This window comes from Aeromonas sp. 604176 (genome assembly GCF_049170755.1).
GTDB classification, from domain to species: domain Bacteria; phylum Pseudomonadota; class Gammaproteobacteria; order Enterobacterales; family Aeromonadaceae; genus Aeromonas; species Aeromonas veronii_A.
Genome location: NZ_JAAKNE010000028.1, coordinates 1 through 43,480, shown reverse-complemented (window position 1 = coordinate 43,480; position 43,480 = coordinate 1). Strand labels below are relative to the sequence as shown.

36 protein-coding genes and 1 tRNA gene are annotated in these 43,480 nt (G+C 59.6%); 14 read left to right on the top strand and 23 right to left on the bottom strand.

Annotated features, from left to right (window positions below):
• On the top strand, positions 1-1,191 hold a 1,191-nt coding region (locus tag G5358_RS07355; RefSeq protein ID WP_421323870.1), incomplete at its 5' end, for an OB-fold nucleic acid binding domain-containing protein.
• A 15-nt stretch (positions 1,192-1,206) separates the two neighbouring features.
• Positions 1,207-2,157, top strand: coding sequence for an acetyl-CoA carboxylase carboxyl transferase subunit alpha (gene accA, locus G5358_RS07350; RefSeq protein ID WP_149153421.1), 951 nt, complete (start codon positions 1,207-1,209; stop codon positions 2,155-2,157).
• Positions 2,158-2,471: 314 nt separating this feature from the next.
• Here accA and G5358_RS07345 read toward each other — a convergent pair whose 3' ends face one another.
• Positions 2,472-2,654, bottom strand: a complete 183-nt coding sequence (locus tag G5358_RS07345; RefSeq protein ID WP_005338547.1) for a DUF3545 family protein — start codon at positions 2,652-2,654, stop codon at positions 2,472-2,474.
• A 160-nt stretch (positions 2,655-2,814) separates the two neighbouring features.
• Positions 2,815-3,765: a transaldolase gene (tal, locus tag G5358_RS07340; protein ID WP_139443195.1), complete on the bottom strand. Its 951-nt coding sequence runs from the start codon at positions 3,763-3,765 to the stop codon at positions 2,815-2,817.
• A 701-nt stretch (positions 3,766-4,466) separates the two neighbouring features.
• Here tal and G5358_RS07335 point away from each other — a divergent pair.
• Positions 4,467-5,897: an alanine/glycine:cation symporter family protein gene (locus G5358_RS07335; protein ID WP_042055130.1), complete on the top strand. Its 1,431-nt coding sequence runs from the start codon at positions 4,467-4,469 to the stop codon at positions 5,895-5,897.
• Between the two features lie 62 nt (positions 5,898-5,959).
• Here the strand turns inward: G5358_RS07335 and G5358_RS07330 are convergent, their stop codons facing one another.
• Genes G5358_RS07330 through G5358_RS07320 form a run of 3 tightly spaced genes read right to left on the bottom strand, consistent with a single transcriptional unit; the run spans position 5,960 to position 9,886 of the window.
• Positions 5,960-7,975, bottom strand: a complete 2,016-nt coding sequence (locus tag G5358_RS07330; protein WP_421323869.1) for a transglutaminaseTgpA domain-containing protein — start codon at positions 7,973-7,975, stop codon at positions 5,960-5,962.
• A complete protein-coding gene (locus G5358_RS07325; protein ID WP_421244711.1) occupies positions 7,962-8,957 on the bottom strand; it encodes a DUF58 domain-containing protein in 996 nt (331 codons plus the stop codon). The genes G5358_RS07330 and G5358_RS07325 overlap by 14 nt, the downstream gene beginning before the upstream one ends.
• Positions 8,957-9,886, bottom strand: coding sequence for an AAA family ATPase (locus G5358_RS07320; protein WP_421244710.1), 930 nt, complete (start codon positions 9,884-9,886; stop codon positions 8,957-8,959). Before G5358_RS07320 ends, G5358_RS07325 begins: the two co-directional genes overlap by 1 nt.
• A 359-nt stretch (positions 9,887-10,245) precedes the next feature.
• On the opposite strand from G5358_RS07320, the gene G5358_RS07315 reads away from it, so the two are divergent.
• The 3 genes from G5358_RS07315 to dtpB all read left to right on the top strand — a co-directional run bounded on the left by G5358_RS07315 (position 10,246) and on the right by dtpB (position 14,614).
• Positions 10,246-11,418: an MFS transporter gene (locus tag G5358_RS07315; protein ID WP_421323868.1), complete on the top strand. Its 1,173-nt coding sequence runs from the start codon at positions 10,246-10,248 to the stop codon at positions 11,416-11,418.
• Positions 11,419-11,436: 18 nt separating this feature from the next.
• A complete protein-coding gene (gene yidZ, locus G5358_RS07310) occupies positions 11,437-12,399 on the top strand; it encodes an HTH-type transcriptional regulator YidZ (RefSeq protein ID WP_421323867.1) in 963 nt (320 codons plus the stop codon).
• Between the two features lie 709 nt (positions 12,400-13,108).
• Entirely contained in the window at positions 13,109-14,614 is a 1,506-nt protein-coding gene (gene dtpB / locus G5358_RS07305) for a dipeptide/tripeptide permease DtpB (protein WP_421323866.1), read from the top strand.
• A gap of 62 nt (positions 14,615-14,676) precedes the next feature.
• Here dtpB and ruvX read toward each other — a convergent pair whose 3' ends face one another.
• The 7 genes from ruvX to metK all read right to left on the bottom strand — a co-directional run bounded on the left by ruvX (position 14,677) and on the right by metK (position 20,335).
• Positions 14,677-15,099: a Holliday junction resolvase RuvX gene (ruvX, locus tag G5358_RS07300; protein ID WP_005343821.1), complete on the bottom strand. Its 423-nt coding sequence runs from the start codon at positions 15,097-15,099 to the stop codon at positions 14,677-14,679.
• A gap of 43 nt (positions 15,100-15,142) precedes the next feature.
• Positions 15,143-15,697: a YqgE/AlgH family protein gene (locus tag G5358_RS07295; protein ID WP_005349793.1), complete on the bottom strand. Its 555-nt coding sequence runs from the start codon at positions 15,695-15,697 to the stop codon at positions 15,143-15,145.
• Between the two features lie 202 nt (positions 15,698-15,899).
• Positions 15,900-16,850, bottom strand: coding sequence for a glutathione synthase (gene gshB / locus G5358_RS07290; RefSeq protein WP_040066605.1), 951 nt, complete (start codon positions 16,848-16,850; stop codon positions 15,900-15,902).
• A 100-nt stretch (positions 16,851-16,950) separates the two neighbouring features.
• Entirely contained in the window at positions 16,951-17,682 is a 732-nt protein-coding gene (rsmE, locus tag G5358_RS07285; protein WP_005343824.1) for a 16S rRNA (uracil(1498)-N(3))-methyltransferase, read from the bottom strand.
• Positions 17,683-17,809: 127 nt separating this feature from the next.
• The gene (locus tag G5358_RS07280) at positions 17,810-18,514 is read right to left on the bottom strand and encodes an endonuclease (RefSeq protein ID WP_421323865.1); all 705 of its coding nucleotides are present in this window, start codon (positions 18,512-18,514) and stop codon (positions 17,810-17,812) included.
• 73 nt (positions 18,515-18,587) lie between these two features.
• The gene (locus G5358_RS07275) at positions 18,588-19,115 is read right to left on the bottom strand and encodes a SprT family zinc-dependent metalloprotease (RefSeq protein ID WP_042055152.1); all 528 of its coding nucleotides are present in this window, start codon (positions 19,113-19,115) and stop codon (positions 18,588-18,590) included.
• A 68-nt stretch (positions 19,116-19,183) separates the two neighbouring features.
• A complete protein-coding gene (metK, locus tag G5358_RS07270; RefSeq protein ID WP_005338519.1) occupies positions 19,184-20,335 on the bottom strand; it encodes a methionine adenosyltransferase in 1,152 nt (383 codons plus the stop codon).
• Between the two features lie 349 nt (positions 20,336-20,684).
• On the opposite strand from metK, the gene tkt reads away from it, so the two are divergent.
• A complete protein-coding gene (tkt, locus tag G5358_RS07265; RefSeq protein ID WP_005338517.1) occupies positions 20,685-22,676 on the top strand; it encodes a transketolase in 1,992 nt (663 codons plus the stop codon).
• A 179-nt stretch (positions 22,677-22,855) separates the two neighbouring features.
• Positions 22,856-23,482: a hypothetical protein gene (locus G5358_RS07260; RefSeq protein ID WP_421323864.1), complete on the top strand. Its 627-nt coding sequence runs from the start codon at positions 22,856-22,858 to the stop codon at positions 23,480-23,482.
• Between the two features lie 220 nt (positions 23,483-23,702).
• Here the strand turns inward: G5358_RS07260 and G5358_RS07255 are convergent, their stop codons facing one another.
• On the bottom strand, positions 23,703-24,731 hold the full coding sequence (locus G5358_RS07255; RefSeq protein ID WP_421323863.1) for an NAD(P)H-quinone oxidoreductase: 1,029 nt from the start codon (positions 24,729-24,731) through the stop codon (positions 23,703-23,705).
• Between the two features lie 135 nt (positions 24,732-24,866).
• Between G5358_RS07255 and G5358_RS07250 the strand changes: the two genes are divergently transcribed.
• The 3 genes from G5358_RS07250 to G5358_RS07240 all read left to right on the top strand — a co-directional run bounded on the left by G5358_RS07250 (position 24,867) and on the right by G5358_RS07240 (position 27,467).
• On the top strand, positions 24,867-25,739 hold the full coding sequence (locus G5358_RS07250; protein ID WP_071912213.1) for a LysR family transcriptional regulator: 873 nt from the start codon (positions 24,867-24,869) through the stop codon (positions 25,737-25,739).
• A 145-nt stretch (positions 25,740-25,884) separates the two neighbouring features.
• A complete protein-coding gene (hchA, locus tag G5358_RS07245; RefSeq protein ID WP_104015454.1) occupies positions 25,885-26,748 on the top strand; it encodes a glyoxalase III HchA in 864 nt (287 codons plus the stop codon).
• Complete coding sequence (locus G5358_RS07240; protein ID WP_421323862.1) at positions 26,745-27,467, top strand: PA1136 family autoinducer-binding transcriptional regulator; 723 nt, start codon at positions 26,745-26,747, stop codon at positions 27,465-27,467. The genes hchA and G5358_RS07240 overlap by 4 nt, the downstream gene beginning before the upstream one ends.
• 72 nt (positions 27,468-27,539) lie before the next feature.
• Here the strand turns inward: G5358_RS07240 and G5358_RS07235 are convergent, their stop codons facing one another.
• Positions 27,540-28,805 (bottom strand): RidA family protein, encoded by a 1,266-nt coding sequence (locus tag G5358_RS07235; RefSeq protein WP_421323861.1) that lies wholly within the window; start codon positions 28,803-28,805, stop codon positions 27,540-27,542.
• Positions 28,806-29,663: 858 nt separating this feature from the next.
• Between G5358_RS07235 and G5358_RS07230 the strand changes: the two genes are divergently transcribed.
• Positions 29,664-30,011 carry a hypothetical protein gene (locus tag G5358_RS07230; RefSeq protein WP_254204217.1) on the top strand — a complete coding sequence of 116 codons (348 nt, stop codon included), beginning with the start codon at positions 29,664-29,666 and terminating at the stop codon, positions 30,009-30,011.
• Between the two features lie 54 nt (positions 30,012-30,065).
• Here G5358_RS07230 and G5358_RS07225 read toward each other — a convergent pair whose 3' ends face one another.
• The gene (locus G5358_RS07225; protein ID WP_421263566.1) at positions 30,066-30,668 is read right to left on the bottom strand and encodes an HAD family hydrolase; all 603 of its coding nucleotides are present in this window, start codon (positions 30,666-30,668) and stop codon (positions 30,066-30,068) included.
• Positions 30,669-30,841: 173 nt separating this feature from the next.
• Here G5358_RS07225 and G5358_RS07220 point away from each other — a divergent pair, with 173 nt between their 5' ends.
• Complete coding sequence (locus G5358_RS07220) at positions 30,842-32,218, top strand: MDR family MFS transporter (protein ID WP_421323860.1); 1,377 nt, start codon at positions 30,842-30,844, stop codon at positions 32,216-32,218.
• Between the two features lie 111 nt (positions 32,219-32,329).
• On the opposite strand, the gene nifJ is transcribed toward G5358_RS07220, so the two are convergent.
• The 7 genes from nifJ to pnuC form a co-directional block, all read right to left on the bottom strand.
• On the bottom strand, positions 32,330-35,875 hold the full coding sequence (nifJ, locus tag G5358_RS07215; protein ID WP_421323859.1) for a pyruvate:ferredoxin (flavodoxin) oxidoreductase: 3,546 nt from the start codon (positions 35,873-35,875) through the stop codon (positions 32,330-32,332).
• Positions 35,876-36,103: 228 nt separating this feature from the next.
• Positions 36,104-37,744, bottom strand: a complete 1,641-nt coding sequence (locus tag G5358_RS07210) for an alpha-glucosidase (RefSeq protein WP_421323858.1) — start codon at positions 37,742-37,744, stop codon at positions 36,104-36,106.
• 201 nt (positions 37,745-37,945) lie between these two features.
• Positions 37,946-38,347 carry a DUF1622 domain-containing protein gene (locus G5358_RS07205; RefSeq protein ID WP_338711230.1) on the bottom strand — a complete coding sequence of 134 codons (402 nt, stop codon included), beginning with the start codon at positions 38,345-38,347 and terminating at the stop codon, positions 37,946-37,948.
• 67 nt (positions 38,348-38,414) lie between these two features.
• Positions 38,415-38,732 carry a N(4)-acetylcytidine aminohydrolase gene (gene yqfB / locus G5358_RS07200; RefSeq protein WP_164536271.1) on the bottom strand — a complete coding sequence of 106 codons (318 nt, stop codon included), beginning with the start codon at positions 38,730-38,732 and terminating at the stop codon, positions 38,415-38,417.
• A 43-nt stretch (positions 38,733-38,775) separates the two neighbouring features.
• The gene (locus tag G5358_RS07195; RefSeq protein WP_227341140.1) at positions 38,776-39,447 is read right to left on the bottom strand and encodes a Crp/Fnr family transcriptional regulator; all 672 of its coding nucleotides are present in this window, start codon (positions 39,445-39,447) and stop codon (positions 38,776-38,778) included.
• Positions 39,448-39,552: 105 nt separating this feature from the next.
• Positions 39,553-40,278, bottom strand: coding sequence for a nucleoside phosphorylase (locus G5358_RS07190; protein ID WP_421323857.1), 726 nt, complete (start codon positions 40,276-40,278; stop codon positions 39,553-39,555).
• A 3-nt stretch (positions 40,279-40,281) separates the two neighbouring features.
• The gene (pnuC, locus tag G5358_RS07185; protein ID WP_421323856.1) at positions 40,282-40,998 is read right to left on the bottom strand and encodes a nicotinamide riboside transporter PnuC; all 717 of its coding nucleotides are present in this window, start codon (positions 40,996-40,998) and stop codon (positions 40,282-40,284) included.
• Between the two features lie 263 nt (positions 40,999-41,261).
• On the opposite strand from pnuC, the gene G5358_RS07180 reads away from it, so the two are divergent.
• Positions 41,262-43,094 carry an SLC13 family permease gene (locus tag G5358_RS07180; protein ID WP_421323855.1) on the top strand — a complete coding sequence of 611 codons (1,833 nt, stop codon included), beginning with the start codon at positions 41,262-41,264 and terminating at the stop codon, positions 43,092-43,094.
• Positions 43,095-43,312: 218 nt separating this feature from the next.
• Here the strand turns inward: G5358_RS07180 and G5358_RS07175 are convergent.
• Positions 43,313-43,396: transfer RNA gene (locus G5358_RS07175), tRNA-Leu, on the bottom strand.
• Between the last annotated feature and the right edge of the window lie 84 nt (positions 43,397-43,480).

Here is a 43,480-nt window from a genome sequence, read left to right as displayed (position 1 = left end):
TATGCGCTGGTCTCCTACCAGACCCTCTGGCTCAAGACCCACTTCCCGGCCGAGTTCATGGCGGCGGTGATGACCGCCGATATGGACAACACCGACAAGATCGTGACTCTGGTGGACGAGTGCCAGCGGATGGGGCTCACCGTGATCCCGCCGGATGTGAACACTGGCCGCTATCGCTTCTCGGTCAACGAAGATGGTCATATTGTCTACGGGATTGGGGCGGTGAAAGGGGTGGGTGAAGGCCCTATCGATGCTATCCTCAGCGCCCGGGATCAGGACGGCCCGTTCCGCGATCTGTTCGACTTCTGCAACCGGGTCGACATCAAGAAGCTCAACAAGCGGGTGATGGAGAAGCTGATCCTCTCCGGCGCCATGGATCGGCTCGGCCCCCACCGCGCCGCCCTGATGGCGACGCTGGAGGAGGCGATGCGGGCCGCCGAGCAGCACGCCAAGGCGCAGGCGGTGGGGCAGGTCGACATGTTCGGCGTGCTCACCGAAGAGATTGACGACGTCAAGAAGGCGTTTGCCAACGTGCCGCACTGGCCTGACAAGGTGTGGCTGGAAGGGGAGCGCGAGACCCTTGGGCTCTATCTCACTGGCCACCCCATCAACCAGTACAGCAGCGAATTGCGTCGTTATACCTCGGGTCGCCTGTGCGATCTGCATCCCACCTCCCGCGATACCGTGACCACGGCGGCTGGGCTGGTGATTGCCGCCCGCAGCATGGTGACCAAGCGTGGCAACAAAATGGGGATCTTCACCCTGGACGACCGTTCCGGTCGCCTCGATGTGACCCTGTTCAGTGAAGCGCTGGAAAAATATGAAGAATTGATGCAAAAAGACCGCATTTTGGTGGTTTCTGGACAGGTCAGCTTTGATGACTTCTCCGGTGGCCTTAAAATGTCGGCCCGGGAATTACTGGATATCAATGATGCGAGGGAGCGTTTTGCCAGAGCAATCCGCATCTCCCTCGATGAACAGCGTATCGATGATCGCTTTTTTCCGCGTTTGTGCGAGATTTTGGAGCCCGCCCGTGCCGGAGTCTGTCCGGTTCAGGTAAACTATCGTCGCCCCGGTTCCCGGGTGCGATTGACGCTCGGTACCGAGTGGCGGGTGACGCCCACCGATCAACTGTTAGATGACTTGCGCGTCCTGCTTGGACGAGAGCGGGTCGAGTTGGTTTTTGATTAGAGGTTCTAAGGCCCTATGAGTCTTTTTCTGGATTTTGAACAGCCGATTGCCGAGTTGCAGGCGCAGATTGATGAGCTCAAACATGTGAGTGAAGGCAATCACGCCGTGGATCTGAAAGACGAGATCCGCCGGCTGGAGAAGAAAAACGAAGAGCTGACCAAGAAGATCTTCGGTGATCTGGGGGCCTGGCAGGTATCCCAGATGGCGCGTCATCCCCAGCGCCCTTACACCCTCGATTATATCGAGCAGATCTTCACCGATTTCGACGAGCTGGCCGGTGATCGTGCCTATGCCGACGACAAGGCTATCGTCGGCGGTATTGCCCGTCTCGACGGCGAGCCTGTGATGGTGATTGGTCACCAGAAGGGTCGCGAGACCAAAGAGAAGATCAAGCGAAACTTCGGCATGCCGCGTCCGGAAGGATACCGCAAGGCCCTGCGTCTGATGGAGATGGCCGAACGCTTCAAGATGCCGATCATCACCTTTATCGACACCCCGGGCGCTTACCCTGGCGTCGGTGCCGAAGAGCGTGGCCAGTCCGAGGCGATTGCCCGGAACCTGAAAGTGATGGCCGGTCTGACCGTGCCGGTGGTCTGCACCGTGATCGGTGAGGGTGGCTCCGGTGGTGCGTTGGCAATCGGGGTGGGTGACCGCGTCAACATGTTGCAGTACTCCACCTACTCCGTCATCTCGCCTGAAGGGTGTGCCTCCATCCTGTGGAAGAGTGCTGACAAAGCTTCTGTGGCTGCCGAAGCGATGGGGATCACTGCCCAGCGTCTGAAAGAGCTCAAGCTGATCGACCATGTGATCGACGAGCCCCTCGGTGGTGCCCATCGCGATGTGGAGAAGATGGCCAAAAACCTCAAGGCTCGCATCAAGCAGGATCTGGACGCCCTGCGTCCGCTCGATACCGAGCAACTGCTGGAGCAGCGCTACCAGCGTCTGCTGGGCTACGGCTACTGCTAAGAGCAGCCGTCTGCCCCGAGTATTCAGGCCCCCGTCAGCGACGGGGGCTTTTTATTGCTGATGACTTGTCTTGCGGTGATTGCCCCAATGCGCCCTGAAACGGCACAGCTCAGTCTTCGCGGGTGAGGGGCAGGGGTTGGTATGCCACGCTGTTGGTGAGGGCTGTCAGGGACTGTGGCAACGCGTTGTCTGTCGCCTGCCCGCTGCATCCTGTGGCATCGCTAGCGATGGCATGACAAGCCACGTGATCATCCGATTGCGGCATAAAAAAGCGCCCCGACTGTGCGGAGCGCTTTTACAGGTGTCTGGCGGTATTACAGTTCAATCTCGTCTGTAAGACCTTCATAGGCGATATCGATGGATTGCAGCTCCTTCTGCAGGCGATGTTTGTCTTTCAACGCCTCGATTTCACGCCATTTACGTTTTTTTCCCGTTGTCCCGCGGCTACGCGAACCGAGTTCAACCACTTCGTCATAATCGAAGTTGAACATTTCCATGGCTCCCTCCTTGGTTTTTATCGTTTTCACCACCCGTATAACATAACGAATCTGAAATTAAAACGTTTTCGTGACGACTCTATGACAGCGCTAAAAAAGCCCATGAAAAAAAACCGGGCCCCTTGGTAGGGGCCTGGTTTTTATCAGAAAAAAGAACTGATTACAGGCGGCTTGCCAGCATGGTTTCCAGCTTGCCCTGGTCGATGGCGAACATGCGGATGCCTTCGCCCAGCTTCTCGTGAGCCATGGCGTCCTGGTTCAGTTCCCAGCGGAATTCGGCTTCGGTCATCGGGGTCGGTTTGGCCTTGCGCTCACCGGTGTAGTCCAGTTTGCGTACCACGGCGCCTTCGGTCTTGCTCAGCTCTTCCAGCAGAGCCGGGCCAATGGTCAGGCGGTCGCAGCCGGCCAGTTCCAGGATCTCGCCGGTATTGCGGAAGCTGGCGCCCATCACCACGGTCGGGTAGTCGTGCTGCTTGTAGTAGTTGTAGATGGAGGTGACAGAAACCACGCCCGGATCTTCGCTGGCGGTGTAGTCACGGTTGTGCTTGGCCTTGTACCAGTCGAGGATGCGGCCTACGAACGGGGAGATCAGGAAGGCACCGGCTTCGGCACAGGCACGGGCCTGGGCGAAGGAGAACAGCAGGGTCAGGTTGCACTGGATGCCCTCTTTCTCCAGTACCTCGGCGGCACGGATCCCTTCCCAGGTGGAGGCCAGCTTGATCAGAATGCGGTCGTTGCTGATACCCGCTTCGTTGTAGAGACGGATCAGCTTGCGCGCCTTGGCGATGCTGGCTTCGGTATCGAAGGAGAGACGAGCATCCACTTCGGTGGAGATACGGCCCGGAACGATCTTCAGCACTTCCAGACCGATATTGACGGCCAGCTTGTCGCCCGCGTCGATGATTTGCTGTGCCTTGTCCTGGCTCTGGGCTTTGGCCCATTTGATGGCGTCTTCGATCAGCGGAGCGTACTCGGGGATCTCGGAGGCCTTCAGAACCAGAGAGGGGTTGGTGGTGGCATCGATGGGCTGATAGCGTTTGATGGCTTCGATATCACCGGTGTCGGCAACAACAGTGGTCAGGGCTTTCAGCTGGGTTAATTTATCGGCCATAGCGAATATCATCTCTTAATGAGGGAGTAATCCCTGGGTTGCGGGCTTGAGACGGTGGTTCTGAAATAAAATTACAGGATCTTGGTGCCTCAGGCTCAGAAAAGCGCGATGGGGGCGGCCCATCGTCATTGCCTGCCTAATTAATACTGATGTGCTGCATCCTGCAATAGGGGCGCTTGGTTGTTAAACATTCAGGCTGTTGAGTCATCCCGTTTTATGGCGTGAAACTATATGATTAGTAAGGTTTTTTACATTTCCTCCCGACCTCGCTCCGGTTTGCTTTCAGCTGAACTTTTTTAGCCAATATCCATATTTGTGTCGTCGATCACATAAATTATCTCGCTACGTACTTGAAATTTAATTACAGAGCAAACGTTTGGCGAAATGTCTCCGTTTGAAAGCCATTTCATGCAAGCGTTTGCGTTTTCGGATAGCTCATCAGGGATATATCAAAATGGTTCTCTTATGGGGCTTAATGGTGGCCTGTCTGATTGAATTATTGAGTTTGTTGAAAGTTTGCGATTTAAATGGAGCTTTATGGGCTTTTACCGTTCGTTTTTTGTGTCTCGCGTGACCGGGATCACTATTCCGGGCTCTCCCGCTGTGCTAGATTCCGCCCCTTTAGCGAAACGCTAATTAAACGACAGACAGAAAACGGTCAGCGCAGACTGGCCATGGATGTGAATAACAACGAGAGAATTATGGACACCTTGATTGCGATGCTAAACGACCTGATGTGGGGAGCCGTGCTCATCTACCTGCTCATCGGGGTCGGTATCTTTTTCACCTTCCGCCTGGGTTTTATCCAGATCCGTCACTTTGGCCACATGTTTTCCGTGCTGAAAAACAGTCGTAAATCGGACAACGCGGGCATCTCCTCCTTCCAGGCCCTCTGTACCAGCCTTGCCGCCCGTGTCGGCACCGGCAACCTGGCCGGTGTGGCTGTCGCCATCTATCTGGGTGGCCCTGGCGCCATCTTCTGGATGTGGCTGATTGCCTTTATCGGCATGGCGACCGCCTTCGTCGAAAGCACCCTGGCCCAGCTCTACAAGGTCAAGGATGAGGATGGCAACTACCGTGGTGGCCCGGCCTACTACATGGAGAAAGGCCTTGGCATGCGCTGGATGGGGGTGGTGTTTTCGCTCTGCCTGATCCTGGCATTTGGTCTGGTGTTCAACGCGGTGCAGGCCAACTCCATCAGTCTGGCGATGAAGGTTGCGTTTGGCATTCCTGACTGGGTCAGCGGTCTGGCGCTGGTGGCGCTCTCTGGCCTGATTATCTTCGGCGGCATTCGTGGTATCGCCCGTTTTGCCGAGCTGGTGGTGCCCTTTATGGCACTGGCTTATATCCTGCTGGCGCTGGTGATCGTGGCGATGAACATCACCGAGTTGCCCCATGTCTTCATGCTGATCATCAAGTCTGCCTTCGGGATTGAGCAGGCAGGCTCGGGTGCGCTGGGTTATGCCATCTCCCAGGCGATGATCAACGGTATCAAGCGCGGTCTCTTCTCCAATGAAGCGGGGATGGGTTCTGCACCCAACGCTGCGGCGACTGCCACTCCCTATCCGCCGCACCCGGCCTCCCAGGGTTATGTGCAGATGCTGGGCGTCTTTATGGACACCATCGTCATCTGCAGCTGTACCGCCGCCATCATCCTGATGTCAGGTCAGTTTGAGCCGGGCTCCGGCGTGACCGGTGTCGAGCTGACCCAGCGGGCGCTCTCTTCCCAGATTGGCAGCGGTGGCAACATCTTTATCGCGGCGGCCATCTTCTTCTTCGCCTTCACCTCTATCGTGGCGAACTACTCCTATGCCGAAACGAATCTGGTGTTCCTCGAGCACAACCACAAGGGCGGCCTGATGCTGTTCCGGATGTTTGTGCTGGGCATGGTGATGTTCGGCTCTGTGGGCGAGTTGCCGACCGTCTGGGCAATGGCTGATGTCTCCATGGGGTTGATGGCCATCGTCAACCTGGTGGCTATCCTGCTGCTCTCCGGCGTCGCCATCAAGCTGGCCAAGGATTACAACGACCAGCTCAGGCTGGGCAAGGTGCCCACCTTTGATGCCAACAAGTACCCCGAGATCCGCTCCCAGCTGGAAGAGGGGATCTGGGACAATCCGACCAAAAAATAACAAGCGGTGAGTCAAACCTCTTGATTAAAACCTGAAGGGGGAGCCGGTGGCTCCCCCTTCTTTTATGAGCCGCTCTTCTGCGGCTGATCCCAGCGCTGGGCGAGCTGTCTGATACGCCGTTGCAACTGGCGCCCGCAGCGCCCTTGTTGCCGGTCGTTGAGGAGGGCATAACGCCAGCGGCGATAGAGCCACGCACTCTTTAGCAGGGGATGGGCAAGGTCGGGGCGCAGCCGCGCCAGCCGCTCGCACCATGCTCCCATGCTCTCGGCAGGCTCTGGGGAATAGCCGCTGCGTTTGCCCCGTTTGAGCAGGGGTTGCCAGATGCGCCGCTCTGGCGGCAGACGGGCGGGCAACAGCAGGGGCAGGCTCACCAGCAGGGCGACCAGCATCAGGCTCGCGAGGATCAACCAGGGAGTGTGCGCTGCCAGTGCAGGCCAGCGCAGACCGATTTGCTGCCAGAGCTGGCCCGCATCGTAACCAATCACCCAGCGACTCCACTGGTATTCGATATTGTTGCCCCACCAGCGCAGCTGATTGAGCAGGGCCCAGTTGCGATAACGTTGCAAAGCGAGGGGGTCGGCGGCGGTAAACTCGTCGCTCAGGGCCTCCCTCACGCCGTCTTCAATGCGCTCAGGTGCCACTGCCGCCGTGGGGTCGATTCGCCGCCATGAGCCCCCTTCATCGAGATACTCCACCCAGGCATGGGCATCGAACTGGTGTACCGCCAGATAGTTGCCCCTGGGATTCCATTCGCCGCCGAGATAACCGGTGACCAGTCGTGCAGGAATACCGGCAGCGCGCAGCACGAAAGCGGTCGCCATGGCGTAGTGGCCGCAAAAGCCCTGCTTTGTATCGAACAGGAATGCATCCACCCCGTCACTGCCAAGTCGTGGCAGGCTCAGGGTGTAGTAATAGGATTGGCTGCGAAACTGTGCGAGCAGGGCGGCGACCAGCTTTGCACGTTCTGGATAGCGCACTGCCAACCCTTGGCCGTGAGCTCGCGCTCTCGGGTTGCCCCCGGCTGGCAGTTGCAGGTTGCGCTGGGCGGCTTGGCTATCATCCTCGATCTGTGCTTCGCCGCGGCCAATGCGATAGCGTATCGCCATCTCGCCGCTCCCCTGCCGATAGAGGGTGTCGAGAGGCGCGAGCATTACCGGTCCCGCCAGCAGGCGCGGTTCGCTCAGAGCAAAGGCCCAGCGGTGGCGCTGGGGCTCGGCGATCACCTCGTAGCTCCCGGCGGGTAACGGACTATCTGCCAGTTGAGAGTTGGTCTGAGAAGAGGATGCCAGAAGGGGGAGCCCGGTTTGCACCGGCACTGTCTGCTGCCATGCCCTGACCTCGGGGCTCAGTAACCAGCGCTGGCCATCGAAAACTTCTTGGCGCATCACCGGAAAGTAGCGCTCGCGGGCCGGGGGCGGGCCATCGGCAAAGGTGACCCGAAAGGCCAGTTCCGAGGAGTTGACCAGTTCGCTGATATCGCCGGGGGCCAGCTCTTCCGAGAGCCCCGACAGGGCGCGGCTGGTGGTGGGCATCTGCCAGAGGGGCGGGAGCCTTGGCAGCAGCAGAAACAGAGTGATGAGCAGGGGAAGCGCCAGCAGCAGGGCGCTCCCCGCACTGCGCCAAGGCCGTTTCTGCTCGGGAGCGATGGCGGCCACCAGCGCGGTCACTGCTAACCAGAGTGCTACTGTCATTCCGGCCGTCCAGCCGATGCTTTGGCGTTGTACCAGCGCCAGCGCGATGAGGAAGAAGGCGAGCAGTAGTACCTGCTCGATATCCCGCTCGCGCCGTACCTCGATCATCTTCAGGCTATAGCCGAGCCAGAGCAGATTGATCAGGGCGGGCAGGGTGCCCAATGTGCGCCACTGCAACCCCAGCAACACCACGGTTGTGATGGCCAGCAGCGCCAACCAGCGGGTAGGCAGGGGCGGCCAGCCGTGCCACAGCATCATGGCCCGGACGCCGAGAGTGATGGCGCCCACTGCCACTACCCAGAGTTGCAACTGGGGCCAGAGCGCCGCGACCAGCAGCAGCTGTTGCAGGGCGATGATTGGCAGCAGGCGGCGGTTATCGAGCAGCATCTGACCAGCTCTCCTGTGGCTTGCCATCGAATCGGGCCAGTGCCAGCAGGCAGCGCTGCACAAAGGCGGCACCACTCTCGGGCCCCAGCGTCTGACCTGCCAGCGTCAGGGTAAAGGGGATGCCCCGCTTGCCGTAATCGACGCACCACCAGGCCAGCACTGCCAGCCGCTGCTCCAGATCCCCACCCGCGATCCGCTGCAAGGTGAGGTGAGTGTCATCCTGCTGTGGCTCATGGAACTGTTTGGTCAGCAGGCCGCGCCCCTGGGCAAGTTGCTTCCAGGCGACCCGGCTCAGTGGCTCACCGGCCTGATGTGTCCGCAGAGAGTCAAAGTCACCGAGAGGGGCTGGAGCGGGTTGGCCCTGATGCCCTTCGCTTTCGGTCGCATGTGCCCCTCTTAGCGCCCCGAACGCCGGTTTGGGGGCGAGCCAGCCCTCCAGTTGCAAGTCCAGAAGCGTCCAGCAGCGAAACAGACCGAGGGGGTAGCGGCTCTCGACCCGCAATCGGCCAAGGGGCAGTGGCCCGCGGCGTGAGCCCGATACTGGCAGGATAACTGTGCTGGGCAGAGCGTCGGCCTGTGCCAGCCAGAGGGTGCCTTCGTTGAGGCTAAAGTGAAGTGCCTGCACCGGGCGCGGGCTCTGTACCAAGATACGGATAGGCAGCTGGCTACCCGCTTCCCCGAGCACCAGCGTGCCCCCCAGCAGCTCCAGCCCCAGGAGGTTACGGTGGGTGAGCCACATGGCGGCCATAAACAGGCTGCCGAGGCAGTAGGCCACCAGCAGCACAAGATTATTCTGGTAGTTGGTGCCGAGCAGATAGATGGCGAGCAGCACCAGCAGATAGAGTAACCCCATGCGGGTGGGGAGAATAAAGAGGGTTCTCGGCCCCAGCGTTATCTGGCGCGCCGGCGGAATGCGGCGATCGAGCCAGCGCCGCTGCCAGCGGTCTCGCCACTGCTGCCAACGGTTTAGCCATTTGCTCATCAGGGATGGTCCGGATCGACCCTGGCCAGCAACCGCTGGCTCAGGGGACAGGCTTCGCCGTGTTGCACGCCAAAGCTGCCCCGCAGTCGATGTTCCGCTACATAAGGAAAGACCGCCTGCACATCCTCTACAGTGACAAAGCGCCGCCCCGCAACCAGTGCCCAGGTCCGGCTCACCGCCAGCAAGGTCTGGGCTGCCCGGGGGGAGAGGGACTGTGGCAGATCCCCATCAAAGCGGCTCTGGTGCACCAGCGCCAGCAGGTAATCGAGGGTGGCATCGGAAACATGGATAGCATCACCTTCCGCTTGCAGGGCAGCCAGCTCGGCGGCATCCAGCATGGCGGGTAATGGGCCGCTCGGCTGGTGGCCGCGCAGCAACTGGCGCTCCGCCTCTCGCGGCGGAAAACCCAGCGAGAGTCGCACGGCGAAGCGGTCGAGTTGGGACTCCGGCAGTGGATAGGTGCCCGCCTGATCCGCCGGATTCTGGGTGGCGATGACGAAGAAGGGCGTTGGCAGCGGGTGAGTGTGTCCCTCGATGCTCACCTTGCCCTCGGCCATCGCCTCCAGCAGGGCGCTCTGCACCTTGGGGCTGGCGCGGTTGATCTCGTCCGCCAGCAGCACCTGGGTAAAGATGGGGCCGGGGTGAAAGCGAAATGTTTGCTGTTGGGGGTCGAAGATCTGCAGCCCCAGCAGGTCGGCGGGGAGCAGATCAGCGGTGAACTGCATCCGCCTGCATGCAAGCCCCAGCACCTGCGCCAGCGCGTGGGCCAGGGTAGTCTTGCCCATACCGGGCAGATCCTCGATCAGCAGATGACCACGTGCCAGCAGGGTCACCAGCGCGATTTTCAGTTGCCGCGGCTTTCCCAGAATGACGCTCTCCAGTGCTGCCAGCAGCCCGGCAATCTGCTCTTCTCTTTTCATTCCCTTCATACACACTCCCTGTGTTGCGTCGCCCCTACAGCTTAATACGCCCGCAAGGGCGAAGGCGGATAACTAACGGGCGGTAAAAATGCAGCGCAGGGATGGTTATGAACGGGAGGCGACATGGTTCATTGCTGTGGTCTGGTCAATTCAATATGGCTGCTCAGGCACGTAGCCCAATACAATATTTCCTGATTGGAATGTACCGATCGCCATCTCTTCACTAGGTGGGGGCGGTAGGTGCCCATATAGTTGCCCCCATTGCGACGCGCTGCGTTGCTACCTTTATGGCCACCTTGGCCCCGCCACTGTTCGCCTGTCGCTGTCATCTTGCAGGTATCGGCAGGGCCATCTGTTATGGAGCACCCATGTTTGTTTTCCTGTTGTGCACTTTTCTGATGATTATCCTCTATCCGGTCGGGATCGATCTCTATCTGGTCGCCGTGCCCCGGATTGCCGATACCCTGCAGGCGAGTGAAGCGCAGATCCACACCGCCTTCTCTATCTATCTGTTCGGTATGGCGGCGACCGTGCTACTGGGGGGAGTGATTGCTGATCGCTACGGGCGGCGCTGGGTGGTGCTCGGGGGCGCGCTGATTTTTATCCTTGCTTCGCTGGTGGCAGGCAATGCGGAGGGGATCAACCAGTTCTATTTCGGCCGTTTCTGGCAAGGGGTCGGGGCCGGTGCGCTCTATATCATGACCTTTACCGTGCTGCGGGATGTGCTGAGTCAGGAGCGGTTGGCGATGGCGCTCTCGATGATTAACGGGGTGATCTGCGTGATCCCGGTGCTGGCGCCGGTGCTCGGTTACCTCATCCTGTCCCATTTTGACTGGCGCGGGATCTTCATGGCGATGGCGCTGGTGGCGGCCGTCAGCGGTCTGGTCAACCTGCTTCTGCTCAAGGAGACCCGTCCGGCTCGGCAACCGGGGAGTGGTGCTGCGCTGCCCTTTGCCCTGCTGCGCTCCCCGCGCTTTATGTTGCTATCCCTGCTGACCAGTGCCAGCGTGACCTCTATTCTGGTCTATGTCAGCGTCTCGCCGCTGATCCTGATGAAGGAGTTTGGCTTCACTACCGAGCAGTACTCCATCGTGATGATGGTGATGGCCGGCGTGAGTATGTCCACCTCCTTCCTGACGCCCCTGCTGTTGCGCTGGTTGGGCAAACAGAAAGTGCTGGCGGTGTCTCATCTCTGCTATCTGCTGGCGGCGTGCTCACTGTTCGGCAGCTGGCAGACGGGGGGCGATATCCATCTGCTGCTGCCGGGATTTGCACTGGTCTGTGTCGGCTTCTCCTGTGGCTTCGGGGTGGCGATGGGGGAGGCGCTCGATGGTTGTCAACACAATGTGGCGTTCGCCAGCGCGGTGCTCTGCATCATGCAGATCAGCCTCTCCGGCCTCTATATCTGGTTGCTTGGCCAGCTCGGCTTTACTCCGTCCGAGATGCTGATCTGCGCTCTGCTGCTGGCACTGCTCAGTTACCTGGCTGTCAAAGGGCTGTTACCATGGCTCGCGCTTCGTGAAGCGCGGTCGCAGGGCTGATGGAAGATGAGAGGGGATATGCGCAATCTGGGTGAACTCGATTTAAACCTGCTGGTGGTGTTCAAGTACCTGATGCAGGAGCGCAGTGTGGCAGGGGCAGCGAAAAAGCTCTGTGTCACTCCGTCGGCGGTGAGCAAGTCTCTGGCCAAATTGCGGGAGTGGTTTGACGATCCTCTGTTTGTGCGGGTGCGGCAGGGGTTGCAGCCCACCAACCTCTCCCTGACTCTGGAGGAGGAGCTGAAGGTCTGGTTCCAACTCACTGACAGCATCACCTCGCTCAATAGCGAGGCGATCCCCGATGGTGCCCGCTTCACCCTGGTGATGGAGTCCCCCTTCTACATCAGCTTCCTGAGCGATCTGCCCATGACCATCTACCAGAAGTACCCCAACTCGGTGGTCAGGATGCTGGGGTGGGATCACCACTCCCTCAACGACATCGTCAATGGCGATGCAGATCTCGGCTTTTGTGCCCGCGAGACCCATGGCCGCTCTCTGGCCAAGGTCAACCGCTTGCCTTATTACATCGATCATGAGGTGCTGTTCACCGATCGCCCGGTGGTTTTTCTGCGCAAGGATCACCCCTTGCTCCAGCAGAAGTGGTCGCTGGAGAACTTTCTGGCCTGCCCCCAGATCAGCATGGTGTGGGAAGCGAACGATACCTGGGCTCTCGACAGTCTGCTGGAGGACGAGGGGCTGAAGCGAGAGGTGCCCATCATGGTCTCAAGCTTCGAGCAGGCGCTGCATATCGCCTCCCAGTCGAGTCACGAGCTGATTGCGGTGGCCCCTTCCTACTGCGGTGGTTATGCCAGTGGGCATCACGGCAATCTGATCGCCATGCCGCTGCCGCTACCCGAAAAGCTCTATGCCCAGCTTGAGATCGCCTTCATCCTGCTGTGGCACAAACGGCACAATCAGGATGCCAAGGTGATGTGGCTGCGCAACGAGATCCGGCGACTCTACAACGACGAATCGCCACGCTAATGTGGCCGTGACTGTGCCCATCGATCAGCCGGAGCCATCAGCTCCGGCATTTTGTTGTCGCATCGCCCGGATGAGTGGGCTTTGGCACGACTTAAGTGCCGAGATCGGGTTCAAGCTGTGTGCCATTCAACTCTCTTTATGCACATATTGGCCTTGGTTGCACGTCTCGAGTGAAGCTCTTTTCACGAAAAAAATTCATGTGGTTTCATTAGAAAACTTCACTAATGGTCAATTTTAAAGTGTGATCGACCATTAAGTTCCTGTATTTGCAGTGATATAGCATGACAACCCTTGTAATGGCGGGGTTAGATAGCGCCTGCGTAAGTGACTGCCAGTAGAGCGCGGCGTGAGCCAGCCCCACAGGTCGTCTGTGGCCGTGTCATGCCCCGGCTATCTGGCCACCAGCCATGAGTGACGGAGCAGAGGGGAATAAGCATCAAGGTTGATAAACCGGCTTGAGTGAAGGGATGCAGCAAAGGTCGCACCCGGAGCCGGTAACTGTACCGGGAGACGCCACTCACCATCCCCCGATAACCCGTAATTGAAACCGGCTAGATGAAAAACACCTTTCATCGAACGGGGCGCGTGCACCCGAAAATAGCCAGATTGGCAGGCTGACTGTGCTCTCCGTTATAGCAATGGCGGGCAAAAATAGTGCGGCAGCCACCACCAGATTAATAAAAATAAATCTCAGCAAAGGCAGGTTGATATGCGTCCAGCAACAGCACCCACAGGGTTGTTACAACAACCCAAACCATTTTTCATGATATTTTTCGTCGAACTCTGGGAGCGCTTCGGTTATTACGGCGTGCAGGGGATCCTGGCTGTTTTCTTTGTGCAGCAACTGGGTTTTTCCCAAGAGCAATCCTTTATTACCTTCGGTGCCTTCTCGGCGCTGGTATATGGCCTGATCTCGGTTGGTGGCTATGTCGGCGACCATGTGCTCGGCACCAAGCGCACCATGGTGCTGGGGGCCGTGGTGCTGGTGATAGGCTACTTTATGACCGGCCTCTCTATCTACAATCCCGACCTGATTTTCTATGCGCTGGGCACCATCGCGGTCGGTAACTGCCTGTTCAAGGCCAATCCGGCCAGCCTGCTGTCAAAATGCTACCAGCCAAAAGATCCGCGGCTGGATGGGGCGTTTACCCTGTTCTATATGTCGATCAATATTGGCTCCCTTATTTCCCTCTCGCTCGCGCCGGTAATTGCCGATCACTACGGCTATACCGTGACCTATAACCTGTGCGGGGTGGGGCTGATTATTGCGCTGCTCACCTTCTTTGCCTGCCGCAATATGGTCAAGGATATTGGCTCCGTACCGGATCACCTGCCGCCCGATTACAGCAAGCTGCTGCTGGTTATATTGGGCTCGGTAGCCATGGTCTTCTTCTGCGCCTGGCTGATGCACCACGTGGTGATCGCCAACATGGTGCTGATGACGGTGACCATCGCCGTGGTGATATTCTTTTTTCGCGAGGCATTCAGGCTCGATACCGTGGGCCGCAACAAGATGTATGTGGCCTTCGTGCTGATGCTGGAGGCGGTGCTCTTCTATGTGCTGTATGCCCAGATGCCGACGTCTCTCAACTTCTTTGCCATCAACAACATGCACCACGAAATGCTGGGCATGAGCGTTAACCCGGTCAGCTTCCAGGCGCTCAACCCCTTCTGGGTGGTGGTGGGTAGCCCGGTACTCGCGATGATCTATACCCGGATGGGCAGCAAGGGGCGGGATCTCACCATGCCGCTCAAGTTCACTCTCGGGATGTTCTTCTGCTCGCTGGGCTTTCTGACGGCGGCGGCATCCGGCTGGTGGTTTGCCGATGAGCAGGGGCTGACCTCCCCCTGGTTTATGGTGCTTATTTACCTGTTCCAGAGTCTGGGAGAGCTGATGATCAGTGCGCTGGGACTGGCGATGGTCGCCGCGCTGGTGCCACAACGCCTGATGGGCTTCATTCTGGGAATGTGGTTCCTGACTCAGGCGATGGCGTCCCTGCTGGGTGGCTATGTGGCGACCTTTACCGCCGTGCCGCAAGGGATGACGGATCCGCTGCAAACCTTGCCCATTTACACAGGCGTATTTGGCAAGATCGGGATGGCGACTCTGCTGATTGCGGTAGTGATGGGGCTGATGGTGCCCTGGCTCAACCGGATGATGAATGCGACGCCGACCGAAGCCGAAGGGCTGGTCGCGGGTCAATCACAGGCGTAATGAGGGGAGGATAGTGCGAGACAAGGCAAGGGCAAGGCGAACCTTGCCTTGCTGTTGATGGCTTAGTTGTACTGCTCTTCCATCCAGGCTTCGACGATCAACTGCGCCGAGACCCCGTCCACACTGCCTTTTTCCAGCGCGCGATAGCCGCCTCGCTCAAACAGCCGGGCGCGGGCATCTGTGGTGGTGAGTCGTTCATCCTTGAACTCCACCGGCTTGCCGAAGCGGCCATGTAGCCGGTTGCCGAATTTGCGGGCCCGTACCGTGATCTCCTGATCGGTACCATCCATGTTCAGCGGTAGGCCGACCACCAGCAGGTCCGGTTGCCACTCCTTGAGCAGCTTCTCAATCTCGTCCCAGTTGGGGATGCCGTCGTTGGCCTTGAGGGCGCGCAGAGGCTGGGCTGTGCCAGTCAGCTCCTGACCGATGGCGACGCCAATGCTCTTGGTGCCATAGTCAAAGCCCATGATGCTGCGTGATGACATAACTGATAAATCCTCGAAATAGAGAGCGGAGCGGGCCAGCCGATCAGCTGTGGCCGATATCGCTGGAGAGGTGAACCGGGTTCACCCCTATGCTGGCGGCAGCTTGCTGCCAACGTTTGTGAATGGGGGTCTTGAACACCAGAGCCGGATTGGGGGGGATCACCAGCCAGGCGCCGTCCACCAGCTCCTGCTCCAGCTGCCCGGCGCTCCAGCCGGCATAGCCAAGGGCCACCAGCCAATGGGCAGGGGCTTCGCTCGTACCCAGGGTTTCCAGAATATCCTTGGAGGTGGTCACCATCATCTCATCTCCCACCTGCAGGGTGGAGTTGAAACCGGGGCGGAAGCTGTGCAGCACGAAGCCGCGATCGGCGTGAACCGGTCCCCCTTGCAGCACCGGTTGCTTGAGTTCCGGGTTGTTGGGCGGATTGAGCTGGAGCTGGGTCAGCATGGTTTCCAGCGACATCTCCACCGGAATGTTGACGACCAGTCCCATGGCGCCCTCTTCGTTGTGCTCGCACAGATAGACCAGCGAGCGCTCGAAATAGGGATCCGTCAGGCTTGGCATGGCAAGCAGGAAGTGATTTTGCAGTGTTTGCATAGAGGCCAAATAGTGCAAAGGTATTTGAGGTCAATTATGGCAGTTGATCCCCATGGGAAAAACCGCTTTTTGGGCAGGGCGAGATCCCGCCCCTTTCCGGATTGCCTTGAAACAGAGAGGGTGGCGCCGGGCCACCCTCTCTATTTTCGGGCTTGTCGGGGGCGGGTTACCCCTGAACAGGCCGGTTTAGCCTGCCTGGCGATTATTTGCCCAGCCGACGCTCGATGGCATCCATCAGCATGCCGGTGATGTGTACATCGAAGGCGGCCTCGATCTCGCGAATGCAGGTCGGGCTGGTGACGTTAATCTCGGTCAGCCGATCGCCGATGATGTCGAGGCCGACGAAGATGAGGCCTTTCTCTTTCAATGTCGGGCCCACCGCGCGGGCGATGGCCCAGTCGGCTTCGCTCAGGGGGCGCGCTTCACCACGGCCACCGGCTGCCAGATTGCCACGGGTCTCGCCTTGCGCCGGAATGCGGGCGAGGCAGTAGGGTACCGGTTCACCGTCCACCACCAGCACCCGCTTGTCGCCATCCTTGATGGCGGGCAGATAGGTCTGCGCCATGCAGTACTGGCTGCCGTGGGCGGTCAGGGTCTCGATAATCACGCCGACGTTGGCGTCATCCTCCTTCATGCGGAAGATGGAGGCGCCGCCCATACCGTCCAGCGGTTTGAGGATGACGTCTTTGTGCTTGGCGTGGAAGGCACGCAGCTTGTCGGCGCGGCGGGTCACCAGCGTGGTCGGGGTGTGCTCGGCAAACCAGGCGGTGTAGAGCTTCTCGTTGGCGTCGCGCAGGCTCTGCGGCTTGTTGACGATAAGGCAACCCTCATCCTCGGCCCGCTCCAGCATATAGGTGGCGTAGATAAATTCGGTGTCGAACGGCGGATCCTTGCGCATCAGGATCACATCGAGGTTGGAGAGGGGCTGATCCACCACCTCGCCCAGCGTGTACCAGTCGGCGTAGTCATATTTGACGGTGAGCGGGCGCATGGTGCCAAAGGCGCGACCGGCTTCCATGTAGAGATCCTTCATCTCCAGATAGAAGAGCTCATAGCCGCGCTTTTGCGCCTCTTCGAGCATGGCAAAGCTGGAATCTTTCTTGATGTTGATGGCCGAGATGGGGTCCATCACGATGCCGAGTTTAATGGTCATCCGCTGTTCCTTTTTAATGGCTCGATAGGGTTGTAGGGTCGATTAGTGCAGCGTAATCGTCCGCTTGAGGCTGCGTCGATGCATGATGTGGCCGATAGTATCAAGCGAGATCGCCAAAGCGGCACTGCAGCGCAGTAATCGCAGTCAGGGCGGCGGTTTCGGTACGCAGCACCCGCGGCCCCAGCAGCATCTCTTTGAAATCTTCCTGCACGGTACGGGCGATCTCGTCGCTCGACAATCCCCCTTCCGGGCCAATCAGCAGGCGCACGCCGTGCTCGGGAACGGGCAGGGTATTGATGCTGTACTCGGCCCGCGGATGCAGGTTGAGCTTGAGCTCCTTGGTCTCTTCCGCCAGCCAGGCGTCCAGCTCCATCGGCATGCGCACCTCTGGCACCACGTTGCGGCCGCACTGTTCGCAGGCGCTGATCACCACCTTCTGCCACTGTTCGCGCTTCTTCTCCAGCCGATCGGCCGGCAGCTTGACGCCGCAGCGCTCGGAGAAGAGCGGGGTGATGCAGGTGACGCCCAGCTCCACCGATTTCTGGATGGTGAAGTCCATCTTGTCGCCGCGGCTGATCACCTGACCCAAGTGGATGGCCAGCGGTGACTCCACTGACTGGACGTCGCAGCTGTCGATGGTCACTTCCACCGACTTCTTGCCGACACTGGCGATGGTGGCGGGATATTGATTGCCATCGCCGTTGAACAGCTCGAGCTGCTGGCCCGGCTGCATGCGCAGTACCCGGCCGATATGGTTGGCGCCGTCTTCCGACAGGGCGATGGTCTGGCCAACTTGCAGGGTGGCCGGTTCATAGATACGTGGAATGCGCATGGCTGCTTGTCAGTCTCTTGCTTGGAAACCCTTCATATCCTGCTGCGAGGCGGCGAGCAAGGCTCACGCGGCTGAAGGGAAGGGTTTCATGATAGGAGGGGCAATCCCCCTCCCAGGTCAAATGGGGTTATTGGCACTGCTTTTCAATAAAGGGATTGGTATTGCCCTGCAGCTTGCCGATGCGGCGGTTGCGCTCGCACTCCCAGCCCTCTGCCGGGTATTGGCGATCCCAGGCTTCGAACAGTTTACGCTGTTGCGCTGCCAGACGCAGCCCATACTGCTGGCTCATGTAGAGGTAGGCGCGGGCGATCTGACCCCGTACCGGCCCCTTGGGCGGCTGCACCCGACGATCCTTGAAATCCACCAGCATCTGGCACTGGCCGTACTGATCCGGCTTGCCGTTCCAGTCGGAAAAGCGGTAGTTGGCCCGATCGCCGTTCACCTCGCCAATGGCGGGGAAGAGATTGTGCATGTCCCCCTCCATCTTGTTGAACTCGGGGCTCGCTTTTTCGCAGTTCTTGCGACCGCCATCCTGCCAGCACTGCAACTGGTGGCCGAACTCCCAGGCCGGGACCACGTGTTCCCACTCGATGCGGGCGGCGCGTTTGGCCTGCTTGCGCGGCTCATAGCCGCAACTGGCGAGATCCGGGCGCATCGATTTGCCCTGATAGTCGATGTCGCAGCCGCAGTAGAAGGTGGTGACGCCGGGCTGGCTGCGATAGAGCTTCACCAGATCCTGCTTGGCTTCGCGAAAGGTCTGGGCGTGCAGGGGCGCGCTGAGCAGCGGCAAACCGGCCAGCAGGGTCAGGGCGAGGGAGGAGATGAAACGCATGAGATTCCTTGCAAACGGGGTGATTGACGAACGATGGCGGGCACCCTACCACAGGGGCGCGACACAAGCTGGCTTACTGCTCTGGCTCCGGCCGTTCCCGCTCCAGCGGTTGCTTGCAGCGGCGGCAGTGGTAGCGGGCCTCGCCGCGCACCACCTTGTTGTGGCGGCGTATCGACAGTTGATGCTGCTGGCAGTGACAGCGATAGGGCACAGTGCGCTGGGCCAGTACCGCCAGATCGAAGCTGTGGGTGGTTCTGGGCTCAAGGCCGAATACCTCCCGCATCACCGATTGCCACTGGCGGCCGTGGGGCAAGACCCGGTTTTTGCCGCGCCCGTCACCCCACAGGGCATAAACCAGCAGATGGGCCACCTCGTGGGGCACAACCTCATCCAGAAACGCCTGCTGGTTGGCCTGATAGAGGGCGGGATTGAAGCGCAGCTCCCAGGTTTGCAGCCGCGCCGATCCCGCCGCCCGGCCCCGCATATTGCAGTAGATCCGCGGGCGGGGGAAGGTGCGGCCAAGGCGCGCCTCGGCCTGCACAAAACAGGCTTCTACGCGTTGTTGCAGCAGGGCGACAAGCTGGGCAGGGGTGGCAGACATCAACATCTCGTCAGATAGCGGATAAGCAAAAGGGGAGCCAGGCTCCCCTTTTATCACAACAGCGAGCCTTACAGGCCAGCGGCAGAACGCAGCAGTTCGGCCTTGTCGGTCTGCTCCCACGGGAACTCGTCGCGACCGAAGTGACCGTAGGCAGCGGTAGCCTGGTAGATCGGACGCTTCAGATCCAGCATTTCGATCAGGCCATACGGGCGCAGTTCGAAGTGCTCGCGTACCAGCTTGACCAGAAGTTCTTCGGCGACCTTGGCAGTGCCGAAGGTCTCGACGCTGATGGAGGTCGGCTCGGCCACGCCGATGGCGTAGGAGATCTGGATTTCACAGCGATCGGCCAGACCGGCGGCAACGATGTTTTTGGCAACGTAGCGGGCGGCGTAAGCAGCGGAGCGGTCAACCTTGGACGGATCCTTACCGGAGAAGGCGCCACCACCGTGACGGGCCATGCCGCCGTAGGTGTCGACGATGATCTTGCGACCGGTCAGACCGCAGTCACCCATCGGGCCGCCGATAACGAAACGGCCGGTCGGGTTGATGAAGTATTTGGTGTCCTTGTTGACCCACTCGGCCGGCAGCACCGGCTTGATGATCTCTTCGCGTACCGCTTCAACCAGATCCTTGTGGCTGATGGATTCGGCGTGCTGGGTAGACAGAACAACGGCATCGACACCGATGATCTTGCCTGCGTCGTCGTAGGCGAAGGTCAGCTGGCTCTTGGCATCCGGACGCAGCCACGGCAGGGTGCCGTTCTTGCGCACTTCAGCCTGACGCTTGACCAGCAGGTGAGAGTAGGTGATGGGGGCCGGCATCAGCACGTCGGTTTCGTTGGTGGCGTAGCCGAACATCAGGCCCTGGTCGCCAGCGCCCTGCTCCAGCGGATCGCTGCGGTCAACGCCCTGGTTGATATCCGGGGACTGCTTGCCGATGGCGTTCAGCACGGCGCAGGAGTCAGCATCGAAGCCCATGTCGGAGTGGGTGTAGCCGATTTCACGTACGGTATCACGCACGATCTCTTCGATATCAACCCAAGCAGAGGTGGTTACTTCGCCGGCCACCATGACCATACCGGTCTTGACCAGGGTCTCACAGGCGACACGGGCCTTGGTATCTTGCTTGAGGATGGCGTCCAGTACCGCATCGGAGATCTGGTCCGCAATCTTGTCGGGATGGCCTTCGGAGACCGACTCGGAAGTAAACAGCTTTGCCATGATAAGAGTCTCAGCTTGTCTGGGTTATCGCCACGGCAATAACCGGATGAATGGGATGGTGTAGAGGTATCTACATCTGGACGTCTATTTTAATTAGCGCCCCCCCCGATTGCCAGCACTATTTTGTCGCGCAGTGTCCAATGGGTCACAAGCGGTGCTCTCCTATCCCGAAAGGGATGGAAATCAAACGTTTTTCTCTGGTTGCTTTGGTCAATAGAGGGCAAGAAAAGCGATTGTCCTCCCAAAGCCACTTTATTCATCCAGATAATATTTGCACGCCGCGCGCCCTGCTGGGACAATAACGCGCCTTAATCTTGGCCATCAAATGAAGCAATCGCAGGAGATTCAGATGCCTTCTCGTAAAGAGCTTGCCAATGCCATTCGTGCATTGAGTATGGATGCCGTTCAAAAAGCCAACTCCGGTCACCCGGGCGCCCCCATGGGAATGGCGGATATCGCCGAAGTGCTGTGGCGTAGCCACCTCAGACATAACCCGAACAACCCCAAGTGGGCCGACCGCGACCGTTTCATTCTCTCCAACGGCCACGGCTCCATGCTGCTGTACTCCCTGCTGCACCTCTCCGGTTATGACCTCTCCATCGACGATCTGAAAAACTTCCGCCAACTGCACTCTCGCACCCCGGGTCACCCGGAGTACGGTTACGCGCCGGGCGTTGAAACCACCACTGGCCCGCTGGGTCAGGGCATCACCAACGCCGTGGGTATGGCGATCGCCGAAAAAGCCATGGCTGAGCAGTTCAACCAGCCGGGCCACGATATCGTTGACCACTACACCTACGCCTTTATGGGCGACGGCTGCCTGATGGAAGGTATCTCCCACGAGGCTTGCTCTCTGGCCGGTACCCTGCAACTGGGCAAACTGATCGCGTTCTGGGATGACAACGGTATCTCCATCGACGGTCACGTAGAAGGCTGGTTCACCGACGACACCGTCAAGCGCTTCGAAGCCTACGGCTGGCACGTTATCCCGGCTGTTGACGGTCACAGCCCGGAAGCCATCAATGCCGCCATCGAAGCCGCCAAGGCCGAGACCGGCAAACCGACCCTGATCTGCTGCCGCACCATCATCGGTTACGGCTCCCCGAACAAATCCGGTTCTCACGACTGCCACGGCTCACCGCTCGGCAACGACGAGATCGCCGCTGCTCGCGCATTCCTGAAGTGGGACCACGCTCCGTTCGTTATCCCGGCCGATATCGCTGCCGAGTGGAACGCTCAGGAGAAGGGTGCTGCACTGGAAGCCGACTGGGCTGCCAAGTTCGCTGCCTATGAAGCCGCTCACCCGACTCTGGCTGCCGAATTCAAGCGCCGCACTGCTGGCGAACTGCCGGCCAACTGGGCTGCCGAATCCGCCAAGATCATCGAAACCCTGCAAGCCAACCCGGCCAAGATTGCGACCCGTAAAGCGTCTCAGAACTCTCTGGAAGCCTTCGGCAAGCTGCTGCCGGAGTTCATGGGTGGCTCTGCCGACCTGGCTCCGTCCAACCTGACCATGTGGTCCGGCTCCAAGTCTCTGACCAACGACGATGCCTCCGGCAACTACATCCACTACGGTGTACGCGAGTTCGGCATGTCCGCCATCATGAACGGTATCGCCCTGCACGGTGGTTTCATCCCCTACGGCGCTACCTTCCTGATGTTTATGGAGTACGCCCGCAACGCCCTGCGCATGGCCGCCCTGATGAAGCAGCGCGCTATCTTCGTTTACACCCACGACTCCATCGGTCTGGGTGAAGATGGCCCGACTCACCAGCCGGTTGAGCAGATCGCCTCCCTGCGTCTGACTCCGAACATGAGCACCTGGCGTCCGTGTGACCAGGTTGAATCCGCCATCGCCTGGAAACACGCCATCGAGCGTACCGACGGCCCGACCTCTCTGATCTTCTCTCGTCAGAACCTGGCCCAGATGGACCGTACTGCCCAGCAGCTGGCCGACACCGCCAAGGGTGGCTACGTGCTGAAGGATTGCGCCGGTACTCCGGAGCTGATCCTGATCGCCACCGGTTCCGAAGTGGAACTGGCTGTTGCCGCCTATGAGCAGCTGACTGCCAAGGGCCGTGCCGTGCGCGTGGTCTCTCTGCCGTCTACCGACGTGTTCGACGCCCAGTCTGCCGAGTACAAAGAGTCCGTCCTGCCGTCCTCCGTCACCAAGCGTGTGGCCATCGAAGCCGGCATCGCTGACTACTGGTACAAGTACGTCGGTTTCGGCGGCAAGATCATCGGTATGACCACCTTTGGTGAGTCCGCACCGGCCGAGCTGCTGTTCAAGGAATTCGGCTTTACCGTGGAAAACGTGGTTGCGACCGCTGAATCCCTGTAATTCCTGAAGGTTGGGCCAGCTTGACCCAATAGCTGGAAAATAAACGCCCTCCATCGCAAGATGGGGGGCGTTTTTATTGGCACAGGAAAATAGTAAATTAAAAATATATTTCAATGCCTGAGAGTTGATAGTACTTTTTCTTGATGATTGATCTTCATTGTCTTAATAAAGGCTAAGCTATGGTTATAAGAGGTTGGGTTATTATAGTTGTTGTTTTTGTACTTTTATTTTCCCCTGTTGCTTTATATGTAAATACATTTGGCGGAGATTTGTCACAAGACCACTCTCGATGGGCCGAATTTGGCTCGGCAATTGGAGGTATCTATGCACCAATACTCGGATTTATTACGTTAGTAGTTTTGATTCGTCAGCTTTCTTTACAGAAACAGATGAATGACCAGTATTATTTGCAGCAAGCACGAGAAGATATCGAGTTTTATGCATCGCAGTTATCTAATATTCTTGATGAATCACTGGTCGGTAATGTGCCGTTGAGGGCTGTACTTCACGAAAAGTTTATGTTTTGTAGCCCTGAACATCTATGTTCAATGGATATGAAGAATATTGCCATTGATATTCATAGGGTAATGCCACAGGCACTTGATATATGGGCAGCCATATACCCTGTATTAATAGGGCTATCTGCGGTTGATGACTCATTATTTAAAATGACATTGGCCTCTTCAAATCAAAAACTAGTTGCATTACTCAGTTTTGAAATATGTGTGGCTTTGGATAATTTGCATTTTTGTCGTACTGATGGGAAAAACGGTTTTACATATATTTTTAACCAAAAATTGCAGTAGAGCTATCTAAATAGCTCGTAGGTTCGATTAGCGAAGCGTAATCGGACGTTCGCGTTTTTAAGACGATGCTATAAAAATAATATCCCACCCTGTTACCAAAAAAGAGACCGGCTATCAGCCGGTCTCTTTTTATTTATCGCACCCCTTACGCCTGCGGCGGGGTGCTTTCAGCACTGGACATCGCCACATCCCACCTCGGCCTGCTTCACTGTGGGCTTTATCAATTTGACGACAAGGGCGCCATGGTTAATACCAGCTTGCCGATATGACGGCCTGAATCCAGCAAATGGTGAGCGGCAGCGGCCTCATGCAGCGGGAAGGTCTGGTAAACCTGTGGTTTGACCTCGCCGTGTTCGATAAATGGCCAGACATGAGTTTGCAGTTGGGCAATCAGTTCGGCTTTTTCCTGCGGTGTCCGCGAGCGCAGGGTAGAGCCGATATGGGTCAGCCGCTTTTGCAGCATGGGAAACAGATCCAGATTGGGGGCTGCGCCCGCAATAATGCCGATCTGGACTATGCGGCCATTGATGGCGGCCGCCGCATAGTTGCGTGCGACATACTCCCCGCCAATGATATCGAGAATGATGTCGGCACCATGGCCATCGGTGGCTGCATGCACTGCCTCGACAAAATCCTCCTCCTTGTAGAGTACGGCCACATCGGCGCCCAGCTTGATGCTGGCGGCCTGCTGCTCGGGTGAGCCGACCGTGGTGATGATTTTGGCGGCGCCAAATGCCTTGGCCAGCATGGTGGCGGTCGTGCCGATGCCGGAGGCACCGCCATGGATCAAGATAATGTCGCCTTTTTTGAACTGACCCCGTTCAAACATATTTGACCAGACCGTCATAAAGGTTTCCGGCAGCGCCGCGGCTTCGACAAAGCTCAATCCGGGCGGCAGAGGCAGGACATTGCTCTGGTGGGCGACGCTGTACTCGGCATAGCCGCCACCCGAAATCAGCGCGGCGACCTTGTCGCCAATCTTGAGATGGGTCACCTGCTCCCCCTTGGCGACCACGACCCCGGCGACCTCCAGCCCGGGAATATCCGATGCCCCTGCCGGAGGCGGGTAGAGCCCTTTGCGCTGCATCACATCCGGCCCATTGATGCCGGTCGCATAGTGCCGGATCAAAACCTCATCGGGCTTGGGCTCTGGTGTGGCGCGGGTGGTCAGTTGCAAGACATCGGGGCCACCTGGTTGGGTAATTTCTACCGCGCTCATGGTGTCGGGAATGGAATAGGCGTTATGCATCAGCGGCTCCTTGTAACGAGGTGATATGAGGTTCCCCGAGTGGGATGAGCACCAAGATAGTGGAGATTACTGATGAATAAACGCAGTATTATCCCTCACCTGTAATGCAAAAATGCATTTCAACCGGGAGTCGTGATGAACTGGGATGATGCGAAAATTTTTCTGGCGTTGCATCGGGAGGGGAGCCTGAGGGGCGCCGCCCGTGTGGTCGGGGTCGATCAGGCAACCATTGGCAGACGGATTGCCGCACTGGAGCATCGTCTGGCGGCCACGCTGTTTCTCCGCACATCCAAAGGGTATGTGCTGACTCATGTCGGAGAGATCGTGCTGGCCAGCGCTCAGCAGATGGAGCTGGCGGCCATTGATTTCGTGCGGGCGGCGCAAGGGGTCGACAACCGTCTGGTCGGGGAGGTCAGCGTGGCGACTACAGACACCCTGGGGATGGATTTTCTGATACCGGCCCTGACCGAGCTGCATCAGCGTTATCCCGATATCAGGGTCATCCTCAATACCTCGACCCAGGTGGTCAATCTGTCCCTGCGGGAAGCGGATATCGCGATCCGGACGGTGAAGCCGGACAATCCCGACCTGATTATTCGCAAGCTGGCCTCCTGGCCGGTCGGGTTGTATGCCTCCGCCGACTATCTGGCTCGCCATGGCATTCCCGAAGCGGGCACCGGTTTTGCGGGCCATTCGCTGGTGGTGTATGAGCCCCACTGGCAGAGCGCGCGATCCCCCATGATGCTCGAAGAGGCGGCCGAGGGAGCCACGGTCGCCGCGGGGGTCAATACCAGCCTGATGCTGCGTCAGGCCCTGTTGATGGGGTTGGGGCTTGGCGAGGTGGCGGTTCCGCTGGCCGAGCAAGCCGGGTTGATGCGGGTCTGGCCCGAGCGGCAGTTACAGCAATCCTACGATGTGTGGCTGGTGACCCATCAGGATGTGCAACATGCTGCGCGGGTCAGGGCGGTCATGGATGCCATCGTCAGGGCATTTGCCGCAGTGGCCTAAGTCTGGCGGGCGTGCTGTTCAGGTTTTGTCGCAGCGCTGTCACATCCCTTGCCATAGTCATGGCGGTTGAGGGAAAACCCTCATTTACTTGGTCTCTGACAGTCAATACTGTGAGACCGAGTCCACCACTACTGGAGCCTGACCCATGACCGATATGCTTGTTGACGATAAACAACCAACCCCGGATCCGGCAGAGCAGAATGCCTTCTTCCCGTCGCCCTACTCCCTGAGCCAGTTCACCTCGCGCAAATCTGACCTTGCCGGGGCCGACTATCCCGCTCCCTATCGGGAGGGGCGCTGGAAGATCCTGCTGATCGGGGCCGATGAGCGCTATCTGCCCACCGACAACGGCACCCTGTTTTCCACCGGCAACCATCCGGTCGAAACCCTGCTCCCCATGTATCACCTCGACAAGGCGGGCTTTGCCTTTGATGTGGCTACCCTTTCCGGCAATCCGGTCAAGTTCGAGTGGTGGGCCATGCCCGGCGAAGATGAAGAGGTGCTGGGGCTCTATGCCAAATATCAGGCGCAGTTCCGCCAACCTGCCAAGCTGGCCGATCTGCTGAAAGAGGCGCTGGCCGCCGACTCGGACTATATCGGCGTCTTTATTCCCGGCGGGCACGGCGCCCTGATGGGGCTGCCGGAGAGTGCCGAGGTGAAAGCGCTGCTGGAGTGGGCGATGGCCAACGATCGCTTCATCATCTCCCTCTGTCACGGGCCTGCTGCGCTGCTGGCGGTGGCCAATCCAGAGACCTTCGCGGGCTACAAGATCTGCGCCTTCCCCGACGAGCTGGATGCCCAGACCCCGGCAATTGGCTATATGCCGGGCCACCTCACCTGGAAGTTTGGCGAGAAGCTCAAAGAGATTGGCTTCGAGATCGTCAACAACGGCATCTCGGGAGAGGTGTGCCGGGATCGCAATCTGCTGACCGGTGACAGCCCGCTGGCAGGCAATAACCTCGGCAAGCTGGCCGCCACCACCTTGCTGGAGGCGGTTGCCAAGCGATGATGTTGTCGTCATCGCCAGCCAGTGCGCTGCAGGTCGCGGTGGCGCTGGAAGGGTGCCAGCGGCTGGAGGAGATCCAGCAACTGGTACGCGCCTTCGCCACCCCGCTGGGATATCACCGCTTTGCGCTCTTCTCCATCAGTGCCAGCGAAGAGGGGGTGGTCGAGCACCTCTACTGGCTGGAGGGGGAGTGGCTGGAGAGCGGCGAGGCGGTCGACCTGCATGCCTATATGCGCGAGTGCCCGATGGCGATGCATATCAGAGAGCGAGACCAGCCCTTCTTCTGGAGCAAAACGGTTGGCGCTGCTGGCGAGCAGTACCGTATCGTTCGCCATCCTGAGGGGCCGGGCCGACATGGCTTGCAGGTACCCGTCTATGGGCCGTTGGGACTGGAGGGGGCGATGAGCTTTGGCGGCGATCAGATCGATGCCAGTGCCCACACTCGGGTTGGCCTTGCGCTGATCGCGGCAGCGGCTTTTCATGCCGCCCGTCGCCTGATGGAGATGCCGGTAGCGGGTCACGAGCGTGGCCTCACTGGGCGCGAGCGCGAAGTGCTGGAGTGGGTCTCCCGGGGTTGGCGCCATGCCGACATCGCCACCACCCTGAAACTCTCGGTGCGCACGGTCGAGAACCATCTGCGCAGTGCCCGCCGTCGACTCGGTGTGGCCACCACCGCGGAGGCGGTCAGAGTGGCGATCAGGAACCGCGATATCGAGGGCTGAGGGGCCATCCTTTTGTCTGGCATGTAAAAAGAGACCGGCCATCAGCCGGTCTCTTTTTTATTTACCGCAACATTACACCTGCGGCGGGGTGCTTTCCGCGTTGGACATCACCGCATCGATTTGCACCAGGGCGCCGGCGGGCAGTTCGCGCACCGCGATCACGGTGCGGGCCGGCAGGTAGGCCGGGAAGTATTTGGTATAGATGGCATCCACCTCGGCCAGATCCGCGATATTGGCGAGCTGGATATTGACCTTGACGATATCGTCCATCACATGGCCGATGCTCTCCACAATTGCCTTGATATTGCTCAGGCACTGGGCGGTCTGCTCCTTGATGCAGCCAGCCAGGATCTTGCCGGTGGCGGGGTCTATCGGTAACTGCGCAGAGAGATGGTTGTAGTGGGAGAAGGCGACAGTCTGGCAATGGAGTGGGCTGCGCGGTGCCTTGTCGGTATTGCGGGCGCGGATCACCAGATTGTGTCTGTCTTCCACCAGTTGCGGCGGGGTGCCGTCACCGTGGGAGATGACCGCATCCATCTGTACCAGCGCACCCATGGGCAGGGCGGAGGCGGCAATCACGCTGCGGGCCGGCATATAGGCGGCGGCGCGGGCAATGGCGGAGTCGGGGAAGAAGGTGGTGTAGACCTCGTTGACGGCCTCCAGATCGGCCAGATTGGTCAGATAGACGGTAACCTTGACGATATCGTCAAACGGCACATCGATGCTCTCCAGCACCGCCTTGATATTGCGCAGGCACTGGCCCGCCTGCTCCTTGATGCCACCGGCAACCAGCTGGCCAGAGGCCGCATCGACCGGCAGCTGGGCGCCGATATTGTTGTAGTGGGAGAAGGCCACGGTGTGGGTGGAGAACGGATTGTGCGGCGCCTTGTCACTGTTGCGGGCGAGCTTCACCAGCGGGCAAGGATCTTGCGGGAAGGTGCCTTCGCCGTTGGAGATGATGGCATCGATCTGCACCAGCGCACCCAGCGGCAGGGCGGCGACAGCGAGGGTGGTGCGGGTCGGCAGATAGCCCGGGAAGAATTCGCGATAGACGGCGTTGACCGCCTCCAGGTCCGCCATCTCTTTCAGGAAGATGGTCGCTTTGACCATATCGTCCATCACATGGCCGATGCTCTCGATGATCGCCTTGAGGTTGCTCAGGCACTGTCTGGCCTGCGCGGTGACATCGTCACTCACCATCTTGCCGGTGGCCGGATCGACCGGCAGCTGGGCCGAGATATTGTTGTAATGAGAAAACGCCACCGTTTGGGTGCAGGGGCCCAGATCCTGGGGTGCATGGGGGGTATTTCTTGCCGACTTGATGATGGTGCCACTCATAGATATGCCTCTTTTTAATATTTGTTGTTCATTCAGGTACAGGTTTACCCCATCTTGTTGTACGCCACGGCCACTGCGCCAGCGGCGGCATCCCCGGTTATTATTTGTGATCCACTCAATTACTGAGAGGAATAAGGGAGAAGAGGACAGGGTAGATATTTCAGACGCTGCGATTCTATGAGTGGCTATCAGGGGTTGCAAACCGCTGATTGCATTTCTATGAGATGGCTCAATGGGTGCAAATTTAATGTGATTGCTATTCAATTCATGCTGAATAGTCACCTGTTTGTCCGCCAATGGCCATGCATCGAGCAATAGTCCAGTCCGGGCGGGGGTTGGGGCAGATACCTTGGCAGTGAAGGAGTGTAAAGAAAGGGTTAATGCGATGCATCAAGCTGCCATCAAACTATTTTATTGTGCATAGATATGTACTTTATGTTTTTTTAGTCATCTATCTTGCCGCGCAAAAATATGTTAGCAGACATTACTGTAACAGTAGTTAAAGATGTGGCTGGAATATAATTCAAATATTTGCATGGGGGATGCTTGTTAATTATCGGTAGGCTGACGGTTGGCCAAGACTCGGAGCGTTTTTATCTTTTTATGTATCTGGTGAAATATGCGTGACACAGCCCAGTGGTCCCATATCGAGGTGACCAGGGTTGGCAATATATCGGCTGACCGGGTGCGGCATGGTCAAGAGAGGATGACGTTGGCTCGACGCAGCGCTGTAGATCGGGCTCTCTGCGCCGGTTGTAGTCTACAGCCTGCCAGGGATGAAAGGGTCGCGGGCGAGGCCAGCTGCCGTGGCATGGTTGTCTGCGGGATTGTTAACAAAAATGTGAACGAGATCACCGGATGGACAAGGGTTTAAGGCTGGAAATGGAGCAGAAAGGAGTAGAATGGCACTTTATTTTTGAGGGTCATTCGATGCCCAACTATCACTTTTTCACGCTGGGCCAGGCGCTTACCTATCTCGATGCCAATGCCCCGCGCTATAGCGATGAGCGTCGTCAACTGGTTGAGCAGGGATTTGCCGCCATGGCGGCCCCCATCTTTGCAGATACGCCGGTTGAAGCACTGGCGTTGTTGCGCCAGCATCAGGCATGGAAGGAGGAAGCCATGGTCGATGCACTCTCCTTGACAGTTGCCACCGGGCCGACGCTCGTCTCCTGTTTGCAGGAGAACCCTTTATCCGCGAGTTGAACAGCATCATGGCACCATCGAGGTGGCGCCATGTTGCCGCTGTCCGCTTGCGATCTACCTCTGGTGCAGTTCGCCTTCCATTACCAGTAGAGTATCCATCCCTGCCGCCTTGCCAGCCTCAAGCCCGATCCGGGTATCTTCAAACACCAGACAGTTGGCGGGATTGGCGCCGAGCAGTTCGGCCACCCGCAAGAAGGTGTCGGGATGCGGTTTGTGGTTGGTGACATCATCGGCGCTGACCACCACAGAGATATAGGCATCGAGCCCGGTGCTTTTGAGGATGGAGTCCGCCTGATTGCGCGGTGAGCCGGTGCCAATCCCCATCTTGACCTTGCCGTGATAGAGCCTGACCAGCTCCCACATCTTGGGAAAGACGCTGACCTTGTCGATATGGGCCATATAGAGGGCAATCTTGCGGCGGGTAAAGGCCTCGACATCCACCGTCAGCCCCTGCTGCTCGGCCAGCATGGCGATGATCTTGCGGGTGGGAATGCCGCCGTACTGATAGAGCTGTTCCCGCTCGAAGGGGATGCCGAATTCTGCGCAGGTGAGCTCCCAGGCATCCAGATGAAGGGGCATGGAATCTACCAAAGTGCCATCCATATCGAAAATCAGGGCATCGTAGTGATCAAACCCGTACTGCTCACGCTCGCTCATGGGGGCTCCTCGAATCAAATAGAGCAGGCTAGCAGAAACGATCGGCGTTTTGTGGGATCGGCCTCATGGTTGGGCAGATTGTGGCCGCCGTTTTTTCTATCTCTTGCTGATTTGTGAGACAATAATCCGTTCATTGCCGGATACTTTGGCATATCAGATCAGTGAGTCCGCTTATGACTTCGAAAATATCCCCCAAAACCATCTTCTCCAGTGTGGCGCTGGTGATCGCGCTCGGTTCACTGGAAAAGAGCATAGTCACCACCCCGCTGCCCATGATTGGCGCCGAGTTGCACGCTGGGGCCGCCCTCACCTGGGTGGTCACCGCCTATCTGCTGGCGGCCACCGCCGTGCTGCCCCTCTACGGCAAGCTGAGCGATCTCTTTGGCCGGGTGCGGATGCTCAATATCGGTATCGGCCTGTTTCTGGCGGGCTCGGTGGCCTGTGCGCTCTCCCAGGATCTGCCGACCCTGTTGGCAGCGCGGGTGCTGCAAGGGCTGGGGGGCGGCGGCCTGATTGCCCTCGCGTTTACCGTGATTGCCGACACCATTCCGCCGCGGGAGGTGGGCAAGTATCAGGGCTACATTTCGGCGGTCTATGCGGTCTCCAGTATCGCCGGCCCCTTGCTCGGCGGCTACTTCACCGAGCAGCTCAGCTGGCGCTGGATCTTCTGGATCAATCTGCCGCTCGGGGCGCTGGCGGTCTTTCTCATCAACCGCAACCTCAAGCAGCTCAACGTGCGTCGTCACAGTCGCTTCGACTGGAAGGGGGCGGGTCTGCTGATTACCGTCACCACGCTCACCCTGTTGCTGCTCTCGCCGGAGGCGGCGCTGCCTGCCGTCTGGCTCTCGGCGGCGCTGGGCGTCGCGTTGCTGCTGCTGATTCTGATTGAGCGGCGTGCCCACGACCCCATTCTGCCCGCCCATCTGGCGCGGCTGCCCGGCTATCTGGTGAGCGTGCTGCTGGTGATGCTCTCCCAGTTGCTGATGTTTGCCGTGCTGGTCTATCTGCCGTTGCAGATGCAGTGGCAGAAGGGGATGAGCGCCAGCGAGAGCGGTGCCATCATGGTCATCTTCATGATCTGCATCACCGCCGGCGCCTTTGTCGGCGGCAAGCTGATTGGCCGTACCGGTCACTACAAGAGCTTTGTCGCGGTGGGCTTTGGCCTCGCGGCGGTGGCGCTCTGGCAGATCCACTTCGATGCCTGGGTCAGGCTGGCGCTCGGGTTTGCCGGTATCGGTCTCGGTCTGGTGCTGCCCGCCCTCTCGGTGGTGGTGCAAAATGCCCTGCCACGGGAAGATCGCGGCATCGGTATGTCGCTGTTCAACTTTGGGCGGGAGCTCGGCGGTGCCGTCGGCGTGGCCATCTGCTCCATGCTGTTTCACTTCCGCATGCCAGCCGGCAGCGATGGCGATCTGAGCCGACTTGCCCCCGATCTGCTGGCCCCGGGCTTCAGCGCGACCTATATCGGCATGGCACTGATCGCCACGCTGGCGCTGATCATCACCCTGCTGGCGTTGAAACGCCACGAGCTGGCCTCCATCAGCGCCTGATTTGACCTGCGCCGACATTGGCTCACCATAGATAGCATCAGGGCTCCCCGCGGGGAGCCCTGATTGTTATTTGGCAAACAGAGTGGCTTCTGCCATCAAGCCATGCGCGAGTTACTCCTGCGCCGGACTCTCCTTGCCCGCCAGCTGGCTCAGCCAAGCGAAGCGGCGGTTGGCCTCCTGCTCTGCCTCTTGATAGAGCTGGCTGGCCACTTCCGGTAGCTGGCGCTCCAGCCGCTGGAAGCGGGGCTCATGGCGCAAGGTTTCGGCCAGCGAGGCATTGGGTGCCCGCGAGTCGAGTGCCAGCGGCAGTTTGCCCTCGTCAGCGCGGCGCGGATCGAAGCGGTAGAGAGGCCAGAAGCCGGTGGCGGTCAGCTGCTTCATCTGCTCGTGGCTCTCGGCCATGTCGTAGCCATGTTCCTCGCAGGGGCTGTAGGCGATGATGAGCGCGGGGCCCGGGTAGGCTTCCGCCTCCTGAATTGCCTTCACTGTCTGGTTCATCTGGGCGCCGAGGGAGATCTGCGCCACATAGACGTGACCATACATCATCACGCTGGCACCGAGATCCTTGCGTGCCTTGCGTTTGCCCTGCTCGCCAAACTTGGTGATGGCACCGAGTGGCGTCGCCTTCGACTGCTGGCCGCCGGTGTTGGAGTAGCACTGGGTATCGAGCACCAGCACATTGATGTTCTCCCCCAGACTCAGCACATGGTCGAGCCCGCCAAAGCCGATGTCGTAGGCCCAGCCATCGCCGCCGATGAGCCAGACCGATTTTTCCACCAGATAGTCCGCATCGCGAGCCAGCTCTTGGGCTGCCGGGGTCTGGCTCTCCTGCAGAAGCGCTCGCAACTGCTGGATATGGGCCCGCTGCTCGGAAACCGGCAGGGAGGCATCGCCGAGCGCCTCGCGCAGCGCTGCCGGTATGGTGTCGCCGAGGCTCGCCAGCAGACGGCGCACCCGCTCCCTGTGCTGATCGACGGTGAGGCGGAAGCCCAGTCCGAACTCGGCGTTGTCTTCAAACAGCGAGTTGGCCCAGGCCGGCCCGCGCCCGTCGGCGTTGGTGGTGTAGGGGGTGGTAGGCAGGTTGCCGCCATAAATGGACGAGCAGCCGGTGGCGTTGGCAATCAGCAGCCGATCGCCATAGAGCTGGGTCAGCAGCTTGATATAGGGGGTCTCGCCACAGCCGGAGCAGGCGCCCGAGTATTCAAACAGCGGCGAGATGAGCTGGGAGGTGCGGATGTCGATGCGCTCCAGCTGCTCGGCGCTGCGCTCTGGCAGATCGAGGAAGAAGTCGTAGTTGGCCTTCTGCTCGTCGAGGTGATCGAGCCGTGAAGCCATATTGATCGCCTTGCGATCCGGGTTGTTGCGATCCTTGGCCGGGCAGACCTCGACGCAGAGGTTGCAGCCGGTGCAATCCTCCGGCGCCACCTGCAGCACGTACTGCTGGCCGCGCATGTCACGGGATTTCACATCCAGCGCATCGAGAGTGGCGGGAGCTGCTGCCAGCGCATCCGGTTCTACCACCTTGGCGCGAATGGCCGAGTGGGGACAGGCGGCGACACAGTAGTTGCACTGGGTGCAGAGCTCCGCTTCCCAGATGGGGATCTCCTTGGCGATGTTGCGCTTCTCCCAGCGGGTGGTGCCGACCGGCCAGGTGCCATCCGGCGGGAAGGCGGAGACCGGCAGGCTGTCACCCAGTCCCGCCAGCATCGCGGCGGTGACGGTCTGGACAAAGTCGGGGGCCTTGGCCGAAACCACCGGTGGACGGGGGCGGCTGGCGGGATCCTGCTCGCCAAGTGGCACCCGGGTCAGGGCGGCGTAGGTTGCCTCCAGAGCCTGCCAGTTGCGTTCGACCAGCGCTTGTCCCTTGCTGCCATAGCTGGTGGCGATGGCCTGCTTCAGCAGGCTGGTCGCCTCTGCGGGGGGAATGATGGCGCTGAGCTGGAAGAAGGCCATCTGCATCACGGTATTGATTCGGTTACCAAGTTGGCAGTCGCGGGCAATTTTGGCGGCGTTGATGATGTAGAAGCGCGCCTCTTTCTCGCGCAGGGCGTGCTGCACCTCGCTGGGGAGGCGCTGCCAGATCTCCGCTTCGCTGTAGGGGGTGTTGAGCAGGAAGATGCCGCCCGCTTTCAAGCGCTCCGCCATCCGGTACTTGTCGACGAACTGCCACTGATGGCAGCCGATAAAGTCCGCCTCTTCCACCAGATAGGCCGATTGGAGCGGCCGCTCGCCCACCCGCAGGTGAGAGACGGTGAGGCCGCCCGCCTTCTTGGAGTCGTAGACGAAATAGCCCTGCGGATAGAGGTCGGTGTGGTTGCCGAGGATCTTGATGCTGTTCTTGGCCGCAGAGACGGTGCCATCGCTGCCAAGGCCGTAGAAGAGCGCTTCCAGCTTGTGCTGGTGGCCGTGGACGGGGCTTTGCGAATTGAGCGCGTGCAGCGGTAGTGAGAGACCTGTGATGTCATCGAAGATGCCGACGGTAAAGCGCGGACGCGGGTTCTCTTGCGCCAGTTCGGCAAACACCGCCAGTGCGCAGGCAGGGCCGAACTCTTTGGAGGAGAGGCCATAGCGGCCGCCGACGACCCGCGGCAGGCTTGCCCGCTCGCCCCGGCTGACCGCTTCGGCCAGCGCCGTCATCACGTCGAGATAGAGGGGCTCGGCCTGTGCGCCCGGCTCCTTGGTGCGATCCAGCACGGCGATGGCGCGGGCGCTCTCGGGAATCGCGGCCAGCAGGTGCTCGGCCGAGAAGGGACGGAACAGCCGCACCTTCACCTGCCCCACCTTCTCCCCTTGGGCAAGCAGGCGCTCGATCACCTCCTCGCAGGTGCTGATGGCCGAGCCCATCAGCACCACAATCCGCTCCGCCTGCGGGTGGCCGACATATTCAAACGGCCGGTAGTGGCGGTCGGTCTGCTCGCCAAAGGCCTGCATCGCTTCGCTCACATGGCCATAGGCGGCGTCATACCAGGGATTGCTCGCCTCCCGGCACTGGAAGTAGGTGTCCGGGTTGGCGGCGGTGCCGCGAATGACCGGTTTGTCGGGGGTGAGCGCCCGGTCACGATGGGCGCGGATGGCATCAGCGGGCAGCAGGGCACGCAGGGTGTCGTCAGCGAGCGGCGCTATCTTGGCGATCTCGTGAGAGGTACGAAAGCCGTCGAAGAAGTGGATAAAGGGGAGGCGGCTGTTGAGGCTCGCTATCTGGGAGATCAGGGCAAAATCCTGCGCCTCCTGCACATTGCTGGCACAGAGCATGGCACAGCCGGTCTGGCGCACTGCCATCACGTCCGAGTGATCGCCAAAGATCGATAGCGCGTGGGTCGCCACGGTGCGTGCCGCCACATGCAGCACGAAGGGGATGAGCTGACCCGCCAGCTTGTAGAGGTTGGGGATCATCAGCAGCAAACCCTGCGACGAGGTAAACGAGGTCGCCAGCGCGCCGGTCTGCAGGGCGCCGTGGACGGCGGCAATGGCGCCCCCTTCCGACTGCATCTCGACAACCCGGGGCACATCCCCCCACAGGTTCTTGCCTCGCTCGCTCGACCAGGCTGACGACTGCTCAGCCATGGCCGAGCTGGGGGTGATGGGGTAGATGGCGATGACTTCGCTGGTGCGGTACGCCACCGAGGCGACTGCGTTATTCCCGTCTGTGGTGATCATCTGTTTTCCACTTTGCTATGCCAGTTTGAAAGCCGATAGTTGCATCGGCAATGGATAGGTCGCAGGCATAGTAAAAGGGGCAATGAGAGCGTATCAAACGGGATAAATAATCAATTAATAAGTCAGTAATAGTGGTTAATTTAATCCCACAGCGTGGGGGCATGATTTTCTGCTAACAGCCAACGGGAGGTGGCTGACGGGCCATTGACATGGCCCGTCAACACGGGGTTAACCCTGATCCACTTGCAGCCAGATGGCGCACTGATAAGGGGCGAAGAGTGGCAGTGGTTCGCCAGGGTAATTGGCCAGCAGCAACCGCATCTTGTCTGTCACCTTGTCGAAGTGGGGCATCTGCAAGGGATTCGCAGTGAGATTGGCGAGCAGCAGCAGGGTGTGCTGCTCTCCGCTGGCCGGATCCTGCCAGTGGCGGCGATAGCTGATACGCTCGGGATCATCCCCATCCAGCAGCTCGAAATTGCCGTGGTGAATGACAGGGTGAGCCTTGCGCAGGGCGATAAGCTGGCGATAGCAGTGAAACGGTGAGTCGGGGCGGGCCAGCTGCTCGTCAGCATTTATCTCGACGTGGTTTGCATTGAGGGCGATCCAGGGGGTGGCCGTGCTGAAACCAGCGTGGAGGCCAGCGTCCCACTGCATCGGGGTGCGGGCGTTGTCGCGGCCGATGGCATCGAGCCGCCGACTCAGCTCGGCAGGATCCAGCCCTGACTGGCTGGCGCGGTAGTTGATTGCCTCCACATCGCGTAGCTCGTCCGGCTGCCAGTGACGGTTGGTCATGGCGAGCTCCTCCCCCTGATAGATGAAGGGAGTGCCCTGCATCATGTGCAGCACCATGGCCCACAGCCTGGCGCTGGTTTCCCGCCACTCTGGCCTGTCATCGCCAAAGCGGGAGACGGCGCGAGGCAGGTCGTGGTTGCCGAGAAACAGGCTGTTCCAGCCACGCCCGTGTAGCCCTTGCTGGTGGCGGGTCATGGCTCGCTTGAAGGCGAGGGGATCAAAGCGGGATGACCACTTGTCACTGCCCAGCCCCAGATGCTCGAAGTTGAACACCATGCTGAACTCGCTGCCATCGTGGTTCGAATAGTTCTGCATATGGGCGAGATCGGCTCCCCAGGTCTCCCCCACCGTGATGATCCCCTTGCCGCCGAAGCTGGCGGCATTGAGCTCGCGGATATAGTCGTGCAGGCGCGGGCCATTGCTCATGGCAAGCTGGTCCCACTCTTTGCTCACCATATCGATCACATCGAAGCGAAATCCCTTGATCCCTTTGCCCAGCCAGAAGTTGATCACCGCCGCCATTTCGGCGCGCACCGCCGGGTTGTCCCAGTCCAGATCGGCTTGACTGGGATCGAAGTTGTGCAGGTAGTAGCGATCAAGCTCCGGCACGTACTGCCAGCCGCTGCCGCCAAAAATCGAGGTAATGGGGTGAGCGTCAACGAAGGCCTGGTCGCGAAACACGTAATAACTCTGATAACGGGGATCCCCGGCCAGTTCCTTCATAAACCACTCGTGCTCGGTGGAGGTGTGGTTGGCGACGATATCCATCATGATGCCGATGCCGTGAGCGGCCGCTTCGGCTATCAGCAGCTCCATCTCGGTCAGGGTGCCGAAGGCGGGGTCGATGGCACGGTAGTCCGCCACATCGTAGCCGTTGTCCCGTTTGGGGGAGCGATAGATGGGGGTGAGCCACAGCATATCGACCCCGAGGGTGGCCAGATAGTCGAGGCGCTGACGGATGCCGTTGATGTCGCCCAGTCCGTCGCCATCGCTGTCCTGAAAGCTCATGGGGTAGATCTGGTAGATGACGCAGCTATCGAGGTCTATATCGGGCGTGTGGAGGGGTTGCGGGTTCATCAGCTTGGCCGGTTGGGGGAGGAGATTTTCTATCTTACGCAGATGAGCTGCTACTCGACAGGGCAGGGGAAACCTTGAAAGGGGTTCCATTGTTGGCTGATTGCCAAAAGTGCGGGAAGGGTCACAAAGGTGCCATCCCAGGCCACGGCTGTGGTCGGGATGGCACGGCACTTAGCGTTGGATGCTATGCAGGAATACCGGTTATTGAGCAGCCTTGGCCTGCTCGCTGTGCTGCTCCTGCTGGCGCTCTGCCTTCTCTTGTTGGCTTTCCGCTTGCGCCTCCAGCTCCTTGCCGAGGAAGTAGTTCAGGAAAGTGCGGATCACCGCGATGATGGCGAGGCGGATCAGCTCCTCCTTGCTCGGTGCGACCGTGGTGGCCAGGATGTCTGCGGCCAGCTGGAACTCCAGCGCCAGAATGAGCCAACTGCCAAAGCAGAGACGAATACGCGGAAAACCGGGTTGGTGATCTCGCACCCGCGCCGCTAGCCAGAGGGTCTTGCCAAGCCCTATCACCACACAGGCGATGGAGATGATCTCCAGCAGCAGCTGGAACAGCTCGACCCCGTGCATCATCCCCTCTTTCAGGCTCGCTATCTCAAACACTCGGGTCACCTCCCTGATTCAAAAGAGGACACTATTAACACATCGCTCGGCAAAGGCCAAATCCGGTTCAGGCAATCAGTTTGAATTCAATCACATAGAGCGGCGGCAGAGCTGGGTAGATATCGCGGATCACCTGTTTGAGCTCGGGGAGGGTCATGTTCTCCTGACGGGCGTGCTCGTCGTTCAGTTCATCGAAGGCGACCGCCTTGACCGAGAGCACCTCTATGGTGCCAAAGGGCTGGTGCTCCGGGTTGGTAAACAGCGCCAACCGCTGGCCAGGCTGCCAGTTGGCTTCGCTCTCGTCGCGAATGGTGATGGTTTTGCGGCCCGCCTGAATATCGGCGACGAAGCGGCTGAAGAAGGTGAATTCGGGATGGGTAGACATGGCTCTCTCCTGACAGGGTTAATCGAAATGAGGTGAATGGAAATCAAAGGTCGAGATAGGCGCGCAGCCTGGTCAGATCGGCGATAACAGGGCCATCGCTGCCGTCGGCAACTATGCCCTGTTCGACCAGCTCCTTGAGGGCGCGGCGGTAGACCCGCTCTGTGGTGCCAAAGCGGGCCGCCTCGTGGGCCCGCTTGCGCGATCCCAGCATCGGAGTGCGCTGGCGCTCTCGCCACAACTCATAGGCGATGTTGTAGGCAATGGGGTGGAGCAGCCGGCTGGTGGTGATCTCCAGGGTATCGAGATAGTCGCTGGCAAGTGCAGCGGCGAAAAAGAGGGTCAACTCAGGTTCTGCCAGCAGCCGCTGGGCCAGCTTGTGGGCACAGATGACCCGTGCGTCCAGCTCGGTCTCGGCCACCACGTTCCACTGCACCGGGGTGGCACTGAAGAACTCCATCTCACCGAAGATCTGGCTGTGACACTCAATCTCGCCGAGCTGGAAGCGGCGGCCAGAGTGTACCGTGCTGTTGAGGGAGACCCGGCCACGTTCGACCAGATAGAGCTGCTCGCTCTGCTCCCCCTGCCGCATGATCAATTCGCCCGGCAGGTAACGACGCAGAAACAGGGTGCAGGCGTCGAGCGCCGCGGCAAAGCGGGGTTCAAGCTGCTGGAGTTCGGCGTGAAAACGGCCGAGGGGGTAGGGCTGTTGCTGCATGACTTGCCTGTCGCACCGGATGACGAGGGCCATGAGGCTAGCAAGAGTGCGGGCCGGATACCAGCCCGCACGGTAGCGGATGTGCCGCAGTTAACGGTTTGCGGCTTATTGCACCAGAGCGTGGAGGGCGGCGGCGATGGCTTGCTGCTCACCGGCCATCATCGCCTGTTCGGCGCTGGCGTAATCCGCCACCCCTTGTTGCACATCCTGCTCGAACAGCACCACGTTGCAGAGCACGGCGGCGACCCGTACCTTGCGCAGGCGACCCACCGTCAGCAGGGAGGCGGTCTCCATGTCAGCGCCCAGTACGCCACGGGCATGCCAGTAGCGGCACACCTCCTGCTCATCATCTCGATAGAAGCTGTCGTGGGAGCGTACCAGCCCGTGCCAATGAGGCTGGCTGCTAGTGGCCACATGGTTGAGCAGGGCCGCTTGCAGCCAGATATCGGCGCAGGCGGGGTACTCGGCGGGCAGATAGGCCTGTGAGGTCCCCTCATTGCGTACCGCCCCTTCCACCACGATAAGGTCGCCAAGGCCGATGTCGTGTTGCAGGGCACCGGCGGAGCCGACCCGAATAAGCGAGCGGGCACCGGCTTGCACCAGCTCCTCCAGCGCGATGATGGCTGAGGCGCCGCCGATGCCGGTGCTGCAGACCGTGATGGGCTGCCCCTGATAGCGGCCGTTGATGAGGCGAAATTCCCGGTTTTGCCCCAGCACTTCACACTGTTCGAGCTGGTTGGCGATGCGGTCGACCCGGGCTGGATCGCCGCACAGCACCACTCGCTCGGCAATCTGGTCGGGGCGGCACTGAAGATGGGGTAACAGACTCATAGCTTACAGACCTTGTGGCTGGCACTTTGCGGCAATCACCCAGAGGCGAGTGCCGTTGGCGGCGATAAACAGCAGGATCAGGTACTCCAGCGACATGGCGTAGACGCCCTGCGCGGCATAGACACCGATGCTGATGATGTTGATGACGACCCAGAGGATCCAGTTCTCCACGTATTTGCGGGTCATCAGGATCTGGGCGACGACCGAGAGCACCGTCATGCTGGCATCCCAGAACGGGAAGGCATCGGGGGAGGGCTCGGGGATGGCAAGGTTGGCACCAAAGAGGTTGAGCAGGGAGACCGAGGTGCGTGCCAGGGTGGCGAAGACCGGGTCGATATAGCGGGTCAGCAGAGCGATGGCCAGCACGCTCACGGCGGCGGTCACCATCAGTTTGGATTTGCTGAGCCAGCGGATCTGCAGGGTATCCCCCTGATCGTTGGCCGGGCGGGTCCAGGCGTACCAGCCGTAGACGTTGGCGCAGAAGAAGAACAGCTGCAGCATCAACAGTCCGTAGAGCTGGATCTGGAAGAAGATGATGGCAAACAGGCTGACGTTGATCAGGCCAAACAGGTAGTTGATGGTTTTCTCCTGACTGGCGAACCAGATACAGGCCAGACCAAACAGGGTGCCGATGGCTTCAATCCATGACATGGCATAGCCGCCACCCAGCGGTATGGTCACTAGCGTGTTATTGATGCTGAACAGCTCGAATATGCTCATTTTCTGATCCTTGGGCATGAGGGTTAGTATGCGAGGGCGCCATTCTAAGGGGTGAGGGGGAGGAGGGGCAGGACTTTTGTCCGCCCCGGGCTTGGCCCATATCAAAGAAATCGCCGCTGCCGCCCGGTTATTCCAGCAGTGATGGGTTATGGTGCCCCGGCGGGCCGGACTTTATTGATATGTAGCAAGATGATAGCGCCGTGGCTGTGGTCTGATAGAGTCCACTCTCCGGGAGGAGAATCACGTGATAAAAGGAGGTTGCATTGAATTCCGAGCTTGTCTGGGTGCTCTGTCTGCTGGCTGGCGCCATCTATCTCTTTATGACCAACAAGGTGCGCATGGACGTGGTGGCCCTGGGCGTGGTCATCCTGTTTGTGCTGAGCGGCACCCTCACCCTGCCGGAGGCGCTGGCGGGCTTTAGCGATCCCAACGTCATTCTGATAGCCGCCCTGTTTGTGGTGGGTGAGGGGCTGGTGCGCACCGGCATCGCTTATCAGGTGGGGGATGCATTGGTGAAGGTAGCGGGCAGCAGCGAGACCAAGCTGCTGGTGTTGCTGATGGTGGCGGTGGCGAGTCTGGGGGCTGTGATGAGCAGCACCGGGGTGGTGGCCATCTTTATCCCGGTGGTGCTGAGCGTGGCGAACCGGATGGGGATCCCGGCCGGTCGCCTGATGATGCCCCTCGGCTTTGCCGGGCTGATCAGCGGCATGATGACGCTGGTGGCCACGCCCCCCAACATGGTGGTCAACAGCGAGCTGATGCGTCACGGCATTCACGGTTTCGGGTTCTTCGATTTCACCCCCATGGGCGTGCTGATCCTGGGGCTGGGCATCCTCTACATGCTGCTGGTGCGCGGCTCCCTGGTGGGCGAGGGAGAAGAGGGCAAGGGCAAGCCGACCGGGCGCCGCACCCTGCGCGATCTCATCCGAGACTACCGACTGGCCGGTCGGGCCCGTCGTCTGGCGCTGCGGCCCGATTCAGCGCTGATTGGTCACACCCTGGACGAGCTGCAACTGCGTGCCCGTTATGGTGCCCACGTCATCGGGGTGGAGCGCTGGCGCAAGTTTCGCCGGGTGATGGTGCCGGTGTCGGGGATCAGTGAGTTCCAGGCCAAGGATGTGCTGCTGATCGACATGTCAGACCCCGAGGTGGATGTGCGGGCGTTTTGCACCGAGGCGCGGCTCGAACCCATGATCCTGCGCGGGGAGTACTTCTCCGATCAGGCGCGGGAGGTGGGGATGGCCGAGGTGTCGCTGATCCCCGAGTCCAAGCTGCTGGGTAAAAGCGTGCGTGAGGTGACCTTCCGCTCCAGCTATGGTCTGAGCGTGGTGGGGCTGCGCCGCGACGGTGAGGCACTGGCAGGCAAGCTGGTGGACGAGCCGCTGCAGATGGGGGATACCCTGCTGGTGGTAGGGAATTGGAGCCACATCAGACAGTTGCAGACCCATAGCCGCGACTTTCTGCTGATGGGGCTGCCCGCCGAAGTGGACGAGATGGCCCCCGCCCGCAGTCAGGCCATTCATGCCCTCTTCTGTCTTGGAGTGATGATCCTGCTGATGGTGACCGATCCGGTGCCCAACGTGATTGCCGCGCTGATCGCCTGTCTGCTGATGGGCAAGTTTCGCTGCATCGATATGGAAAGTGCCTACAAGTCGATCCACTGGCCGACCCTGATCCTCATCGTCGGCATGCTCCCCTTTGCGCTGGCGCTGCAAAAAACCGGCGGGGTGGATCTGATCGTCGGTGGCCTGATCAATGCGGTCGGGGAGATGGGGCCGCGGGTCATGCTGGCCAGCCTGTTTGCCCTCTGCGCGGTGATCGGGCTCTTTATCTCCAACACCGCCACCGCAGTGCTGATGGCGCCCATTGCGCTGGGCACAGCCCAGCAGATGGGGGTATCACCCTATCCGTTTGCCATGACCATTGCCATCGCCGCCTCGGCCGCTTTTATGACGCCGGTCTCGTCACCGGTGAATACCCTGGTGCTGGGGCCGGGCAACTACAAGTTTGCCGATTTTATCCGTATCGGGGTGCCATTCACCCTGTTGGTGATGGTGGTCAGCGTGGTAGCGATCCCCTGGTTCTTCCCGTTCTGATAACCGGGATGATGAATGTGTGCACCAGCGGCCTGCGGGCCGCTTTTTTATGGCCGGGAGACAAGAGTGGCAAGGCGTGCTCGGAATCAGTGAAGAGTGATATGGACGGGAATTAACGTGGAGATGGGTTAATAGAGGAGCGAGAGAAAAACTGGGGATAGGCAAATTCCAGATACAAAAAAACCAGCATGAGCTGGTCTGTTTGGTACTGCTATTAATGGTGCGGAAGGAGAGACTCGAACTCTCACGCCTAGGGCGCCAGAACCTAAATCTGGTGCGTCTACCAATTTCGCCACTTCCGCAATATTAATGGTGGCTATGACGGGATTCGAACCTGTGACCCCCGCATTATGAGTGCGATGCTCTAACCAACTGAGCTACATAGC

Excerpts from the sequence above, each read along its gene's own strand:
- hchA (WP_104015454.1), top strand. The coding sequence starts at position 25,885 with ATGACCGATATGCTTGTTGACGATAAACAACCAACCCCGGATCCGGCA.
- G5358_RS07325 (WP_421244711.1), bottom strand. The coding sequence starts at position 8,957 with ATGAGCAAATGGCTAAACCGTTGGCAGCAGTGGCGAGACCGCTGGCAG.
- G5358_RS07320 (WP_421244710.1), bottom strand. The coding sequence starts at position 9,886 with ATGAAGGGAATGAAAAGAGAAGAGCAGATTGCCGGGCTGCTGGCAGCA.
- G5358_RS07230 (WP_254204217.1), top strand. The coding sequence starts at position 29,664 with ATGGACAAGGGTTTAAGGCTGGAAATGGAGCAGAAAGGAGTAGAATGG.
- rsmE (WP_005343824.1), bottom strand. The coding sequence starts at position 17,682 with ATGCGCATTCCACGTATCTATGAACCGGCCACCCTGCAAGTTGGCCAG.
- G5358_RS07295 (WP_005349793.1), bottom strand. The coding sequence starts at position 15,697 with ATGCAAACACTGCAAAATCACTTCCTGCTTGCCATGCCAAGCCTGACG.
- G5358_RS07280 (WP_421323865.1), bottom strand. The coding sequence starts at position 18,514 with ATGCGTTTCATCTCCTCCCTCGCCCTGACCCTGCTGGCCGGTTTGCCG.
- G5358_RS07235 (WP_421323861.1), bottom strand. The coding sequence starts at position 28,805 with ATGAGTGGCACCATCATCAAGTCGGCAAGAAATACCCCCCATGCACCC.
- G5358_RS07260 (WP_421323864.1), top strand. The coding sequence starts at position 22,856 with ATGGTTATAAGAGGTTGGGTTATTATAGTTGTTGTTTTTGTACTTTTA.
- G5358_RS07315 (WP_421323868.1), top strand. The coding sequence starts at position 10,246 with ATGTTTGTTTTCCTGTTGTGCACTTTTCTGATGATTATCCTCTATCCG.
- G5358_RS07330 (WP_421323869.1), bottom strand. The coding sequence starts at position 7,975 with ATGCTGCTCGATAACCGCCGCCTGCTGCCAATCATCGCCCTGCAACAG.
- G5358_RS07250 (WP_071912213.1), top strand. The coding sequence starts at position 24,867 with ATGAACTGGGATGATGCGAAAATTTTTCTGGCGTTGCATCGGGAGGGG.
- G5358_RS07220 (WP_421323860.1), top strand. The coding sequence starts at position 30,842 with ATGACTTCGAAAATATCCCCCAAAACCATCTTCTCCAGTGTGGCGCTG.
- metK (WP_005338519.1), bottom strand. The coding sequence starts at position 20,335 with ATGGCAAAGCTGTTTACTTCCGAGTCGGTCTCCGAAGGCCATCCCGAC.
- tkt (WP_005338517.1), top strand. The coding sequence starts at position 20,685 with ATGCCTTCTCGTAAAGAGCTTGCCAATGCCATTCGTGCATTGAGTATG.
- ruvX (WP_005343821.1), bottom strand. The coding sequence starts at position 15,099 with ATGTCATCACGCAGCATCATGGGCTTTGACTATGGCACCAAGAGCATT.
- G5358_RS07275 (WP_042055152.1), bottom strand. The coding sequence starts at position 19,115 with ATGTCTGCCACCCCTGCCCAGCTTGTCGCCCTGCTGCAACAACGCGTA.
- tal (WP_139443195.1), bottom strand. The coding sequence starts at position 3,765 with ATGGCCGATAAATTAACCCAGCTGAAAGCCCTGACCACTGTTGTTGCC.
- G5358_RS07255 (WP_421323863.1), bottom strand. The coding sequence starts at position 24,731 with ATGCATAACGCCTATTCCATTCCCGACACCATGAGCGCGGTAGAAATT.
- G5358_RS07225 (WP_421263566.1), bottom strand. The coding sequence starts at position 30,668 with ATGAGCGAGCGTGAGCAGTACGGGTTTGATCACTACGATGCCCTGATT.
- G5358_RS07195 (WP_227341140.1), bottom strand. The coding sequence starts at position 39,447 with ATGCAGCAACAGCCCTACCCCCTCGGCCGTTTTCACGCCGAACTCCAG.
- dtpB (WP_421323866.1), top strand. The coding sequence starts at position 13,109 with ATGCGTCCAGCAACAGCACCCACAGGGTTGTTACAACAACCCAAACCA.
- accA (WP_149153421.1), top strand. The coding sequence starts at position 1,207 with ATGAGTCTTTTTCTGGATTTTGAACAGCCGATTGCCGAGTTGCAGGCG.
- pnuC (WP_421323856.1), bottom strand. The coding sequence starts at position 40,998 with ATGAGCATATTCGAGCTGTTCAGCATCAATAACACGCTAGTGACCATA.
- G5358_RS07335 (WP_042055130.1), top strand. The coding sequence starts at position 4,467 with ATGGACACCTTGATTGCGATGCTAAACGACCTGATGTGGGGAGCCGTG.
- gshB (WP_040066605.1), bottom strand. The coding sequence starts at position 16,850 with ATGACCATTAAACTCGGCATCGTGATGGACCCCATCTCGGCCATCAAC.
- nifJ (WP_421323859.1), bottom strand. The coding sequence starts at position 35,875 with ATGATCACCACAGACGGGAATAACGCAGTCGCCTCGGTGGCGTACCGC.
- G5358_RS07210 (WP_421323858.1), bottom strand. The coding sequence starts at position 37,744 with ATGAACCCGCAACCCCTCCACACGCCCGATATAGACCTCGATAGCTGC.
- yqfB (WP_164536271.1), bottom strand. The coding sequence starts at position 38,732 with ATGTCTACCCATCCCGAATTCACCTTCTTCAGCCGCTTCGTCGCCGAT.
- yidZ (WP_421323867.1), top strand. The coding sequence starts at position 11,437 with ATGCGCAATCTGGGTGAACTCGATTTAAACCTGCTGGTGGTGTTCAAG.
- G5358_RS07345 (WP_005338547.1), bottom strand. The coding sequence starts at position 2,654 with ATGGAAATGTTCAACTTCGATTATGACGAAGTGGTTGAACTCGGTTCG.
- G5358_RS07190 (WP_421323857.1), bottom strand. The coding sequence starts at position 40,278 with ATGAGTCTGTTACCCCATCTTCAGTGCCGCCCCGACCAGATTGCCGAG.
- G5358_RS07240 (WP_421323862.1), top strand. The coding sequence starts at position 26,745 with ATGATGTTGTCGTCATCGCCAGCCAGTGCGCTGCAGGTCGCGGTGGCG.